Consider the following 57,135-nt stretch of genomic DNA (forward strand, 5'->3'; position numbering starts at 1 on the left):
CGGAATCACCGGTCACGTTCCCGGAATCCTCCCGCTCACCTTCGCCGGGCTATCGGTCACGTTCCCGGAATCACCGGTCACGTTGGGCCGGAATACTCACTCTACAAACAGGCCTGGAATCGGCCCGGGGCAATGGACGCGATGCTCAACTATTACCGCGCATCTCCCTTGGTGCCGCCCACTGCCGGGCAGGCTGGAGCAGCGGGCTTGAAGCTTGACCCTGAGGATTTTCTCGTGCCCATGCCCACGCTCGACATTTGGGGTGAGCAAGATCAGGCGCTGCTGCCCGTGCTACTCGAAGATCTTGGAGCCGTGGTGCCCGACTTGCATATTTACCGTGTGCCGGGTGCTTCGCACTGGGTGGTGCATGAGGAACCCGATGCGGTTGAGGCCGCCATACGCAGTTTTCTGGCGGCAACCTGAGCTGCTACTTGCTCAGGTCGAACTGACTTAGCGGGTCGCCAAACCTTCCAGATGCTGCACTATGGCGAGGAGTTTTGGGCGCACCTCATTGAGCAGAAAATCGGGTGTCAACTGGAACGCCGGGCCACCGCAATTCATTGCCATTAGCGGCATGCCATTGCCGGGGTCAAAACCCACGGCGATGGCGTTCACGTCTGGCTGCCAGTCGCCGAACGAGCAGGCCACACCGAGGTTGCGATAGTCGCTCAGCGCCCTGTCGATACCGCGCTTGAGCGTCGGCCACGCCAACTCATCAAGCGCAGCGAGGTCGTCGAAAATGGCCGCACGCTCACGCTCGCCAGCCACGGCAAGGTAAGCGCGCCCCATGGCCGTGGTGGCAATAGGGATACGCGAGCCCACGTCCAGACTCAGGGTCAGCGCCGAAACGCTGCGGCAGTTTTCCACGTAAATCAGCGAGAGCCGATCGCGGGTTCCCAGCGACACCATACCCTTGGATGCATCGGCCAGTTCCTGCATCAGAGGCCTGGCGATTTGGCGAATGTCCATGCGTGCCAGTACCGTGCTGCCCAGCGATAGCGTCGCGGCCCCGAGTCGGTACTTGCCGCTGTCTGCGTCTTGCGTCAAGTAGCCCAATCGCGTGAGCGTGTAGGTCAGGCGCGAAACCGTGGACTTGGGCAGCTTGCAGCGCTGGGCGATATCCAGATTGCCTAGCGCCTTGTCGCGTGAGCGAAAGCTCGACAGCACCTCCAGGCCGCGCGCTAAGGCAGTGACGAACTGCCGCTCGTCCTTGGGTACGGTGTCGCCAGGGGCTGCTGCCTGGATTGACTCGGTGTTGATGCGGCGCGCGTTCATGAGCTGTGTCGGTGTTGTGCTGTTTTGATAGTCGTTGCCACGCCGAGCGGTGTCTGGTGATCAGAGTCATCGCGCACGAAGCATCGTCGAGTGCATCGTGATGAACTGACCCCAGCCTTGACACGCCGGAAGGCAAGTCGAACAATCGACATCATATTTCACGGAACATTATTCCGCACAGCAGTTTTTACATTGATTCGACTTTCATCAAATTTTCATACTTTTTTATGGTCAGCCCGCCATTTTCATGGGGACGATTCCTTGCAGCTGGAGTTGCAAATCTCGGTCGACAAGCGTGCTGTGCATGGTGCCGCGCCCGAGTTTTGTGCACGAGAACTTGCCCCAAGATGTTGCAGGCCGTCCGCCATGAAACCAACGACCCTGGGCTGTTCCACGCCTTTGGCGACATGGGATTGCCGGATTCCCCGCTACCGCCAATTTACGGCAAGGCAAAAATCGGCTCTTTCGGCCTGTCGGAGATTGAATACGGCTCCGATCCTGACGGCCTGCAAACTCGCACACAAGAAGAGATGCACGCACTAATCCAATGGTGCGCGCAGACCGGCATTCAGGCATTTACGACCTAGACAGGTACGCCAGATGAACATGGATTTCGAACCCGATTTCACTCCGGAATACGCACCGTTTCGCGCTGAAGTTCGTGCATTCCTGCATGACAAACTGCCCGCATCGCTACGCCACAAGGTTCTGCATGGCTTACGTTTGAACAAAGACGATTTTGTTCTCTGGCAACGCATCCTCCACGCCCATGGATGGGGCGCGCCCAACTGGCCGTTGCAGTATGGCGGCACCTCGTGGAACGCCGTGCAGCAAGCCATTTTCGATGAGGAATGTGCCCGGGCCGGAGCGCCGCGACAACTGCCATTCGGCCTCAAGATGCTGGCCCCTGTACTGATGCGTTTTGGTACGGAGACGCAGCGCAAGACGCTGCTACCTGGCATTGTCAGTGGAGATGTGTGGTGGTGTCAGGGCTATTCCGAACCAGGCGCTGGCTCGGATCTGGCATCGCTCAAAACCCGCGCAGTGCGTGATGGTGACGACTATATCGTTACCGGCCAGAAGACCTGGACCACGCTCGGGCAATACGCAGACTGGATGTTCTGTCTGGTACGCACCGACACGGAAGCCAAGCCACAGCAGGGTATTTCCTTCCTGCTGATCGACATGCGTTCGCCCGGCGTCAGCGTGCGTCCCATCATCACTCTGGACGGTGAGCACGAGGTGAACGAAGTCTGGCTCGACGCGGTGCGCGTGCCCGTGGCCAACCGTGTCGGCGATGAAAACCAGGGTTGGACCATTGCCAAATATCTGCTTGGGCATGAGCGCAGCAATATTGCCGGAGTCGGCATCGCCAAGCGGGAACTGTCGCGGCTGAAAGATCTGGTAGCGCGTGAATCGAAGCCAGGGAGAACGCTGCTGGATGATCCGCTGTTCGCGTCACGCATTGCCCAACTGGAGATCGACCTGTTGGCGCTGGAAATCACGCAACTGCGCATGCTGCAACGCGAAGGCCCACCCGGACCGGAAAGCTCGATGCTCAAGGTGCTGGGCAGTGAGTTGCAACAGCGTGTGGCTGAGCTGCTGATGCACGCCGCGGGTCATCGCGCCCTGTCCTTCGAATTCCAGACGCCGGATTCCGGGAACAAAGGCGAGGACGAGAGTGGCAGGCTGGCCGCGCAATACGCCAATTGGCGCAAGCTTTCCATCTTTGGTGGCAGCAACGAAATTCAAAACGGCATCCTGGCGCGTGCGCTGGGCCTGTGAGGAGGCGCACCATGCAGTGGCACGCAACGGAACAACAAAGCCAACTGGCTGACGCCCTGGAGCGCTTCATGCAGCGCGACTACAGCTTCGAACAGCGCCGCGCGCTTGCGGCTGGCGCGGGTTTCAGCCCGCAGTCCTGGGCCCTGCTGGCCGAGCTTGGCATAACCGCGCTGCTGGTGCCCGAGACATTTGGCGGCCTGGGCGCAAGTGTGCAGGATGGCTTGCATGCGCTGCAGACTCTGGCGCCGGCGCTACCCTTGGAGCCCGTGGTCGCAAGCAGCCTTCTAGCAACGCATCTGCTCAGCGGGTGCAGCGAGACGGCAGCAGCGCGTGCCTGGTTGCCGCGTATGGCTGAAGGCCGAGCGATTGCCACGCCTGCGCACTTCGAAGCCGAGCATGGCTTCGCCACCGAGCAACCGCAAACCCAGGCGCGACACGACGGCGATGGCTGGCTGCTGCACGGCGCCAAGAGTTTGGTGCTGCAAGCGCAGTTTGCCGATGTCCTGCTGGTCTCGGCAACAGCTGGTGATGGACAAATGGCTTGGCTCGCAGTGGAGCCAGGCAGCAGCGGCGTGCATCTCCGCGCCTATCCCCTGCTCGACGGCCAGCGTGCCGCCAACGTGACGTTCGACGGCGTGCGCCTGCCTGCTGCAGCCCGCATCGACCGGCCCGGCCAGGGCGCTGCGCTATACGGCGCCATGCGCGATGTCTGGCTCGCCGCACTGTGCGCCGAGGCCGTCGGCATCCTTCAAGCCACGCTGGACGCCACTGTGACTTACCTCAACACACGCCAACAATTCGGCCAGCCCATAGGCCGCTTTCAGGTGCTGCAACACCGCGCCGTGCGCATGTGGATGGAGCTTGAGCAGGCACGATCCATGGCCTTGCTTGCCGCCGATGTCTGCACACAGGGCGACGCCGTGCACCGCACCCGACTTCTGGCGGCCGCTAAAGCCCGTGTCGGCCAGGCTTGCAGCTATGTGTCGCAACAGGCCGTGCAATTGCACGGCGGCATGGGCATGACCGACGAGATGCAGGTAAGCCATTGGTTCAAGCGACTCACCGTCATCGAACTCTGGCTGCACGATAGCGACAGCCATTTGCAGCGCTACGCCAACAGCCTGCGCGCAGCCTGACGCACTCTGGAGTCCAGCCATGCCCGTACGCAATGCCCGCGCCGTTGTCTGCCGTGGACCGGATCGGCCGTTTGAAGTTGAGACCATCCACGTCGAGCCGCCGCGCCGCAACGAAGTCACCATCCGCCTAGCCGCTTGTGGGGTGTGCCACAGCGACCTCTCGGCGACGAATGGCACCATTCCCATGCCGCCGCCTTTGGTGCTGGGGCACGAGGGCGCAGGCGTCGTCGTCGAGATCGGCGAAGGCGTGACCGAGCTTGCCGTTGGCGATTCCGTGGTGACTTCCTTCGTCAGCATGTGTGGCCACTGCCGCTATTGTCAGACCGGTCGGCCGCAATTATGTGATCAGGCTGCCAGAACCTTGACCACGCTGCCCGATGGCAGCGTACGCAGCTTCGACACGGACAACCAGCCGCTTTCGGTGTTCTCAGGTTGCGGCGTGATGGCCGAATTCGCCACACTGCATGTTGACAACGTGGTGAAAATCGACGCTGCCATGCCGCTGGAACCAGCCTGTTTGATTGCATGTGGCGTGATGACTGGCGTGGGCGCGGCCTTCAACACCGCGCGGGTGGAGGCCGGCTCCAGCGTGGTCGTGTTTGGCTGCGGTGGTGTGGGTTTGAACGCCATTCAAGGCAGTTCCATCGCAGGAGCCGCAAGCATCATCGCCGTGGACACCATGGCGCACAAGCTTGAATTCGCCCGCCTGTTCGGCGCCACGCACACCATCGACGCCAGCACCGATTCGAATGTGGTCAAGATCATCAAGAAGCTCACAGGCGGCGGCGTGGACTACGCCTTCGAGTGTGTCGGCTTGGGAGTGCTCGTCGCACAAGCCTACGCCAGCTTACGCAAAGGCGGAACTGCCGTGGTGGTCGGTGTGGCGGCGCAGGCCGACACCACCAGCGTGCGCACCGCCAGCCTGACCTTTGAGGAAAAAACCCTCACCGGCAGCATGTATGGCTCGGCGCGACCGCGCCAGGACTTTCCGCGGCTGATTGCGCTCTACCGCAGCGGACGGCTGAAGCTCGACGAACTCATCACCCAGCGCTACACCATCGAACAAGCCGCGCAAGCCTTCGCCGACTTGCAAGCCGGGCACAACGCCCGTGGCGTCATCGTGTTCGACCCCGACTGAACGTCAGGCTGCTCCTGAAACCCACTCACAAAACCACCATGCAAATCTACCAAGACAACATTGCTGTCATTACCGGGGCCGCCGGTGGTATTGGTCTCGCCCTGGCGCGGCAGGCGGCCAGGCGCAATATGAAGCTGGTGCTGACCGACCTCGACACCGAACGCTTGCACCACGCTGCAGCGAGCCTCGACCTGCCGCCCGAGCGCCTGCTGCTGCAGGCCGCCGATGTCAGCCGCGAGGCCGATGTGGCAGCCCTGGCCGATGCCAGTTTTGCCCGCTTCGGCGCTGTGCACCTGCTGTGCAACAACGCTGGCGTGGGCTACAGCCGCTTGACCACCGAGCACAGCACCGCCGACTGGGAATGGGTGCTGGGCGTCAACCTGATGAGCGTGGTTCACGGCATTCGCCATTTCGTGCCGCGCATGCAACGGCAAAGCGAGCCCAGCCATGTGGTGAACACCGCCTCCGCAGCAGGCTTGGTGTCCAGTCCCGGCATGGCGGCCTACAACGTGAGCAAGCACGGCGTGGTCACCTTGTCGGAAACCTTGTATGCGGAGCTTGCCGAGCAGGCATCGCAAGTCGGTGTCTCGGTGCTTTGTCCGGCCTGGGTACCCACCGGCATCAACCAGAGTGCGCGCCACCGCCAGCCGCGTTTCGGCACCGAACCCGAGTTGACGCCGCAATCGGCCGCCTATGCCCAGCGCATGGCCCAAGCGGTGCAGTCCGGCAAGCTCACGCCTGACGACATTGCGGGCATCACCTTCGCGGCCATAGAGCAAGGCCAGTTCTACATCGTGCCGCACCGCAAAATTCTGCAGGCGGTGGAGTTGCGCGCTCAGGATATGGTGCTGGGCCGCAACCCCACGCCACTCACCCCGCCTGCCGCGTCCACGCCAAGCGAGGCAGCGGAGGCGTCACGATGAAAGCCTTGCTCTGCACAGCCTATGGCCCGATTGATACCTTGCGGCTGCAAGATGCCCCCGATCCAGCGCCGGCAGCTGGCGAGGTGGTGGTTGCAGTGCGTGCCTGCGCACTGAACTTCCCTGATGCGCTCATCGTCCAGGGCCTTTACCAAGCCAAGCCTGCCCTACCTTTTTCACCCGGCGCCGAGTTCTCCGGAATCATCCTCCAGGTGGGCGCAGACGTGACGGCCTACAAACCTGGCGATGCCGTCATCGCCTTCGCCGGTCACGGCGGCCTGGCCGAGCGCTGCGCAGTGGATGCGCAGCGCATCATGCCTTTGCCGTCCGGCATGTCGTTCGAGCAGGGCGCGGCGTTCATGCTGACTTACGGCACCTGCATCCATGCGCTTAAAGACGTCGCACAGTTGCAACCCGGCGAGACCTTGGCCGTGCTGGGTGCGGGTGGCGGCGTGGGGTTGGCCGCAGTTGACATTGCCAAGGCCATGGGCGCGCGGGTGATCGCCGCAGCTTCGAGCAAGGCCAAGCTGGAATTGGCGCAGCAGCATGGCGCTGACACGCTGCTGGACTATGCCAGCGAGGACCTGCGCCAACGCCTGATGGAACTGACAGACGGCAAAGGCGCCGACGTGGTGCTGGATCCTGTGGGAGGCGTTTACGCCGAAGCCGCGCTGCGCGCCACGGCTTGGCGTGGCCGCTATCTTGTGGTGGGTTTCGCTGCGGGCGACATTCCCCGCATCCCACTGAATCTGGCGCTACTGAAGGAGCGCCAGATTCTCGGCGTGTACTGGGGCGAGGCCTTGCAGCGCAACCCCAGGCAGCATGCCGCCAACGTGCGGCAATTGCTGCAGTGGTTTGTGGCTGGGAGTGTGCGCCCGGAAATCACGGAACAGCTGGGTTTGGAGCACGCCACACAAGCCCTTCTGCGGCTCAGCCAGCGCGAGGCAAAGGGCAAGATCGTGGTGCGCATCGTGGCCGAATCCAGGGTCTGAATCAACAGCCGTTCGGCATTTGAGGTTAGGTTTCATTCGCCCCTCAGAGCCGCACCCCTTTTTGAGAATAATGCAGCCATAGGGGCGCAGCTCTCCAGTCGCAACGATCGCAAAGGCTACACGCGATCGCACTTAGAAAGCATGACGATCAATCGGAGCCAAGATGATGCAACTTAATTCAAATGGTTTGACCATCGGCGCCGTCGCCAAGGCGGTCGGCGTCAACGTCGAAACCATCCGGTTCTACCAGCGCAAGGGCTTGCTGGGTGAACCCGAGCGAACCCAGGGAAGCTTCCGTCATTACGGGCCCGGTGACGTTGCCCGCCTGCGTTTCATCAAATCGGCCCAAGGTCTGGGCTTCAGCCTCGACGAGATTGCCGGTTTGCTGCAGCTCGATGACGGCATGCACTGCGACCAGGCGCGTGAGCTATGGCTCCATGTCCTGCCCCCTGATCGACGCGCTCCACGGCGAGGTTCACGATCCCTGAGCAGCCAGGTTCCAGCGGCCGTGCGTCGGGCTGAACGGCAAAGGCCATGCCGCCTTGTCAACCAAAGCGCGATGCTGCTTGACTCCGTACTTTGGTACGGCTCTACAGTGCCGACATCGTCCACTCCATGGAGTTTCGGCATGTCGCAATCCAGACCACCACACGCGCCCACCGGGCGCGGCGCGCTGTTTGCCGGCGGGCTCGCGGCCATCCTGGCCTCGACCTGCTGCCTGGGCCCGCTGATCCTGCTGTCGCTGGGCATCAGCGGCGCGTGGATCGGCAACCTCACCCTGCTCGAACCGTATCGGCCGATTTTCATCGGCGCGGCTCTCATCGCCCTGTTCTTCGCCTGGCGCCGCCTGTTCAGAGCGCCTGCAGCCTGCAAACCGGGCGAGGTCTGCGCCATTCCCCAGGTCAACGCCACCTACCGGCTGCTGTTCTGGATCGTCGCCGCGCTGATCGTCGTGGCGCTGTCGTTTCCCTATGTCGCTCCCCTGTTTTATTGAATCGAAAGGAATCCACATGAACAAGCTCCTGACTGCTATTGCCGCCGCCTGCGTTTTCAGTGCCCCTGCCTGGGCTGCAGAGCAGACCGTGACCCTCGCCGTGCCGGGCATGACCTGCGGGGTCTGCCCGATCACCGTGCACAAGGCGCTGACCGCCGTTCCCGGCGTGGAAAAAGTCAGCGTGGATGAGATGAAAAAAGACGCCGTGATCACCTTCGACAATGCCAAGACCAACGTCAAGACCCTGATCAAAGCCACCACCGATGCGGGCTATCCCTCGACGGTCGTGCAATAAGCCGTCTGTGATGAGCCGATCGCGCTTTGCTGCGGCCACAGCGCACGCGACCGGCCGATCTGAACCGGCCCCCTCCAACCCGAAGAGAAGCCCATGGAAATCCTGAGCATCAGCGGCATGACCTGCAACGCCTGCGCCGCCCACGTCAAACACGCCCTGGAAACGCTGCCGGGCGTGAAATCCGCGCAGGTGTCGTACCCGCAGGGGATGGCCGAAGTCGTGGCCGATGACTGCATTTCGTTCGACGCGATGGCTGCGGCCGTGGCCAAGGCCGGCTACGCGGCGAAGCAGGCGGATCGCGCGCCGTTGCCGTCGCACGGTTCAACCGACTCGGCCCGTTCTACCCCTCCTGCCCGCGCTGACGCCAGCGGTCTGCGCATCGCCGTCATCGGCAGCGGCGGCGCGGCGATGGCTGCGGCGATCAAGGCGGCCGACAGCGGCGCGCACGTCACGCTGATCGAACGCGGGGTGATCGGCGGCACCTGCGTCAACGTCGGCTGTGTGCCGTCCAAGATCATGATCCGCGCAGCGCACATCGCCCATCTGCGCCGCCACAGCCCATTCGACGCCGGCATCCAACCTTGTACGCCCACCATCCTGCGCGACAGACTGCTCGCGCAGCAGCAGGCGCGGGTGGATGAGCTGCGCCACGCCAAGTATGAAAGCATTTTGGACGGGCAGCCCGCCATCGCGACCCTGCGCGGCGCCGCCCGGTTCCAGGACGACCGAACGCTGGCCGTGACCCTGCACGACGGCAGCACACGCCAGGTGAGCTTCGACCGCTGCCTCATCGCCACCGGCGCCAGCCCGTCCATTCCTCCGATTGCGGGACTGAAGGCCACGCCGTACTGGACGTCGACCGAGGCGCTGGAGGCCGATACGATTCCGCCGCGCCTGGCGGTCATCGGCTCATCGGTCGTCGCGCTGGAGCTGGCCCAGGCCTACTCCCGCCTGGGCAGCCAGGTCACCCTGCTTGCGCGCAACACCCTGCTGTCGCGCGACGACCCGGCCATCGGCGAGGCGTTGACCGCCGTACTGCGCGAAGAGGGCCTCACCGTGCTGACTCACGCCCAAGTCAGCGCGGCAGCCTACGCCGACGGCTGCTTCGCGCTGAGCACGAACCAAGGCGAGATCCGCGCCGAGCGCCTGCTGGTGGCCACGGGCCGCGCGCCCAACACCGCGGCGCTCGATCTGCACGCTGCAGGCGTGCAATGCGATGCGCACGGCGCCATCGTGGTCGATGACCACTTGCGCACCAATGTGCCGCACATCTACGCCGCAGGCGACTGCACCGATCAGCCGCAATTCGTCTATGTGGCCGCAGCCGGGGGCACGCGTGCGGCCGTCAACATGACCGGCGGCGAGGCGACGCTCGACCTCTCGGCCATGCCGGCCGTGGTGTTCACCGACCCGCAAGTGGCCACGGTGGGACTGAGCGAGGCGCAGGCGCAGCGACAAGGCATCCAGACCGACAGCCGCACGCTGAGCCTGGACAACGTCCCCCGCGCCCTGGCCAACTTCGATACGCGCGGCTTCATCAAGCTTGTCGCCGAGGCGCAAAGCGGACGCCTGCTCGGCGTCCAGGCGGTGGCCGCCGAGGCAGGCGAACTCATCCAGACGGCTGCGCTCGCCATTCGCAACCGCATGACGGTGCAGCAACTGGCCGATCAGTTGTTCCCCTACCTGACCATGGTCGAAGGCCTGAAGTTGGCCGCCCAGACCTTCACCAAGGATGTGACACAACTGTCATGCTGCGCGGGGTGAGCCGATCGAAGCAGAGACCTTGCCCCTGTTCGACATAGTCCAAAGCCACCTGGTTACGCGGCTTGTTTTGACTGGCCCGCGTGCCAGTTTGCTTCGAACTTCATCGGGCTGACCCACAGGCTCTCGGTCGGCAGATGATCCCAGCCGTTGCCCTTGCGACTCATCGACCAGCTTCGCGCGCTCTTTGGACTTGAGTTTGCCGCGGAGCGCCGAACGCCACCCATTTGGCGTGGTCTGCGGAAGATCGCCGGAATCCGGGCGGTGTTCCAGGCCGCCCTCAATTCCTTGCAGGATCGCCGCCTGCACTGGGATGTGGTCGAATCGCTGAGATGAACTGATGCGACCTTGCGGGTGACTGTGGCGGCATCGAGGTCGGCAATGCCTGCAAGCATCAAATCGAACGTCCGACGAATCTCCACCCTCCCCTTTTCGGCTCGATTCTTGATGTGCTCTCTCAGATAGATATCGCAAACATCGCGTACCGTTGGGCTCTGGCATTTGCCCGGTGTTGGCGCCATGAGCTTTCCCGGAAAGAGCATGAGAGCAGCGCGCGCCAAACTCCATAATCGGCACAGAAGTCAGCGTAAGTTTTTCTGGGAGGAGAAATTTTTGGCGTAACTTTTTTATCAACGCCCAAAAAGCTACGCCTGAATCATTAGTGCAGAGATGTTTCGCAGGTCGATGTTCCGATTTCTCAGGCTCTCGCCACGCGCTCGATATGCTGAAAACACCACTTATTAACAATAACTTAGAAAATTTTATCAAGGAAATCAATTGAGTAGCATTTCCGCGCACACACCGCTGATGCAGCAATACCTGCGCATGAAGGCGGAGCATCCCGGCACGCTGCTGTTGTGTCGCATGGGCGATTTCTACGAACTGTTTTACGACGACGCTGAGAAGGCCGCGCGGCTGCTCGACATCACGCTGACCCGGCGCGGTCAGTCGGCGGGCGAGCCGGTCATCATGGCTGGGGTGCCGGCGCAGGCGCTCGATGGCTATCTGGCCAAACTCGTCAAGCTCGGTGAGTCAGCGGCGATCTGTGAGCAGATCGGCGATCCGGCGCAGGCCAAGGGGCTGGTCGAACGCCGTGTGGTGCGGGTGGTCACACCGGGCACGCTCACCGAACAGACGCTGCTCGACGACAAGCGCGACGCCATTCTGCTGGCCATTGCGCCGCCGAAAACGGCGCGTGGCGAATGGGGGCTGGCGTGGATGGCGCTGACCGGCGGCGGCCTCACCCTGGCGCAGTGCGAAGCGGCCGCCCTGCCCGACTGGCTGGCCCGCATCGCGCCTGCCGAGGTGTTGTGGCCGCAACACCAAAGCCTGCCGAACGAACCTCGTTGGCCCCATACGACCGAGCGACCGGAATGGCATTTCGACGCCGCGCTCGGTCTGCGCAAGCTCTGCGCGCAGCTGCAGGTGGCGCATCTCGACGGGTTCGGCGCGCAAGCCCTGGGCGCGGCACACGCCGCCGCTGCCGCCTTGTTGACCTACGCCGAGCAGACCCAGGGTGGCACGCTGCCCCTGCTGGCCGATCTGCGCGTTGAGCGAGCCGAACACAGTCTGCGGCTGGACGCCGTGGCCCGCCGGAATCTGGAGATTCTGCAACCCTTGCGCGGCGAAGACAGCCCCACGCTGCTTTCCCATCTCGACAGTTGTCAGACTGCGGCGGGCAGCCGCCTGCTGCGCGACTGGCTGCAGGCGCCACCGCGTGACGCCAACGTCGCCCGCGCGCGCCACGCCGCTTTGCAGGCACTGATCGACGGCGACTTGGCGGCATTGCGTGGCAGCCTGCGCGGCATGGCCGATCTGGAGCGCATTGCCGCGCGCATCGCGCTGAAGCAGGCCAAGCCGCGCGAACTGTCGGCGTTGCGCGACGGCCTGCAGCGCCTGCCTGCACTGCGTCGCCAGGCGGCCGCGTTCGAGCGCTGCGCCTTGCTGCAAACCATTGATGCGCAGCTTGATTTGCCGCCCGAACCCGCCGCCTTGCTGCAACGCGCCATCGCGGCCGAACCCGCGCTGAATCTGCGCGATGGCGGTGTGATCGCGGCCGATTTCGATGCCGAACTCGACGAACTCCGCGCCATCGACACCGACTGCGGCAGCTTTCTCATGGAGTTGGAACAGCGCGAGCGCGCGCGCACCGGCATCGCCAATCTGCGGGTGCAATACAACAAGGTTCATGGGTTTTTCATCGAAGTCACCCACGGCCAAACCGACAAAGTGCCCGACGACTACCGTCGCCGCCAGACGCTCAAAGGCGCAGAGCGCTACATCACCCCGGAACTCAAGGCTTTCGAGGACAAGGCGCTTTCCGCGCAGGATCGCGCACTGGCACGTGAGAAAGTCTTGTTCGAGGGCGTCATCGAAGCGCTGCAACCCGCGCTGGCCGATATCCGCCGCGCCGCACAGGCCGTCGCCCTGCTCGACACTCTCGCCGCCCTGGCCGAGCGCGCGAGCACCTTCGGCTGGGTCTGCCCCGAGTTCGTCGAGGCGCCGGGCATCGACATCGTGGGTGGCCGCCATCCGGTCATCGAGAGCAGGGTTGACCGCTTCATTCCCAACGATTGCCAGCTCGACGAACAGCGCCGCCTGCTCATTCTCACCGGGCCGAACATGGGCGGCAAATCCACTTATATGCGGCAGACCGCGCTGATTGCCCTGCTCGCCTATCTCGGCAGCTATGTCCCGGCCCGCAGCGCTCGCATCGGCCCGCTGGACGCGATTTTCACCCGCATCGGCGCTTCCGACGATCTGGCCGGCGGGCAATCGACCTTCATGGTCGAAATGGCCGAAACCGCGGCGATTCTGCGGCAGGCCAGGCCCCACAGCCTGGTGTTGATGGACGAGGTCGGGCGCGGCACCTCCACTTTCGACGGCCTCGCGCTGGCCGCGGCCATTGCGGCGCAGTTGCACGACCGCAACCGCAGCCTCACCCTGTACGCCACACATTACTTCGAGTTGACGGACTTGGTGCTGCGCCACCCGCAGGCCGCCAATGTGCATGTGGGCGCAGCGGAAACGCCGCAGGGCATTGTGTTTCTGCACGAGGTGCGCGAAGGGCCGGCCAGCCGCAGCTATGGCGTGCAGGTCGCCCAGTTGGCGGGGGTGCCGCCTGCCGTCATCCGCGACGCCCGCAAGCGGCTCGACGCGCTAGAGCGCCAGCATCAGCAACAGGAAGCGCAGCTCGATTTGTTTGCCGCGTCTGCAGAAATCGATGAAGCAGAGCCAGCGCCAGCCCCCACTCACGAAGCGCTAATCGAGGCGCTCGATGACACCGATCCCGACACCCTCACGCCGCGTCAGGCGCTTGAGACCCTCTACCGTCTCAAGGCCTTGCGCGAGCTCGAATGACGCCGCTCAAACCCGCTCGATCAGCGCGTAGGCCGAGTGATTGTGGATGGACTCAAAGTTCTCCGCCTCGGCCACGTAGTGCCCGATGCGCGGATCGGCATTGAGCCGGGCGGCAACATCACGCACCAGATCCTCGACGAATTTGGGATTTTCGTAGGCGTGCTCGGTGACATATTTTTCGTCCGGGCGCTTGAGCAGGCCCCAGATCTCGCACGACGCCTCTTCCTCGGCAATGCGGATGAGTTCTTCCAGCGCCACCGGCTGAAGCAGTTCGGCCGTGATGGTGATGTGCGAGCGCTGGTTGTGCGCGCCGTAATCCGAGATTTCCTTCGAACACGGGCACAGCGATTTCACCGGCACCATCACCTTGGCGGTCAGCTTGAGTTGATCGCCGCGCGCTTGGGCGATCCACCCCGCTTCGTAGTCGAGCAGGCTTTGCACGCCCGAGACCGGTGCGGTTTTGCGCAGAAACAGGGTGAAGGCGAATTCCAGACGCCCCGCCGTGGCATTGAGCTTGGGCAGCATCTGCCGGGTGAGCGCGGCAAACGCCTGCGCGTCCATCGCCTCGGGCATGGCTTCGAGCAGTTCGACGAAGCGCGACATATGCGTGCCCTTTTTCTCGGCGGGCAGCGCGACGTCGGCCGTTACCTGGGCGATGCTCGGGTGAATGCTGCCGTCGCGCAGACGCACATTGAGCGGATAGCGCAAGCCCTTGACCCCGACCCGCTGGATCGCGATATGGCGCTCGTCCACAGTGCTCTGGATATCCGGAATGGCTTCAAAGGGTTTGTTCATGGGATGACGGGTGGGGCTGCGCCGATGGGGTTCGGTATCGCCCGGCCGGAGCATAGTTGAGAAAAGTTCTCGGATTATCCCGGACAGCGCACATCCTTGTCCGGTCTGCGGAAATGGCGGCGCCAGAGGGTGTGAATGAATCCGGCGTGGCCGAGCAGCGCGCCCAAAGGGTTCCAATCAAGGCGCAAAGCACAGCCGTGCCCGTCGGCACGGCGCGCATTTGCAACGCCGAGTGGGACGATTTGGGTCAGCCGCGCTGCGGGAGCACCCGCAGCAGCAGAAACAGCAGCGCCGCCGCGACCACCATGGCGGGGCCCGAGGGCAGGTCGGAATGCAGTGAGGCCAGCAGCCCCAGCAGGACGGCGACAGCACCGATTGCGGCCGCCCCCAGCGCCATCTGCACCGGCGTGCGCGCCAGTCGCCGCGCCGCCGCCGCCGGAATGATGAGCATGGCGACGGTGAGCAAAATACCCACGAGTTTCATCGCCAGCGCGACGAAAACCGCCAGCACCAGCATGAACGCCAGTTGCAGCCATTTCACCCGCCGCCCCTCGACGGCGGCGAGTTCTTCATGCACGGTGAGCGCCAGCAAGCCCTGCCACAGCCAGGCCAGCAAAGACAGGCCCACAACGTCGATCAGAAGAATCCAACCCAAATCCGCCGCCCTGAGCGCCAGGATGTCGCCGAACAGGTAAGAGAACAAATCGACGCGTACGTCCTCCATGAAGGCCAGCACCACCAAGCCCAGCGCCAGACTGGTGTGCGCCAGCAGACCGAGCAGCGTATCTTCGGCAATGCCTTCAGCCGGTTGTCGCCGCGCCAGAACGAGGGCGATGACCACGCTTACCGCGAGCACGCCGATGACCGGATCGAGGTGCAGCAGCAGCCCCAGCGCCACGCCCAGAAAGGCCGAGTGCGCCAGCGTTTCGCCGAAGTAGGCCATGCGGCGCCACACCACAAAGCAACCCAGCGGCCCTGCCAACAGCGCCACGCCCACGCCGCCGATCAAGGCGCGCCAGACGAAATCAGGCAGCAGGAATTCAGTCATGGGGCGTCCGTCCTTCGGCTGCATCGGGCACGATATTGCCGTGCAGATCGTGATGATGATCGTGGTGATGACGATAGACCGCCAGCCCGGCCAGATCGCGCCCGAAAAGTCGCAGGTACTCCGGATGCACGCTGATGTCTTCGGGCCGCCCCACGCAGCACACATGGCGCTCCAGGCAAACCACCTCGTCGGTGGCGGCCATGACCAGATGCAGATCGTGCGAAACCAGCAGCACGCCACAACCGGATGAGTCACGCAGGCGGGCGATCAAGGCATAGAACTCCTGCTGGCCCTGCACATCGAGCCCTTGCGCCGGTTCGTCGAGCACCAACAAATCGGGCTCGCGCAGCATCGCCCGGGCGAGCAGTACCCGCTGCATTTCTCCGCCGGAAAGCGCCCGCAGCGGCCGCCGCAGCAGATCGCCGGCGCCGTTCTCTGCCAGCCGCTGCTCGCGCTGCGGCTCGGTACTCGGGCCCGCCAGACGCAGAAAACCGTCCACATCCATCGGCAGGCTGGGCGGCGGGGTAAAACGCTGCGGCACATAGCCCACGCGCAGCCCGCTACGCCGCCGCACGACGCCGCGATCCGCGGTCATCAAGCCGAGCAGCACGCGCACCAAGGTGGTCTTGCCCGCACCATTTGGGCCGACCAGCGTCACGATCTGACGCGGCAGCACGCGCAGGCTGACGTCGGTGAGCAGGGCGTGACCGTGACGTTGCACATGGATGCCCTCGAGGGCGATAAGGGGTTCTGTGAGAGACAAGGGCGTTATTTTCTGTTGCAAGTGTTATATTGTAACTAATTACTTTCTCCACGTCATCGTTCAAAATGATCTTCCTACGACGCCTCTTATCCCTTTCGGCTTTGATCGCTGCAACCCTGACCCCGCTGGGGGCGCAGGCTGAAACGCCGCGGGTCGCGGTGAGTATCAAACCCGTGGCCGATCTGGTGGCGGCCGTCATGGCCGGGGTGGGCAAACCCACGGTGCTGATTCCGCCGGGAAATTCGCCCCACACCTATGCGTTCAAGCCCTCGGAGCGGGCCAGCGCCGAACAGGCGCAGCTTCTGTTCTGGATCGGGCCGGACGTCGAGCCTGCGCTGATCAAGATCACCAAGGCGCTGCCCAAATCGACCCAGGTGGCCACGCTTTCCACCCAGCCCGGCATGGACTTGTTGCCCGCGCGCACGGGCGGCGACTGGGAACGCAAGCGCCCTGCCCCGAAGCTGGCGGTGTCGCACGACCACGGCGACGAGCATGAACACAGCGACGAACATGACCCGATGCACACCGGCAGCTTCGATGGCCATCTCTGGCTGTCGCCCACCAATGCCAAGGTCATCGTGCGCACCGCGGCCCGCGCGCTGGCAGCGAAAGACCCGCAACATGCGCCGCAATACCAGGCCAATGCAGAGCAGGCGGTGCAGCGCATCGATGCCATGACGGCGGAACTCACCGCGCAACTCGCCCCGGTCAAAAGCAAGCCCTTCATCGTGTTTCACGACGCTTATCAATACTTCGAACATGCCTTCGGGCTGCGTGCGGTCGGCTCGATTCTGGTCAGCCCCGACGCCATGGCCAATGCGCGACGCGTGAGTCAGATGCGCGACAAGATCAAGTCGCTGGGCGTGGTCTGCGTGTTTGCCGAGCCTCAGTTCGAACCGCGTCTGGTGCAGACCTTGATCGAGGGAACCCAGGCGCGAATCGGCACACTCGACCCGCTTGGCGCCAAGGGCCCGCTGGGCCTGGAAGGCTATACCCAGCTGATGCGCAATCTGGCGAATAACCTCGGCCAGTGCCTCGGCACACCGTGAGGTTTTATTCGTTGGCCGCGCGCTGACGTCCAGCCGGGCTGAGCAAGGCGCCAAAGCGTTTGCGCACGCTCGCGGCAATGCCCGCGGCGTCCAGCCCGATGTCAGTGGTGATTTGCGCGGGGTCGCCATGTTCCAGCCAGGCGTCGGGCAGACCGAGGTTGAGCACCGGAATCTCAACGCCCGCAGCCTGCAGTGCCTCCAGACAGGCCGAGCCCGCCCCGCCACTGACCACCCCTTCTTCCAGGGTGACCAGGGCATCGTGGCTGCTTGCAGCGGCCAGCAGCGCCGCCGTATCGAGCGGTTTCACAAAGCGCATATTGATCACGCTGGCGTCGAACTCTTCAGCCGCCTGTAGCGCGGCGTAGAGCACCGGGCCGAAAGCGAGTATGGCGATGCGCTGTCCCGGCTTGGCGGCACTGGCGCGCCGCGGCTGCGATTTCCCCCAGGGCAATTCGGTGAGCGAGGTCTGCACGGCCACGCCAGCACCGCTGCCGCGCGGGTAGCGCACGGCCGCAGGACCATCGTGGCGGTAGGCCGTGGTGAGCAGTTGCCGGCATTCGTTTTCGTCGGCCGGGGCGAGCACGCTGAGATTGGGCACGCAGCGCAGGAAGGGGATGTCGAAGGCGCCGGTATGCGTCGCCCCGTCCGCCCCCACCACACCGGCCCGGTCCACCGCGAACATCACCGGCAGATTCTGAATGGCCACATCGTGAATCACCTGGTCGTAGCCGCGCTGCAGGAAGGTGGAGTAGATCGCCACCACCGGCTTCATGCCTTCGCAAGCCAGACCGGCAGCAAAGGTGACTGCGTGCTGCTCGGCAATGCCGACATCGAAATAACGCTGCGGAAAGCGCTCGGCGAACTCAACCAGGCCGGAGCCCTCGCGCATGGCCGGCGTGATGCCCACCAGACGCGCGTCGGCCTGCGCCATGTCGCACAGCCACTGGCCGAACACCTGAGTGAAGGTGGGCGCCTTGCCCGGTTTGCCGGGCGCCAGCCCCACAGCCGGATCGAACCGTCCAGGCCCGTGATAGGCCACCGGATCGGCCTCGGCCAGCTTGTAGCCCTGCCCCTTCTTGGTCACCACATGCAGCAGGATGGGGCCGTGCATGTCGCGCAGATTGTGCAGGGTGGGAATGAGCGCGTCGAGGTCGTGCCCGTCGATCGGGCCGAAATACTTCACCCCGAGCTCTTCGAACAAAGGCGAAGGCGCCACCAGCCCCTTGGCATATTCCTCCAGGCGGCGCGCCAGGCCCAGCAAAGGCGGCGCGGCGCTGAGCACCTGTTTGGCGGTGCTGCGCGCGGCGGTGAACAGTCCGCCCGACAGCAGGCCGGTGAGGTGGCGATTGAGCGCGCCCACCGGCGGAGAAATCGACATGTCGTTGTCGTTGAGCACGATGAGCAGATCGGCCTCGGGGTGCACGCCGGCGTTGTTGAGCGCCTCGAAAGCCATGCCCCCCGTGAGCGCTCCATCGCCGATCACGGCGACCACGCGCCGCGATTCGCCTTTGCGCTGCGCGGCCAGCGCCATGCCCAGCGCGGCCGAAATCGAGGTGGACGAATGCGCGGTGCCGAAGGCATCGAACGGCGATTCGTCACGGCGCGGAAAGCCGGATATGCCGCCCTTCTGCCGCAAGCCGCGCATGCCTTCGCGGCGTCCGGTGAGAATTTTGTGGGCGTAGGTCTGATGCCCGACATCCCACACCAGTCGGTCATGCGGGGTGTTGAACACCGCGTGCAGCGCAATGGTCAATTCCACGGTGCCGAGGTTCGACGACAGATGCCCGCCAGTGCGCGACACCGATTGCAGAATGAATTCACGCAACTCAACCGCCAGTTGCCGCAGGTGCGCGCGGTCGAGCGCACGCAGATCTTCAGGCGAGGCGATGCGGTTCAGCAGAGAAAACGTAGCAGTCATGATGGCGAAGCGTGGGACCACGCATGGAGCGGCGCCTGAGTCAGCGTGTTGGGGGAGAAGCGCGACGCCACATCGCGGCGAGCAGCAGGGCAGACGCCAGAACGAATCCGGCCGCGGACCAGAACGGCAGCGCCAAACCGAACACCGAAGGGGTATCGGCGCAAAGCCCATCTGCGCGAAACATCCACGGCGCCCACTGCGTAACCGGCCAGTGGTTGATCACCGCAGCCAGCGGATCGAGGCCACAGAGCTGCCCCGGGTGCAAAACCAGCCAGATATGCCGGGCGGCAAAACCCAGCCCGACAAGGCCGCTGAGCACTCCGAAGCCCAACACGACACGCGCGGCAAGCCGAGCATTCGAGCGCATCAGGCTGATGGCGGAAAGCGAAAAAATCAACACGCCCAGATAAGCCATGCGCTGCAGAATGCACAACGGACAGGGGGCAAACCCCTTGCGCTGCAGCCAGAGCGCCCCGCCCAGCGAGCCCAGCGCAGTGGCTGCAGCGAGAGCCGGGAGCGCGCTAGCGTGGCGTTGATTCATAGCGACTGTCTCTTGAGTAGATGGGGAAATCGAGGTGTGGCCAGGTCAATGCTCGCGCAACACGATCAGATCGGCCAGTTCGCGCAAGCGCTGGCTGGCCGCGCGTTGCGGCGTCGGCAGGGTGTCGAGTGCGGCCTGCGCCTTGTCGCGCAGACCATGCGCCAGCTTGCGCGCGGCATCGAGACCCAGCGCCGAGACGTAGGTGGACTTGTTTTGCTGCGCGTCTTTGCCCGCGGTTTTTCCGAGGGTATGTGAATCGCCGGTGACATCCAGAATGTCATCTACTACCTGAAAGGCCAGGCCCACGGCGTCGCCATAGGTTTCCAGAGCCGTATACGTTTGCGCCGGATGCGCCGTATCGAATCCGCCGCAGGCTGCGCCCATCAGCACGCTGGCCTTGAGCAAGGCGCCGGTCTTGCGGCTGTGCATATGCATCAGATCGTCACCGCTGACCGCGCCTCCGGTCGCAAGAATGTCGAGCGTTTGGCCACCGGCCATGCCGTCAGCGCCGGAAGCCCGCGCCAGCAACGCACACAGCCGCGCCTGCAGCGCCGGGGCGATGTCTGCCTCGGGCGTCAGCACTTCGTAGGCCAGGGCTTGCAAGGCATCTCCGGCCAGCAGCGCCAAGGCTTCACCGAATCGCACATGGGTTGTCGGTTGGCCGCGCCGCAGCACGTCGTCGTCCATGCAGGGCAGATCGTCGTGCACCAACGAATAGGCATGCACCAATTCCACCGCGCAGGCGGCACGGTCGAGCGCCTGATCGTCGGCCTGCACACACTCGCCAGCCGCCCACACCAGCAGGGGGCGAACGCGCTTGCCTCCCATGGCCGCGGCATAGTGCATGGCCTCGTGCAACTGCGGCACCAGCGGATGCTCCGGCGGCACAAAGCGCTCGATCAACTGCTGGGCCCGAGCCTGGTGCTGGTGCAGCCAGTGATCGAAGGAGTGGTTGAGCGGCAGCAAGCCCGGTTCGGTGGAACCCGGTGGCACGCTCTCCAACTGCAGCACCTCAGACACGGTCATCCTCCTCATCGGGTTCCGTGCGCAAGGGTTTGAGCTGCTCGCCATCGAGCACCTGAACCTGCTGCTCCACCGCCTGCAGTTTGCCGCGGCAGAACTGCAGCAGCAGATTGCCACGCTTGTAGGAAGACAGCGTGTCGTCGAGGCTGAGCTGCCCTCCTTCCATGGCCTGCACGATCTGCTCCAACTCGGCCAGCGCCTGTTCGTAGCTGGCTGGGGCCTGATCGGCATGGCGGGCAGTTTTGGCGGCGGGCATCTTGTGGCGAAGGGATGAAAGGCACCCATTTTAGGCGCGGCATCGCGGCTCGGCGTGAAGCATGGACTCTACAATCGGCCGCTGCATTAGGTAGGGGTTCTTTTCAACGAATTGTGGAGGTGCATCGCCATCATGTCCGATCTGAGCATTCGTCTGTCGCAAGATCATTTGCAATTGCCGGTTTCAACCTATTTCGATGACGACTTGTTCAAGCTGGAGCAGGAACAGATATTCCGCTCCGGCCCGCGCTATCTCGGACATGAACTCACGGTACCCAAGATCGGCGACTACGCCGCGCTCGCCCAGGAAGGTGAAGGCCGCGCGCTGATTCACGGGCCTGAAGGCATTGAACTGCTCTCCAACATCTGCCGCCACCGACAGGCCGTGATGCTGCGCGGCATGGGCAGCACGGGCAAGAACATCGTCTGCCCGCTGCACCGCTGGACCTACGGTCTCGACGGTCAACTCGTCGGCGCCCCGCACTTCGAGCAAGACCCCTGCCTGCATCTGCAAACCTACCCGCTGCAGCGCTGGAACGGCATGCTGTTCGAGGACAACGGCTATCCCGTGGCCCAGACCATGGCGCAACTGGCCGTGCTCAAGGAGTTCGACTTCACCGGCTTTGTGCACGACCACACCGAAATGCACGTGTGCAACTACAACTGGAAGACCTTCATCGAGGTCTATCTGGAGGACTACCACGTCGTGCCCTTCCATCCCGGGCTGGGCAAATTCGTCGATTGCAACGTGCTGCAATGGCAGTTCGCGCCGCAGTGGAGCGTGCAGACCGTGGGCGTTCATGAAGGTCTGCAGCACCCGGGCAGCGCGGTGTACAGCAAATGGCATCAGGCGGTACTCAACTTCCGCTCCGACAAAAAGCTGCCCGAACACGGCGCCATCTGGCTCACCCTCTACCCCAACATCATGCTGGAGTGGTATCCGCATGTACTCGTGGTGTCCACGCTCTACCCGCTGGACCCACAGAAGACCCTGAACATGGTGGAGTTTTTCTACCCGGAAGAAATCGCAGCGTTCGAGCGCGAGTTCATCATGGCCGAGCGCGCGGCCTATATGGAAACCTGCGCAGAAGACGACGAGATCGCCGAGCGCATGGACGCTGGCCGCAGGGCGCTGTTCGAGCGCGGTGACGATCAGCACGGCCCCTACCAGTCGCCGATGGAAGACGGCATGCGCCACTTCCACGCCTGGTACCGCGACAAACTGCAGGTTCCAGCCTGAGCGGGCTGCAGACCCTTTCAACCAGCATCGGAAGCCACCGTGCGGGTTTTTGCTTTATGGTTCCGCATTCCCTGCTTCGGAACAGACGCTACGCACCATGTCCTCACACTACACCACCCTGATTACCGCCTCCGAACTGGCCTCACTGCGTGACGCTTTCATCGTCGACTGCAGTCATGACCTCGCCCAGCCCGAAGCGGGCCAGCAGGCCTATGACCAGGCTCATATTCCTGGCGCGATCTTTCTTCACCTCGACCGCGATCTGTCCTCCCCAAAAAGCGGGCACAACGGTCGGCACCCTCTGCCTGATGCCGACGCCTTCGCAGCCCGGCTCGCCCAACTCGGCCTGCGCCAAAACCAGCAGGTCGTCGTTTACGACCGCTCGGGGGGCAGCTTTGCCGTGCGCCTGTGGTGGATGCTGCGCTGGCTCGGCCACGATGCGGTGGCCGTGCTCGACGGCGGCTGGCAGGCCTGGACGGCCGCTGGCGGCGCGAGCGAGGGCACGGCGCCAGCGGCTAGAGCCCCGGGTGACTTCAGCCGCCGCCCCGCGCTGGTAGGCGCCGTGCCTGCGCGCGGTGTGCTCGACAACCTGCACAGTGGCAAGCACCTCGTTCTGGACGCGCGCGCGCCGGAGCGATATGCGGGCGAAGTCGAGCCGATCGATCCGGTCGGCGGGCATATTCCCGGGGCGAAAAACCGCTTCTTCCAGACCAATCTGCAGCCCGACGGCACCTTCAAATCGCGCGAGCAATTGCGCGAAGAATTCACCGCGCTGCTCGAAGACTGGGACCCGCGCGATGTGATCCATCATTGCGGCTCCGGCGTCACGGGCTGCCACAATCTGCTGGCGATGACCTACGCCGGCATGGACGGCAGCCTGCTCTACCCCGGCTCCTGGAGCGAGTGGTGCGCCGATCCCGCACGCCCCGTGGCAACCGGGCGCACACCCGGCAAGGTTTGATCTGCAACAAGCCCGCCAATACATTCGAGGAGCAGCATATGGATAGTGATTGAGGCTTCTGTCCACCGCAATCTCGATCAGTTCACCTACAGCTCACCTACTCTAAACGGAGATCGATATGTATAAAAAAATACTCGTCCCCACCGACGGTTCCGACACCGGGGCCAAAGTGATTCCCCATGCGGTAGCTTTGGCCAAAAGCTGTGGCGCTGCGGTGGTGGGCCTCAACGTCACCGACCCGTATCCCTACTCCGGCCTTGCCGAAACCGTGCCCATCACGGCGGACCAATACCGCGTGCACGTCACGCAAGAGGCGGAAGACGCCCTCAAGCCCCTGCAGGACGCCTGCAAGGCCGCTGATCTGGCCTTCGAGCCCATCATTGCCGAAGACATCCACCCCTGGAAAGCCATGCTCGACGTGGCCAAGGAGCGCGGTTGCGATCTGGTGGTGATCGCCTCCCACGGACGCCGCGGCATGCAAGCCCTGCTATTGGGCAGCGAAACCCAGAAGCTGCTGACCCATTCCACCATTCCGGTACTGGTCCTGCGCTGACCAGCCATTCAAAAGGAGCACTCCCATGTTCAACCATCTACTCTTGTCCACCGACGGCTCAGAGCTCGCGGACAAGGCGCTGCCCTACACCATCGAGCTAGCGAAAAAATTCGGCTCCAAAATCACCGTCTGCTCGGTCATCGATCTGTATCCCTACATCGGAGCGATCGAAGTCATGCCCGTCGGCATGGACCAGTGGCAGGACGAAGTTCGCAAGCAGGCCAATCTGGCGCTGCAGCACATGAGCGAGCGCATCAATGCGGCCGGGCTGAGTTGCGACACCGTGGTGGAAGAAGACGCCCAAGCCTGGCGCGGCCTGCTTTCCGCCGCCGAAAAACAGGGCTGCGACGCCATCGTCATTGCCTCGCACGGCCGCAGCGGCATGACCTCGGCCATGCTGGGCAGCCAGACTTCACGGGTGCTGTCGCATTCCAAACTGCCGGTGCTGGTCGTTCGCTGAAGGCGTAGGCACCCCAAAAACCACCTCAGCCGCTGAGCAGTTTGTCCACCGGAAAAGTCTGCGGAAACCCTCGTTCCGTCTGACACATGCCGTCCTGCGGCGGCTCGTCGGCGGCGGCTACCACCTGGTGCTGACGCAGCCAGGCCAGCGCCCGGTTCCAGCCGTCCTGGGCGTCCTTGGCGTTGTAGCTGGGCCGGTAGTCCGCGTGAAAACCGTGACCGGCGTCGGGATACACCACGATTTCGGACGCCTTGGCCGCAGCGCTGCCGTCGGCAAGCGCCTTGCGCATCTGCTCGACTGATTCCTGCGTAATGCCCTGGTCTTTGCCGCCGTAAAGACCGAGCACGGGCGCCTTGAGTTCCTTGGCGATATCCACCGGGTTCTTGGGCGCCAAGTCAGAAGGCGTGCCGACCAGGCGGCCATACCAGGCCACTCCCGCCTGTACCGGCACATGCGCGCAGTAAAGCCACACCATGCGCCCGCCCCAGCAGAACCCGGTGATGCCGACATGGTCCGCCTTGCCGCCATTGGCCAGCGCCCAGTTTCGGCAGGCATCCAGATCCTGCATCACCTGGGCATCGGGGACTTTGGAGATGACCTTGCTCATCACCTCGGCGATGCTGCCATAGGCCATCGGGTCGCCCTGCCGCACGAACAGATCGGGCGCCAGCGCCAGATAACCCTGATGCGCGAAGCGCCTGGCGACATCGGCGATGTACTCGTGCACCCCGAAAATCTCCGACACCACCAGCACCACGGGCAGATCGGTCTTGCCCTTGGACTGCGCCCGGTAGACCGGAATCTTCTGGCCGCCGGATTCGATCCGCACCTCTCCAGCGAGCAGGCCGTCCGCCGAGGTTTGCACCACGGTCTGCGCGATCACCGGTCCTGCCGCCGCGGCGAAACCCACCCCCAGCGCGGTACGCACGAAATCACGCCGGGACAACTCGCCGTCGGGACGGCCCGGTGCGAGACTTTGGAATTGCGCCTTCAGATCTTCGTTCCACATCGCTGTCTCCTCACGTCGAAATGTGAGCAAATGCTACAGCGCGCCAATCCAGTGATGCAGATGGGGATAAATTGACCTACTCCGCCCCACGCTGACACTGCGCCAGCAAGGCCGCGATGCCTTGCTTGCCGAGACGGCGCATCGTCGCCCGGTTGGCCTGGTAGATGGCGGCCGCTTCGGGAAAAGCGGCCACCGCTCGGTCGATGCTGGATTCTCGGATGAGATGCAGCATGGGAAACGGCGAGCGATTGGTCGCGTTGGTCACGTCGTTCGGGCGAGCGCCGGCAAACCGATACTGCGGGTGAAAGCTGGCGATCTGCAGGATGCCGCGCAGGCCGAGTTGTTCCACCCGCGCATCGGCCTCGTCGAGAAAGGCGTTGTACTGCGCGAAATGTGCGAGCGTGTGCGGGTGGATGAGCAAGGTGGTCTCCACCTCGTCGGGCGCGGTACGCATCAGCCGTTGCAGCTCATCGCCGAGGCGGCTCAGCAAGTCCTCGGGCGTCGTGGCCTCGCAATGGACATAGCGGATACGGCCTTTCACCTGCGGCGCCTTGGCAAAGGGGCACAGATTCAGCCCGATCACCATGCGGTCAACCCAGGCGCGGGTCTGCGCCACGACGGGATCGTTGAGCGATTGCGGGCGGTTCATGCCGTGCGTCAGGCGGCTTGTCGCCACTGCGCATCGAGCTGCGCGATCCACAGCGCCTTGTCGCCATTGGCGGCGAAGCTCGCTTCGAGGCTGTTGCGCAGCAGCGCGTAGGCCTGCGGCGCACCCAAGGCGGGTTGCGCGGCGAACAACTCGGTCAGGTTGTCGTTGATATACCCGCCGAAATACGCCGGATCGTCGGAATTGACCGTGACTTTCAGCCCAGCGGCCAGCAGCTGCGGCAGGTTGTGCTGTGCCAAGTCGGGCACCACGCACAGCCGCACATTCGACAGCGGGCAGACGGTGAGCGGCATCTGCTCATGGGCCAGACGCTGCATCAAGGCCGGGTCTTCGCTGGCGCGCACACCGTGGTCGATGCGCTCGACTTTCAGCACGTCGAGCGCGCCCAGCACATAGGCCGGCGGGCCTTCTTCACCGGCATGCGCCACGGCGTGCAGCCCCATTTCGCGGGCGCGGGCGAACACGCGGGCGAACTTCTCGGGCGGATTGCCGCGCTCGGACGAATCGAGCCCGATGCCGATGAGATGGTCGAGCCAGGGCTGCGCGGCGTCGAGCGTCTGCAAGGCGTCTTCTTCGGGCAGATGGCGCAGCACGCTCACAATCCAGCCGACACTCAGACCGAGTTCGTCCTGTGCCCGCTGCGCTGCCTGGATGAAGGCCGGCATGAACACCTCAAATCCGACGCCGCGCACGGTATGGCTCTGCGGATCGAAAAACGGCTCCACGCGCACCACATGATCGCGCGCAGCACGCTGGAAATAAGCCCAGGCCAGATCGAAAAAATCCTGCTCGGTGCGCAGCACATCGCACCCGGCGTAATACAGATCGAGGAAGGACTGGAGGTCGCTGAAGGCATAGGCCTTGCGCAGCGCCTGGACATCGGCATACGGCAGCGACACGCCGTTGCGCTGCGCCAGCGCAAAAGTCAACTCCGGCTCCAGCGTGCCCTCGATATGCACATGCAATTCAGCCTTCGGGCTGACGCGCAGTAGATGGGCAACGCGCTCGGCAGGCAAGGCGGCGATGTCTGGACGGGACGGGGTGAGGTTGTCTGAAATCATTCGCACAGTTTAGGAGCAAGGCCTTGGAAATGCAGTTGCCTTCTCCCGAATTGCTGCCCTGCAAACCCCCTGCCCTTGCACTATGTTGTGCCTTACAAATCCAACTTCCAACAGGAGCACGGCATGATCGAACGCAGACCGTTTGAACAACTCGGCGGCGACCGCCTCGACTGGCTGGACACGCGGCACCACTTTTCATTTGCCGGGTATCACGACCCTCAGCGCATGAACTGGGGGGCGCTGCGCGTCTGGAACGACGACACCATCGCGCCATCGACCGGGTTCGCACCACATCCCCACGCCGACATGGAAATCATCACTTATGTCCGCGAGGGCGCCATCACGCATGAAGACAGCCTTGGCAATCGCGGGCGCACCGAAGCGGGTGATGTGCAGGTGATGAGTGCCGGTACAGGAATCCGGCATTCCGAATTCAACCGGGAAGCCGTCCCGACAACCCTCTTTCAGATCTGGATTCTGCCCAACCGTCGCGGCGTACCGCCAGCCTGGGGCGCCAAGCCCTTCCCGAAAACCGACCGATCCGGCCGGTTCATCGCCCTGGCCAGTGGCATGAAAGACGACGCCGAAGCGCTGCCGATCCGTGCCAATGCCCGTGTGCTGGGCGCAACGCTCAAGGCAGGCGACTCGGTCGAGTACGCGCTGGGCACTGGCCGCAGGGCCTATCTCGTTCCTGCACGGGGAAAGGTGGAGGTCAATGGCGTGAGTCTGCAAGCCCGCGACGGTGCAGCCATCCGCGACGAAACCCTGCTGCGTCTGACTGCTCTCGAAGAGGCGGAAGTCGTGCTGGTCGACGCCGCGGCCTGAATGAACACGGGCCGGCTCTTGCAGTCTCCGGCCCGTTTTCAGCCTGCAAAACTCGGGGGACTCACCGCCCGGGAACCTGGCCTTCCACACCCTTCACATAGAACGTGATGCCGTGGAGGAATTTGTCGTCGGCCACCTGACCCGCCGCCACCATCGTCTTGCCAGACTGATCGACGATGGGGCCCTTCCAGATACTGAAGCTGCCGTTCTTCAGACCGGCCTCGCGCTCGAGCACGGTCTTTTTCAGCGCCTCCGGCACGGCCGGACTAATGTCCTGCAGCTGAATGGTGTCGTGCTTCATGCCCCACCAGTATTGCGCGGGTTTCCAGTCGCCCTTGAGCACTTCGGCGGTGAGCATTTCATACAGCGGCGCCCAGTTGATCGTGGCCGAGGCCAGATGCGATTTACCGCCAAACTTGCTCATATTGCTGTCCCAGCCAAAACCGTACTTGCCCATTTTGGCTGCGGTTTGCAGCACGGCGGGCGAGTCGGTGTTCTGAAACAGCACGTCGGCGCCCTGGTTGATGAGCGAGGTGGCGGCCTCGGTTTCCTTCGGCGGATCGAACCATTTGTTCACCCACACCACCTTGGTCGTGATCTTGGGGTTGACCGACTGCGCGCCCAGGGTGAAGGAGTCGATGTTGCGAATCACTTCGGGAATGGGCACCGAACCCACCACGCCCAGGACATTGGTCTTGGTCATGCCGCCAGCGAGCACCCCGGCCAGGTAAGCGCCCTCATAGGTGCGGGCGTCGTAGGTGCCGACATTCTTGGCGGTCTTGTAGCCGGTGGCGTGTTCGAACTTGATGTTCGGAAAGTCTTTGGCCACGCGCAGCACCGATTCCATATAGCCAAAGCTGGTGGCGAAAATCAGGCCGTCGCCCTGCTGCGCCAGATCGCGGAAGACGCGCGCCGAATCCGGGCCTTCCGGGACGCTCTCCACGAACTGCGTCTTTATTTTGTCGCCGAATTTGGCCTGCAGCGCCAGGCGAGCCTGGTTGTGCGCAAAGCTCCAACCGGCATCGCCCACCGGGCCGACGTAGACGAAGCCGACCTTCAGCGGATCGGTGGCATGCGCAGGCGCTGTGCTCATCGCCAGCACACTGGCCACGGCCGCAAGCGCGACCAGCGGTTTTTTCAACAGGGTTTTCAACATGGAGTCCTCCATAAAAGTGATATCAAACTGTATACAAAAATTGCGCCCGCGTGCGTGAAAAGCTCACCCCCCGAGGGTGAACGGCTTGCCGATGGACGAAGGCATGTTGATGCGGATCCACAGCGGGTTGCGCGACATCAGCGCCAGCACCACGATGGTGGCAATGTAGGGCAACATCGACAGGAATTGCGACGGAATCTGCACCCCGCTGCCCTGAAAAAAGAACTGCAGCATGGTCACCCCCCCGAACAGATACGCGCCGAGCAGCACCCGCGCCGGGCGCCAGGTGGCGAAGGTGGTCAGCGCCAGCGCGATCCAGCCGCGCCCCGCCGTCATGCCCTGCACCCACAAGGGCGTGTAGATCACGGAAAGATAAGCCCCCGCCACGCCCACCAGCGCGCCGCCGCACATCAGCGCCAGCAAACGGATGCGCCGCACCGGGTAGCCCAGGGCATGCGCCGATTCGGGGGACTCGCCCACCGCGCGCAGCACCAGGCCGGCGCGGGTGCGGTCGAAAAACCAGATCAGACCAAGCGCCAGCAGCACGGTGAGATACACCATGAGGTGATGACGAAACAGCGCCGGGCCGATGAAGGGCAGATCGCTCAGCCCCGGAATGTCCCACGGCTGAAAGTTGGGCAGGGTCTTGCCCACATAGTCAATGCCGATAAAGGCCGACAGCCCGGCGCCGAACAGCGTGAGCGCCAGCCCGGTGGCGTATTGATTGGTGTTGAGCCAGATCACCAGCAGCCCCAAGGCGCCGGCCATCAACGCGCCGACCGCGGCCCCCGCGCCGAAGGCGGCCCACTGATTGCCGGTGTGCAGCGCCACGGCAAAGCCGATGACCGCGGCGATCAGCATCATGCCCTCGGCACCGAGGTTGACCACGCCCGACTTTTCGTTGATCAGCAGGCCAAGCGAAGCCAGCGCCAGCGGCGTGCCCGCGCTCAGGGTGGTGGCGATGAGGGAAGCGGCCATATCCATGCGTGATGTCCTTCAGCGCTTGAAACGGATGCGGTTGTAGATCAAGGTATCGCAGGCGAGCAGTGAAAACAGCAGCAGGCCCTGGAACACGCCCGTCATCGCATTGGGCAGACCCAGGCGCGACTGCGCCAGTTCGCCGCCAATGTAGAACATCGCCATCAGCGCGCCCGACAGCATGATACCCACCGGATTGAGCCGGCCGACGAACGCCACGATGATGGCCGCGAAACCGTAGCCCTGCGAGACCTGTGGCGTAAGTTGCTGCAGCGGGCCGATGGCGTCAAGCGCCCCGGCCAGACCGGCGAACCCGCCCGACATCAGCAGCACCGTCCACAGCGCCTTACGCGAGGAATACCCGGCGTAGCGCGCCGCGCCCGGCGCCAGCCCGCCCACCTGCAGGCGAAACCCGGCCACGCTACGAAACAAAAACAGCCACACCAGCGCCACCGCGACCAGCGCGATGGGGAAACCCCAGTTCAGCCGCGTGCCTTCAATCAAGTGGCCCAGCAGCGTGGGATCGGCAAACATTTTGGTCTGCGGAAAGTTGTAGCCCTCCGGGTCTTTCCACGGGCCGTACACCAGATAGTCGAGCAGGTATTGCGCGACATACACCAGCATCAGGCTGACCAGGATTTCGTTGGCGTTGAACCAATCGCGCAGCGCCGCCACCAGCGCCGCCCACACCATGCCGCCCAGAATGCCGGCGAGCAGAATGGGCAGCACGATGGCATGCGAGGTGTGGTCGCCTGCCAGCAGTGCCACGCCGCCGCCGAAAATCGCACCGAGGATGTACTGTCCTTCGGCGCCGATATTCCACACATTGCTGCGATAACAGGCCGCCAGCCCCAGGCCGATGAGAATGAGCGGCGTGGCCTTGAGCGCCAGTTCCGACAGGTTGTAGGCGCTCTTGACCGGCTCCCAGAAAAACATGCTCAGGCCGTGGACCGGGTTCTTGCCCATGGCCAGAAAAATGCCCACGCCGAAAGCCACGGTAATGCCCAGCGCCAACAGCGGCGACAGCCACACCATCCACCTTGAGGGCACGCCCCGGGGCTCAAGCCGCAACATGGGCCACCTCCGTTGCGGTTTGCGCGCTAGTGGCCGGGCCTTGCGGCCACAGCCCGCTCATCCACATACCGATCTGCTCCACCGTGGCGTCGGCACGGGCGATGGAGGGCGACAGCTTGCCGCGCGCCATCACCTGCAGCCGATCGGCAATTTCGAACAGTTCGTCGAGTTCTTCCGAGATGACCAGCACCGCGCAGCCCGCGTCGCGCAACGCCAGCAGCTCGGCGCGGATCTGCGCCGCCGCACCCACGTCCACGCCCCAGGTCGGCTGCGCAACGATCAGCACGCGGGGCCGACCGAGTATTTCGCGGCCCACGATGTATTTCTGCAGATTGCCGCCCGACAGGCTGCGCGCCGCGGCCTGCGGCCCGCTGGCTTTGACGCCAAAGCGCTGAATGACCGCCTGCGCCTGCTCGCGCAGGGTCTGGCGGCGGATCAGGCCCCGCGTCGTCGCCTCGGCGGGGCGCGCGGTCAGCAGCATGTTCTGCTCCAGCGACAGCACCGGCACCGTGGCTCTTCCCAAGCGTTCCTCCGGGATGAAGTGCAGCCCGCGGTTGCGGCGCTGCCCCGGCCCTAGCGTGCCCACCGGCTCGCCCGCCAGCAGCACGGTCGTGGGGCGGGCGCGCCGATCCTCACCCGACAGCGCGGCGAGCAATTCCTGCTGGCCGTTGCCCGACACCCCGGCGATGCCCATAATCTCTCCGGCCCGCACCTGCAGCGAGAGGTGGTCGATGGCCACGCTGAACTCGCCATCGCCCGGCAGGGCCAGATCGTCCACCTTCAGCAGCACCTCGCCCGCCTGCGACGGGCGGTGCTGCAGCTCGGGCGGATCGGCGCCGATCATCAGCCGCGACAGGCTGGCTTCGGTTTCCTGGGCTGGATCGACGCGGCCGCTCACCCTGCCCCCGCGCAGCACGGTGCAGTTGTGGCACAGGCTGCGGATTTCATCGAGCTTATGGCTGATGTAGAGAATGCTGCAGCCGTCTGCGGCGAGCTGGCGCAGCACCACGAACAGTTTTTCGACCGCCTGCGGCGTGAGCACCGAAGTCGGCTCGTCGAGGATGAGCAGCTTGGGATCGGCCAGCAGGCAGCGAATGATCTCCACCCGCTGGCGCTCACCGACCGACAGGGTGTGCACGGGGCGGCGCGGCGCGCAGTCCAGCCCATAGCGCGCCGAGATGTCCGCAATGCGGGTTTCGATGTCCGCCAGACTGACACCGCGCCCCAGTCCCAGCCAGATGTTCTCGGCGGCGGTGAGGGTGTCGAACAGCGAAAAGTGCTGATACACCATGGCGATGCCCAGCTCGCGGGCCATGCCGGGGTTTTTCATGCGAACGGACGCGCCGTTCCACACGATACTCCCGGCATCGGGCTGCACCGCGCCGTAGATGATTTTCATCAGCGTGGACTTGCCCGCACCGTTCTCGCCCAGCACCGCATGGATTTCCCCGGGCTGCACCGCCAGGCTGATGTCGTCGTTGGCCTTGACGCCTGGATAGGACTTGCTGATGTGTTCGAGCGCGAGCCGCATGGGGAAATCGAATGAAGCGGAAAGACGGAATGTCGGATTGTCCTATACCTGACCTTGCGCAGATGCGGCCCGCAGCCCCAAACGATGCTGGCCTGATGCTGGCCTGATGCTGGCCTGATGCTGGCTCTATCCCGGCCGGTATCGCAACTGCCCCAGCACATAGGTGGCCGCGACATTGCGTTCGTCGGCCAGTAGCATCCACGCGAACAAACGCTCATGCAAGCTGCGTGCCATGTCTTGCCGCCGCTGCTGCACGGCACCCTCGGCCCAGCGCCACACCACCACGTCCGCCGCGGTGCCGGGGGCGAAGTGGCCGATTTCGTGCTCGAGATCGAGGGCGCGCGCCGCGCCCCGGGTGGCGGCGTAAAGCCCCTGCCAGGCCGTCATACGCTGGCCCTGCAGCGCCAGCACCTTGTAGCCATCGGCCAGGGTGCGCAACTGGCACAGACTGGTGCCGCCGCCCACATCGCTCGCCGGGGCCACGCCCACCCCCGCAGCCTCGGCTTTGGCCCAGTCGAACAGGCCGCTGCCCAGAAACAGGTTGGACGAAGGTGAAAAGGCGATACTGCTGCCGGTCTGCGCCATGCGCTCGCGGTCGGTATCGTCGAGCCAGATGCCATGCGCCAGAATGCTGCGGCGGGTGAGCAGGCCGCAGCGGTCGTACACGTCGAGGTAGCTGCGGCTGTCGGGAAACAACTCGGCGATCCAGCGCACCTCGTCGCGGTTCTCAGCCACATGCGTCTGCATATACAGCCCCCCGGCGCGCTGGGCGTAGCGTTGCAGCAATCCACCGGCCATGGTCAGTTGGGCAGCGCTGCTGGTGGCGGCGAAGCGCGGGGTCACGGCGTAGGCCAGGCGGTCGACACCATGCCAGCGCTCGATCAGGTCGATGCAGTCCTGCTCGGCCTGCACCACATCGTCGCGCAGGTCGGCCGGGCAGTTGCTGTCCATCAGCACCTTGCCGGTGATGAGCCGCATGCCCAGCCGCTGACCGACTGCGAACAGCGCCTCGCTGCTGGCCTTGTGCACCGTGGCGAACACCAGCGCCGACGTGGTGCCGTGCGCCAGCAGCGCGTGCAAAAAGCGCTCCGCCCCGAGGCGGCTCTGTTCGGGGTCGGCGTAGCGCGCTTCGGCCGGGAAGGTGTAGCGCTCCAGCCAGTCGAGCAGCGCCGCGCCGAAGGAGGTGATGACATCGAGCTGCGGCGCGTGCACATGCGGGTCGATGAAGCCCGGCAACACCAGATGGCCGCGCCAGTCCTGCCGCGCCCAGCTCGCGTCGGGCGGCTCGTCGGCGGGCCGCACCGCATGCACGCGGCCTTGCTCGATCAGCAGCCAGCCGTCGGGCTCGAAGCGCACGGCGCCGGTGGCGTCTTCGCTCCAGCCGGGGTCGCGCAGGAAGTAGAGAATGTCGCCGCGCAAGGCCACGCGAGCTGGGCCGGGGGCGACGGTAGAGGCCAAAGTGTCCACAGCAGTCATCAATCGTCAGTCAGAGGGAAACAGCGCGTAGCGCAGCAGAAACAACCCCGCCACCACCCACAGGGCCGGATGCACCTCGCGTGCCCGCCCGGTCAGCAGCTTGAGCGCGGCGTACATGATGAAGCCGAACGCCAGGCCGTTGGCGATGGAATAGGTGAAGGGCATGATCAGCGCCGCCAGCGCCGAGGGTACCGATTCGGTAATGTCGCTCCAGTCGATCTCCAGCAGCTCGCGCATCATCAGCCCGGCAACGTAGAGCAAAGCCGGGGCCGTGGCGTAAGCGGGCACGACGGCGGCCAGCGGCGCGATGAACAGCGCAGCGAGAAACAGCACGCCCACGGTGAGTGCCGTGAGCCCGGTTCGGCCACCCGCCTGCACGCCGGAAGCGCTTTCGATATAAGCCGTGGTGCTGCTGGTACCGAGCAGCGAGCCGGAGAAAATGGCCAGGCTGTCGGCGAACAGCGCGCGGCCCAGACCGCTCTGGCCGTCCTTGGCACCGTCTTTCAGCAGCCCGGCCTTGCGGGCGATGCCGGTGAGCGTGCCGGTGGCGTCAAAAATTTCCACCAGCACGAACACCAGAATGATGTGAAAAAACCCGGCATGCAGCGCGCCCAGAATGTCGAGCTTGAACAAGGTCGGTGCAATGCTCGGCGGCATCGACACGATGCCGTGATATTGGGTCAGCCCCAGCGCCATGCTCGCCAGCGTCACCGCCACAATGCCGATGAGAATGGCGCCGCGCACCCGCCAGTAGTCGAGCAGCGCAATCAGCAGAAAGCCGCCGGCTGCCAGCACCACCGGCAGCGAGGCCAGATTGCCCAGCCCCACCTTGGTGGCCGGATTCGCCACCACGACCCCCGCGTTCGACAGCGCGATGATCGCCAGGAACATGCCGATCCCTGCCGCAATGGCGCTACGCAGCGACTTCGGAATACCCGCCACCAGCCAGGATCGCACGCCGGTGATGGTCAGCAGAATGAAGATGCAGCCGGAGATGAAAACCGCCCCGAGCGCCTGCTCCCAGGTGAAGCCCATCCCCTTGACCACGGTGAAGGCGAAGAAGGCGTTCAGCCCCATGCCCGGCGCCAGCCCGATGGGCCAGTTGGCGACGAAGGCCATGATGAAAGTGCCCAGGGCGGCCGCCAGACAGGTGGCGACGAACACGGCGCTGGCGTCCATGCCCGTGGTCGACAGAATCGACGGGTTGACGAAGATGATGTACGACATGGTGAGAAAGGTCGTCACCCCCGCCAGAATCTCGGTGCGCACATCGGTGCCGTGCGCATCGAGCTTGAACAAGGTTTGCAGATTCATGAACAGTCTCCTGGGTTTTAACGCCTCGCTCAGGGTGGCGAGGTCGATAGGCCCGTGCCGCATCGGCGCGGGGTTGAGAAGGAGTTGAGAAGGAGGTCAGCCCGGCCGGGGGGCGGCGGCCTCACGAATATGCGCACGCAGCCAGCGGTGCGCGGCGTCCAGATGCACGCGGGCGTGCCACAGCAAGTAATAGGTCAGCGGCGGAAACGGCACCGGGCAGCGCAGGATGTGTACCGGCAAACCGGCATCCACATAGCGTTGGCAGAAGCGGCGCCCGGTGGTGAGCACCAGCAGGCTGCGCGCCACCAGCCCCGGAATCAGGTTGAAAAAGGCGCAATGCACCGTGACGTTGCGTTGCAGCCCCAGATGGTGCAAATGCTGGTCGATCACGCCTTCGCCCACGGCACGCAGCGGCGACGGCGCCACATGTTCGGCCTGCAGGTACTGCTCCAGATCCAGACCGCGCCGCAGCGCGGGGTGATCGGCGGCAACCAGACAGACGATTTCATCTTCGATCAGCGGCGCAAGGTGCAGATCCTGCGGCGGCTCCAGCCAGTTGCCCAGCACGGCATCGACATCGCCAGCGGCCAGCGCATGACGGTAATCCAGCGTGGCCGACAACGGCAGCACGTCCACCCCGCACAGCGGCGCTTCGCGTTTGAGCGTGGCGATGAGCTGCGGCAGAAAGGCCGGGTCCATATAGTCGGCAGCCACGAGGCGAAACTGCCGCGTGCTGTGCATCGCATCGAACGGACTGGCGCCGCCGAGCAAGCGCTGCGCTTCCCGCAGGATGCAGGCGCTCGGCTCGATCAGGCTGGCGCCGAAGGCCGTGGGCACCATCGCATTGCCGCTGCGCACCAGCAGTTCATCGCCGGTGATACCGCGCAAGCGGCGCAGCGCGGCGCTCACGGCGGGCTGGGTCGAGCCCAGCCGCATGGCGGCGCGGGAAACGTTGGATTCGGTCAGCACGGTATGCAGTACCCGGATGAGATGCAGGTCAATGGAGTCCAGCGCATTGTTCATGGTGCAGCCCCTTGCGGCATCAGCCGCTTCGCATGTTTTGTATACAGTTCAGCATATGTCAATCGCGCCGGATCGTGGCCCAATACTTGCAGCATCGTGCTTCACTCTGTTTTCACATTTCCACCGCCTGATGGCCCGCAACCTGCCATGAACACCCAACCTATCCGCTTCGTCCATCGCGGCCAGATCGCTGAAGTCGGCGATCTGGCCATCACGACCACCGTGCTGCAGTGGCTGCGCGAGCAGGCGCACCATTGCGGCACCAAGGAAGGCTGCGCCGAAGGCGACTGCGGCGCCTGCACCGTGGTCGTGGCGGAGCTGGCCGATGGCATCAATCAAGATTGCGCCGCGGTGACCGTGGGATCGTTGCAGCTGCGTCCGATCAACGCCTGCATCCGCTACTTGCCCACGCTGCATGGCAAGGCGCTGTTGACCGTCGAAGACCTTCAGCAACTCGCCCCGGGCCGTGCGCTGCACCCGGTGCAGCAGGCCCTGGTCGATTGTCACGGCTCGCAGTGCGGCTTCTGCACCCCCGGCTTCGCCATGTCGCTTTACGCAAGCTACGAGCGCCACCAGGGCTCGGGCACGCGGCCCACGCGGCAGCAACTCGCCGACGACCTGTCGGGCAATCTGTGCCGCTGTACCGGCTACCGCCCCATTCTCGATGCGGGTCAGGCGATGTTCGAGGCGCCAGCGGCGCGGCTCGACCCCGAGCCCCTTGCCGCGCTGCTGCGCCAGATTGCTGAGCGCACGACCGAGCCTTTTGTGCACGCCGCGCCCAACCCCGCCTATCCCGATGCGCGCGGTCAACCCCGCATCGACCATTTCATTGCCCCACGCACCCTTGAAGCTTTTGCCGCCGTCCGGGCCGAACGGCCAGAGGCCAGACTGCTGGCTGGCGCCACCGACATCGGCCTGTGGACCAACAAGCAGTTCCGCGATGTGGGCGATCTGCTCTATCTGGGCGATGTGCGCGAGTTGCATGAGGTGGAACACGACGGCCCCCTGCTTCGCATCGGCGCGGCCGTGCCGCTGGAAGATGCCTGGGCCGCGCTGGTGCAGCACTGGCCCGAGCTGCGCGAGATGGCGCTGCGCTTCGCCGGGCCGCCCGTTCGTCACGCCGGCACTCTCGGCGGAAATGTGGCCAACGGCTCGCCCATCGGCGACAGCGAGCCCGTGCTGCTCGCGCTCGACGCCGTACTGCTGCTGCAGCGCGGGCCGACCCTGCGACGGCTGCCGCTTGCAGATTTCTATCTCGACTATATGAAAAACGCCCTGCAGCCCGGTGAGTTCCTGCGGGCCATCGAGTTGCCTCTGCCCACCCCGAGCGAAACCCCGCGGCAGGCGCTGCGGCTGCGCGCCTACAAACTCTCCAAACGCTACGACTGTGACATCTCGGCGGTGAGCTGCGGCCTGGCCCTGCGGCTGGATGCGCAAGGCCGCGTCAGCCATGCGCGTCTGGCCTTCGGCGGCATGGCCGCGGTGGTCAAGCGCGCGGCGCAGGCCGAAGCCGCGCTGCTGGGCGAACCGTGGAGTGAAGCCAGCGTGCGCGCGGCCATGCAGGCGCTCGACGCCGACTTCCAACCTCTCACCGATCTGCGCGCCAGCAGCGTCCATCGGCAGCGCGTGGCGCGCAATCTGCTCTGGCGATTCTGGCTGGAAACCCGGCTCGAAGCGCCCCTGCCTGCCAGCCAGACCAGCGTCTGGTCTGGCCTGATGCCCGCGCTGCACACGGTTTGAGGAGCGCACCATGAACAAACCCCACGACCTCTTAGCCCGATCTCCCGCCATTCCGAACTTTTCCCGCCAGGACAACCCGCCGTGGCCCGAGGCCGAATGGCCCGCCCTGCACGAGGGCGCCCGCGTCGGCGCCACCCCGCCGCCGGGCCGCCCCAAGGCGGGGTGCGCCCCCTTGGGGGGCAGCGACCGCGAAGCGGGAGCGTGGGGGCCATCCACTCCGCCGCACGAATCAGCGCACCTGCACGTCAGCGGTCAGGCCACCTACACCGACGACATGCCAGAACTGCAGGGAACGCTGCATGCGGCACTCGGCTTGTCGCCGTTCGCCCACGGCAAGCTGCTCGGCATCGACCTCGCCCGCCTGCGCGCCCAGCCCGGCGTGGTGGCCGTGTTCACCGCAGCCGACATTCCGGCGACGAATGACTGCGGCCCCGTGGTGCACGACGATCCCATTCTGGCCGACGGCACGCTGCGCTTCGTCGGTCAGCCGGTCTTCTTGGTTGTGGCCACCACGCAAACCCTGGCACGCCGCGCGGCGGCCCTGGCACGCGAGGTGATCCAGGCCGAGGCCCTGCCGGCGGTGCTCACCGCCCGCGAAGCCCATGCCCAGGGCCAGTATGTGCTGCCCCCCATGCACCTGACGCGCGAGACGGCGCCCGGCGAACTCGAACGTGCGATGGCCTGCGCCCCGCATCGCCTGCAAGGCAGCTTGAGCGTGGGCGGGCAGGAGCAGTTCTACCTCGAAGGCCAGGTGGCCTATGCCATGCCTACCGAAAACTCGGGGCTGCGCGTGCTGTGCTCCACCCAGCACCCCAGCGAGATGCAGCATGTCGTCGCCCACATGCTGGGGTGGATGCAGCATCAGGTGCAGGTGGAATGCCGACGCATGGGCGGCGGCTTCGGCGGCAAGGAATCGCAGTCGGCGCAATTCGCCTGCTGCGCGGCGCTGGCTGCCCACTTGCTGCAAAAGCCGGTGAAGCTGCGGCTCGACCGCGACGACGACTTCCTCATCACCGGCCGGCGCCACGGTTTCGAGTACGACTACGCCGTGGGCTTCGATGACGACGGTCGCATCCTCGCCTACGAGGTGACCTTGATCGCCAATGCCGGGCATTCCGCCGATCTCTCCGGCGCGGTGCTCACCCGGGCCATCTGTCATGTGGACAACGCCTACTGGCTGCCCAATGTCGCCATCCACGGTTTCGTCGCCAAGACCAACACCCAGAGCAACACGGCCTTCCGCGGCTTCGGCGGGCCGCAAGGCGCCCTCGTCACCGAATTCGTGCTCGACTCCATCGCGCGCAAATTGGGGCATGACGCGCTGCAGGTCCGCCGCGCCAACTTCTACGGCATCGGCCGGAACAACCACACGCCTTACGGCCAGGGCGTGATTGACAACGTCATCTCCCCGCTGGTGGACCAGCTTGTGCAGAGCGCCGACTACGCTGCGCGCCGCACCGCCATTACTCGCTTCAACGCCCACAGCCCGGTGCTCAAGAAGGGGCTGGCGCTCACCCCGGTCAAGTTCGGCATCTCGTTCAATGTCGTGCACCTGAACCAGGCGGGCGCACTCGTCCACATCTACACCGATGGCCAAGGTGGCCAACACCTCGGCCACCGCCGCCTCTACCGGGGCCGACCTCAATGGCATGGCCGCACTCGACGCCGCCCGCACCCTGCGCCAGCGCCTGGCGGCGTTCGCCGCCGAACGGCACGGCGGCCGCACCGACTCGGTGCGCTTCAGCGGCGGCATGGTGCACGCGGGCAACACCACCCTGCCCTTTGCCGCCCTGGTGCAGCAGGCCTATCTCGCCCGGGTGCAGTTGTGGAGCGACGGCTTCTACACCACGCCCGACCTGCATTGGGATGCCAAGACGCTTACCGGCCACCCGTTCTACTACTTCGCCTACGGCGCCGCGGTCAGCGAAGTGCTGGTCGATACCCTCACCGGCGAATGGCGCTTGTTGCGCGCCGACCTGCTGCACGACGCCGGCAAGTCGCTCAACCCGGCCATCGATATCGGGCAGGTCGAAGGCGCGTTCATTCAGGGCATGGGCTGGCTCACGATGGAAGAACTGGTGTGGCATCCGAAAACCGGGCGGCTGCTCACCCACGCCCCCAGCACCTACAAAATTCCCACCGCCAACGACTGCCCGCCCTCGTTTCGCACCGCGCTGTTCGACAACCCCAACGCCCAGCCGACTATCCATCGCTCCAAGGCCGTGGGCGAGCCGCCTTTGCTCTTGCCCTTCTCGGTGTTGCTGGCGATACGCGATGCCATTTCTGCCGTCGGCGACCATCGCATCGACCCGCCGCTGCGCGCGCCAGCCACGCCTGAAGCCATCCTCGACGCCATCGAAGCGGTGCGCATCCAGCGAGGTTCGACAGCGCCATGAAAGGCGAACCCGCACCGCTCAACCTGCTTGACGGCGAACCCGCGCAGACGCCCTGGGTCCGCGTCACCCTCAGCCGGGTGCGCGGCTCCGCGCCGCGCGAACAAGGCGCCTGCATGCTGGTGGGCGCCACACAAACCCGCGGCAGCATCGGCGGCGGACATCTGGAATACAAGGCCATCGCCACCGCGCGGCAACTGCGGGCGCGCTGGGCCGCCGGGAAGATGGCCGAACCGCACCTCGAAAGCCACGCCCTCGGCCCCGCACTCGGGCAGTGCTGCGGCGGCCATGTGGGGCTTCGCTACGAGCTCGCGACCAGCGGCGCGCTTCCCGTTCCCGACCCGCTGTTCCATCTGCAGCTTTTCGGCGCGGGCCATGTCGGCCAGGCGCTGGTGCGCGCCTTGCGGCCGCTGCCTTGTCACATCGACTGGATCGACGAGCGGGAGCAGGAGTTTCCGCTAGACGCCTTCGCGCCCGAAGTCGGCGGCGAGTGGCCCTCCACGCTACACGCCCTGGTGGTGGACGCCCCGGAAGCCGAAATCGCCACCGCGCCGCCCGGCGCGTTCTATCTGGTGATGACCCACAGCCACGACCTGGACTTTCACCTGGGCGAAACCATTTTGCGACGCGCCGATATCGGCTGGTTCGGCCTTATCGGTTCCGCCACCAAACGCGCCCGCTTTCTGCGGCGCTGGCGCGAACGCGGTGTTTCCGAGTCGGCGCTGGAGCGGCTGGTCTGCCCAGTGGGCATCCCCGGCATTCCGGGCAAGGCGCCAGAGGTGATCGCCGCCTCGGTGGCGGCGCAGTTGCTTCAGGTTGCCGGACAGGTCGGCAAACAAGCAGGCTGACGGACAAGCTGAGCAGGCGCCAGCCCGCCCCGCGTCAATCGTCCAGCAAGTTAGCGTCGCGCACCGCGCCCTTGTCGGCGCTGGTCACCAGCTTGGCGTAGGCCTTGAGCGCCTGGCTCACCTTGCGGGCGCGCGGCGCCGCGGGCTTCCAGCCCCTGGCATCCTGCTCGGCGCGGCGGTGGGCCAGTTCGTCGTCGCTCACATCCACCCGCACCAGGCGGTTCGGAATGTCGATGACGATGCGGTCGCCCGTGCGCACCAGGCCGATGGCGCCGCCCTCGGCCGCTTCGGGCGATACATGGCCGATGGACAGCCCCGCCGTTCCGCCCGAGAAGCGGCCGTCGGTGATGAGGGCGCAGACCTTGCCCAGGCCCTTCGATTTGAGATAACTGGTCGGGTAGAGCATTTCCTGCATGCCGGGGCCGCCGCGCGGGCCTTCATAGCGGATAACGACCACATCGCCCGGCTTCACCTGCCCGCCCAGAATCGCCTCGACCGCCGCGTCCTGGCTTTCCAGCACCACGGCGGGGCCGGAGAAGGTGAGGATGCTCTTGTCCACCCCGGCGGTCTTGACGATGCAGCCGCGTTCGGCCAGATTGCCGAACAGCACGGCCAGCCCGCCGTCGGTGCTGTAGGCGTGCGCGACATCGCGGATGCAGCCATTGGTGCGGTCGGTGTCCAGCGTGTCGTAACGGCAGCTCTGCGAAAACTCTTTCGTGCTGCGCACCCCGGCCGGGCCTGCGCGGTAGAAGGTCTGCACGTCGTCGCTGGGCTGGCGCGCCACGTCCCAGGTGTCGAGCGCAGCGGCCAGCGAGGGCGCGTGCACCGTCGGCACGCGGGTGTCGAGCAGCTTGGCCCGGTCGAGCTCACCCAGAATGGCCATCACGCCCCCGGCGCGGTGCACATCTTCGAGGTGGTAGTGGCTCGAAGGCGCCACCTTGCACAGCGTGGGCACCTTGCGCGACAAACGGTCGATGTCGCCCATACCGAAATCGACGCCACCTTCCTGCGCGGCCGCCAGCAGGTGCAGCACCGTGTTGGTCGAACCGCCCATGGCAATGTCCAGCGACATCGCGTTCTCGAACGCCGCTTTGCAGGCGATGCGGCGCGGCAGCACGCTGTCGTCGTTGCCCTCGTAGTAACGGCGGGCCAGATCGACGATGGTGCGCCCGGCGCGGCGGAACAGTTGCTCTCGGTCGGTATGCGTGGCCACCAGCGAGCCGTTGCCCGGCAGCGAAAGACCCAGCGCCTCGGTCAGACAGTTCATCGAGTTGGCGGTGAACATGCCCGAGCACGAGCCGCAGGTCGGGCAGGCCGAGCGTTCGATGGCCTGCACGTCGTCGTCAGACACCTTGTCGTCCGCCGCGGCCACCATGGCGTCGATCAGGTCGAGCGAAATCACCTTGCCGGCCAGCCGCGTCTTGCCGGCCTCCATCGGCCCGCCCGACACGAAAACCACCGGAATGTTCAGCCGCAGCGCGGCCATCAGCATGCCCGGGGTGATCTTGTCGCAGTTGGAAATGCACACCAGCGCATCGGCCGTGTGCGCGTTGCACATGTATTCCACGCTGTCGGCAATGATGTCGCGCGACGGCAGGCTGTAGAGCATGCCGTCGTGCCCCATGGCGATGCCGTCATCCACCGCGATGGTGTTGAACTCCTTGCCCACGCCGCCGGCGCGCTCGATTTCCTCGATCACCAACTGGCCGAGATCTTTCAGATGCACATGGCCGGGCACGAACTGGGTGAACGAATTGGCCACCGCGATGATGGGTTTGCCGAAATCGCCGTCCTGCATGCCGGTGGCGCGCCACAGTGCGCGGGCGCCCGCCATATTGCGGCCGGAAGTGCTGGTACGGGAACGGTAGGCGGGCATGGGACGATTCTCCTGCGGGGAAATGATGGACAAAGAGGAAGATTGTCCCGCCCCTCGGCTATATTGAACAATACATTTTTTATGGCAGCGCTATATGCCGAACGAATTATGGAACTGCGGCAGCTCCGGTACTTTGTCACCATTGCAGAACAAGGCAGCTTCTCGCGCGCGGCCGAGCGGCTGCACATCTCGCAGCCGCCGCTGTCCACCCAGATCAAGGCGCTTGAAGACGAAATCGGCGCCCGATTGCTTGAGCGCAGCAACCGCGGTGTGACGCTCACCGCTGCGGGTGCCGCCTTCTTTGAAGACATCCGCTCCGTCCTCGCCCAACTTGAACACGCGGTCGAGCGGTTGCGCCAGGCCGAGCGCGGCGACGCGGGTACGCTCTCGATCGGCTTCGTCTCCATCGCCGACTTCGGCATCCTGCCTCCCACCCTCAAGAGCTTTCGTGCGCGGTATCCGCAGGTGGACGTGCAGCTGCACGAACTCACCACCGACGCCCAGATCCGCGAGCTTCGCGCCGCCGAACTCGATCTGAGCATCGGCCTCGCCCCCGTGAACGAGCCCGGACTGACCTTCACCCCCTTGCTGCAAGAGCCGCTGATGCTAGCCGCTCCGACCGCCCACCCCGTGCTGCAAGAAGGCAGCGGCGCCGTCGATCTCCGCGCGCTAGCCAAAGAGCCCTTCATCGTGCCGCCTCGCAATATCGGCCCCGGCCTGTACGACCTCACCCTCAGCCTGTGTCAGGCCGCGGGGTTCGCCCCCCGCATCACCCAACACGCGCGGCAGATGCAAACCGTCATCGGCCTGGTCTCCTGCGGCATGGGCGTGGCTCTCGTGCCGGCTTCGCTACGCCAGCTAAAACGCCCCGGCGTGCAATATCGCCCCCTGCTCGGCCAACCCGCCACCATCGAACTCGGCATTCTTCAACCCGCCCAGACTCCCAACCCTCTGCGGGAAAATTTCATCAGGGCGCTACAAGGGGCCGCGCAAGGTCTGGCGCAGACGTAGGCCACTGCGGTCATTGACTGAGACTGAATTCAGACCTAAATTCAGACTGAATTCACCCCGGAGGCCCCATGCAATCCGTCAGCAACATCAAATCCATCTCCTACCTCAAAAGCCACGCCGCCCAGATATCCGAAGATCTGGAACTGAATGGCACCCCATATGTCATCACCCAAAATGGCGAGGCCAGCATGGTGATTGAACATGTCAAACAGTTTCAGGAAAAAGAGGCGCTAATTTCCGCCCTCAAAATCATCGCACTCGGCGAAAAAGACCGACAACAAGGCAAAGGATTTTCAATCGAGGAATCACGCGCCCAATTAAAGGCCGCCCGCCAGAGCCGAAAATAATGGCCATCATCATCCTTCCAGACGCGCAGGAAGATCTGCTTTCGCTGCAAGACTACATGCTCGACAAATGGGGCGAATCGGCCTGGATAATTGCAGAAGATGAAATTTTTGAAAAATTACGCCTGATAGAAACAGGCTTTGTAGACGGCTCACCGATTCCAGAACTGGCTGCTGTAGGTATCACCATTTATAAAAACGCCTATACATCCCACCACCAACTGGTCTATCAACGACTTGACGGAAAAACCTATCTCTACCTCGCAGCAGGCCACCGTCAGGATTATACAAACATACTTCTCAAACGACTTCTTCGCAGGTGATGGTCCAGGCAAAGAAACCTTGCAAGGGCAAATCTAGGATAGATTCGTTTTATGCTATGAAGCCAGACCTGACCCCGTCACTTTCCTGCACTTTCCTTGAACCCGATCTTTCCTGAAGTCACGGATTCAGGTCTTCAGGCACATATATGCCGTTGCAAAATCGCATATCCTTTGCGTTGTCAGGCACCCCGCCATAGATGTTTTCGGCGTTATGCTTCATGTCGCTTGCAATTCTTTCGCCTAGATTTATTTTTTGGACATTTTCGTCGGTTCGAAAATGTTTAACGATAAATTTTTTTGTTTTCTCGCTGTAAATGGCCGTCACCCAATGCCCATCCTCAATCTTATACTGCCACTCATGGCCAAGCAATTGCTTTTCATTGTATACATTAGTCAATGAGTAATTGAACCTGCAATCAATTACTTCCTCAATTTTTTGATCGAGTTGCTTCATAGTTGATTCAATTGAATCAACTTTCCAGGCAACCGCATCGACCCTCTCCCGAAGAGATCGAATAATTTCTACCCCTGCTTTAATGAAAAATACCAGTAAAAAAATCCCAAAGACAACCTCGGCTGTGTGGATCATGATGTTGGACCCTTTACTTCATTTTTTAGTCGGAAGCACGATCTTTAGATACCACCTCTGCCCCTCATGGCCGACGTCCGTTCGCCTGGGTGTCATTAAACCACTTGTACAAAAACGAAAAAACGGGGGTCAGGTCTAGCTTGTCGCAAATATATCAAAACTAGACCTGACCTCCGTCATTCCTGGGCAACTTACTCACCCTTGTCCTTGAATTCTACGTCCCAGTCGCGCTCGCTTGTAGGCAAAAGGATTGGAACCGCGAATTGGATGCGACTAACTGTTGTGTCTTTGGATGCCAGCTCGCCCTGAACATTTGCGCCAATACCAAAAACCTTAAGCCCTCCGCCGCCAGAGCCTTTGCTTGAGTCTTCGACCGTGAGTGACCTTGCCCGCGAAAAACGTATCCCTTGCTGAGTGATTTAATCCAAGCAAGGAGAATAGAAATGACGACGACGATAAGGCGGGCGCGGTACACGCTGGAGTTCAAGCAAGAGGCGGTGCGCCTGGTCGAGGGCGGCCAGAGCATCGCGGCGGCGGCACGCACGCTGGGCGTGGTGGATCAGACGCTGTTCAACTGGGTCAAGGCGGCTCGACTGGGCAAGCTGACCGGTGCCGACAGCAAGGTTGTGAGCGCCGAGCAGATGGAGATCAGCCGGCTGCGCGCCGAACTGGCGCGCGTGAAGATGGAGCGCGACATCCTGGGAAAAGCGACGGCGTACTTCGCCAAGGCAGCCAAGTGAAGTACGCCTTCATCCAACGCCACCGCCGTGTGTGGCCGATCTCGGTGCAGTGCCGGGTGCTCGAAGTCAGCGTGGCCGGCTACTACGCGCACTTCGTTCGCCGCGCCAGTGGCGCCCAGCGCCGCCACCTGAGCAACGATGCGCTGCTGGTGCACATCAAGGCCATCCACGCCGAGACGCGCGGCGGCTACGGCTGGCCACGCACCTGGAAGGAACTGCTGGCCAGGGGCATCCGGGTGGGCAAGGAGCGGGTGCAAAAGCTCATGCAACGGCACGGCATCCGGGCCCGTGGCAAGAGGCGCTTCAAGGTCACGACAGACAGCAACCATGACCTGCCGATCGCGCCGAACCTGCTCAACCGTGAGTTCAACGTGGATCAGCCTGACAAGGTCTGGGCGGGCGACATCACGTACATCGCTACCGACGAAGGGTGGCTGTTCCTGGCCGTGGTCATCGACCTGTTCAGTCGCCAAGTCATTGGCTGGAGCCTGCGCCAGGACATGACGCGCGACATCGTCATCGACGCCTTGCGCATGGCGTGGTTCAAACGCCATCCGAGCAAGCAGGCCGGGCTGATCTTCCACAGCGACCGCGGCAGCCAGTACGCTGCCAAGGACTTCCGCGACGTCCTGACCGAGTACGGCATCACCGCGTCGATGAGCCGTCGCGGCAACTGTTGGGACAACGCCTGCAGCGAAACGCTGTTCGGCTCGTTGAAGGTGGAGCGGCTACACGGGCAACGCTTCAAGACCCGGCGCCAGGCCATGGACGAAACCGTCGCCTGGATCCTCTGGTACAACCGCACCCGACTGCACTCGACGCTGGCCTATGTCAGCCCGATGCGGGGCAAGGTCAGAGAGCAATGTCGAAATCGACGATGGTGGATTTGATTCGGGCACTCGATGACACCCTTGGGTGTTTTGCGTAGTCGTGACCTCCATCGCCTGCTGGAACGACAAAGGCTCCGCCTTTGGCCTTCTGGGCACTACGGATACCAGAGATAATTTGGGACAGGACTTCCTTGACGAATTCATCCAAGTTCATTGCTGCCTCCGATCAAGTTGCCAAACGTAATATATCCCGCAATCCTTGCCAAATAAGCTGACCGTTGCGGGATATTCTGGGCAGCGCCTGCGCTGCTAAGCCGCTTGTGGCTTGGGTTCTGCGCGATTGGCCTGTGCAAACAAACAGGTATAAACGTACCACGAAACCCGGCAACCACCGTCTTGCAGTCGGTGCGCCTGCTCGATCAACTGCGCGAGGGAGGAGAATTGGGATCAGGTCTATGTTCGCAGCACTCCCGAACCATTCCTTGGGCTGAGGCTATCCCCTGCCCAACCCACAGCTCGCGCCGCATTTGAAACACCCGCATCAAAAAGTAATACGCCCCGAATAACGGGGCGTATTACTGAACCGATGCTTGAGAACGTCAGGCTGCGGCGTCCTCGGCTTCTTTTTTCTTCGGGCGCGGTTCGGGCGGGGTGATGTCGAGTTTGATTTTGTCTTTCTCGGCTGCCGCTTCATCAATATCCACCGATACCCGCCCGCCATCGACCAGGCGGCCAAATAGCAGTTCGTCGGCCAGCGCGCGGCGCAGGGTGTCTTGGATGAGACGCTGCATCGGGCGGGCGCCCATGAGGGGGTCGAAACCGGCCTTGGCCAGATGCTTGCGCAGGGCGTCGGAGAAGGTGATGTCCACCTTCTTTTCGGCCAGCTGGGCTTCGAGTTGGAGCAGGAATTTGTCGACCACGCGCAGGATGATGGTTTCGTCCAGCGGCTTGAAGCTGATGGTCGCGTCGAGCCGGTTGCGGAACTCGGGGGTGAACAGGCGCTTGATGTCGGCCATCTCGTCGCCCTGCTCGCGCTTATTGGTGAAACCGATGACGGATTTCTGCATGGCTTCCGCGCCCGCATTCGTGGTCATGATGAGAATGATGTTGCGGAAGTCAGCCTTGCGCCCGTTGTTGTCGGTGAGGGTACCGTTGTCCATGACCTGCAGCAGCACGTTGAACACATCCGGGTGGGCTTTCTCGATTTCGTCGAGCAGCAGCACGGCGTGCGGCTTCTTGGTCACCGCCTCGGTGAGCAGGCCGCCCTGGTCGAAGCCCACATAGCCGGGCGGCGCGCCGATGAGGCGAGAGACCGTGTGGCGCTCCATGTATTCCGACATGTCGAAGCGAATGAGATCGACGCCCAAGGTGAACGCCAGTTGCTTGGCCACCTCGGTTTTACCAACGCCCGTGGGGCCGCTGAACAGGAAGGCGCCAATGGGTTTGTCGGGCTTGCCCAGGCCGGAGCGCGCCATTTTGATGGCGGCGGCCAGCGCGTCGATGGCGGCCTCTTGCCCGAACACGACGTTTTTCAGGTCGCGGTCTAGGCTCTTGAGCTTGGAGCGATCGTCGGTGGTGACGCTGTGCACCGGCACGCGGGCGATCTTGGAGATGATCTCCTCGATCTCGATCTTGCCGATGGTCTTTTTCTGCTTGCTCTTGGGCAGAATGCGCTGCGCCGCACCGGCTTCGTCGATGACGTCGATGGCTTTGTCGGGCAGGTGGCGGTCGTTGATGTACTTGGCCGAAAGCTCGGCCGCGGCCGACAGAGCGCCGGGCGAATACTTCACGCCGTGATGCTCTTCAAATCGCGACTTGAGGCCGCGCAGAATTTCGACGGTCTGCTGCACGCTGGGCTCGACCACGTCGATCTTCTGGAAACGGCGCGACAGAGCGGCGTCTTTCTCGAAAATGCCCCGATACTCTGTGAAGGTGGTGGCGCCGATGCAGCGCAACTGCCCCGACGACAACGCGGGCTTGAGCAGATTGCTGGCGTCTAGCGTGCCGCCCGAAGCCGAACCAGCGCCGATGAGGGTATGAATTTCGTCGATGAACAGCACGGCGTGCGGCTTGTCTTTGAGCTGCTTGAGCACGGCCTTGAGGCGCTGCTCAAAGTCGCCGCGATATTTGGTACCCGCCAGCAGCGCGCCCATGTCGAGCGAATAGACCACGGCGTCTTGGAGAATGGCCGGCACCTGCCCTTCGGTGATGCGCCAGGCCAGGCCCTCGGCAATGGCGGTTTTGCCCACACCGGCTTCGCCCACCAGCAGCGGGTTGTTCTTGCGACGGCGGCAAAGAATCTGAATGACGCGCTCGACTTCATGCTCGCGGCCGATGAGCGGATCGATCTTGCCCTGCTGCGCCAGCGCGTTGAGGTTGAGGGTGAACTGATCGAGCGGCGATTCCTTGCCCTCTTTCTCGTCCCCGCCGTCTTCGCTCGGCGCCGAGGCCGACTTGGCCGGTTCGACCGGCTCGGACTTGCGGATGCCGTGCGAGAGGAAATTCACCACGTCGAGCCGGGTGACACCCTGCTGGTGCAGGTAGTACACCGCGTGCGAATCTTTCTCGCTGAAAATGGCCACCAGCACATTGGCGCCCGTCACCTCTTTTTTGCCGTTGGAGGTGGACTGCACATGCATGATGGCGCGCTGAATGACGCGTTGGAAGCCCAGCGTAGGCTGGGTGTCCACATCATCGCTGCCCGGAACGATGGGCGTGTTTTCCTTGATGAACGCGGTCAGGCTTTTGCGCAGATCGTCCAGATTGGCCGAGCACGCGCGCAGCACCTCGGCGGCCGAGGGGTTGTCGAGCAGGGCCAGCAGCAGATGCTCGACGGTAATGAATTCGTGGCGCTGTTGGCGCGCCTCGACAAAAGCCATATGCAGGCTGACTTCCAGTTCTTGCGCAATCATCACGAGCCTCCTAAATGGCTTCCATCACACACTGCAAAGGGTGACCGGCCTGACGGGCCGCGCCGATCACCTGCTCCACCTTGGTGGCCGCGATGTCGCGGGTGTAAACCCCGCAAACGCCACGGCCGTCACGGTGCACTTTTAACATGATTTGCGTCGCCGTTTCGCGGTCTTTGTTGAAATAGTGCTGAATCACGACAACCACGAATTCCATCGGCGTGAAGTTGTCGTTGAGCAGGATGACCTGATACATCGCCGGCGGCTTGAGCCGCAGCGTCTGACGCTCGACAACGACGGCGCCGCCGTCTGCTGGAGGGGGGGAATGGGAAGCTGACATGCTCAAAATTGTAGGGAGGTCTGCCGTGGTTTGTTGTCGCCAAGGGTAATTCCGCAAGGTCGGCCGAATAACAAAAAACCGCATCCGAGCCATCCATCTGCGGCGGGGCCGACAGAAAACAAGAGCGGATGATCCCTCACTCGCAACCCGCATAAAAAAAGACCGCCGGAGCGGTCTTATGAGAAAACGCAGGGCCGCCCCAAGTTTTCTTGTCCACCTCGCAGCTTGCAAGCTGCTCGGATTCGGCTCCGTCCAAGCTGCCGCAGACAGCTTGGAGCCGCGGGCCTCATCTCCTTCGGGGGCCTGACGCGAACGCGGCAGGTCTGGGGGCGCTTTCAGGCGTCAGCAACGAGGGTCACATATGGTCGATCATCACCTGACCGAAGCCGGAGCAGCTCACCTGGGTGGCGTCTGGCAGCAGACGGGCGAAGTCGTAGGTCACCTGTTTGGACAGGATGGATTTTTCCATGCTGGCGATGATGCGGTCAGCGGCTTCGACCCAGCCCATGTGGCGCAGCATCATCTCGGCGGACAGAATTTCTGAGCCGGGGTTCACATAGTCTTTACCTGCGTATTTCGGCGCGGTACCGTGAGTGGCCTCGAACATGGCCACGCTGTCGGAGAGATTGGCACCCGGCGCAATGCCGATGCCGCCCACTTGGGCCGCGAGCGCGTCGGAAACGTAGTCGCCGTTGAGGTTGAGCGTGGCGATCACGTCGTACTCGTCCGGCCGCAGCAGGATTTGCTGCAGGAAGGCGTCGGCGATCATGTCTTTCACCACGATGTCGCGGCCGGTCTTGGGATTTTTGAAGCGCATCCACGGCCCGCCGTCGAGCAACTGGGCGCCGAATTCCTTGCCGGCCAGGCCGTAGCCCCAGTCGCGGAAGGCGCCTTCGGTGAACTTCATGATGTTGCCCTTGTGCACCAGGGTGACCGACTTGCGGTCATTGTCGATGGCGTACTGCAGTGCCTTGCGCACCAAGCGCTCGGTGCCCTCGCGCGACACCGGCTTGATGCCGATGCCCGAGGTTTCGGGGAAGCGGATTTTTTTCACCCCCATCTCGTTGATGAGGAAATTGACGAGTTTCTTCGCCCCCTCCGACTCGGCGGCCCACTCGATGCCGGCGTAGATGTCTTCGGAGTTCTCGCGGAAGATGACCATATCGGTCTTCTCCGGGTGCTTGACCGGCGATGGCACGCCCTGGAAATAGCGCACCGGACGCAGGCAGACGTACAGGTCAAGCTCCTGTCGCAGCGCGACGTTGAGCGAGCGGATACCGCCGCCGACCGGGGTGGTCAGCGGGCCCTTGATCGACACCACGTAATCGCGCAGGATCTGAAGGGTGATCTCGGGCAGCCACACGTCGGGGCCGTACACCCGCGTGGCCTTTTCGCCGGCGAAAATTTCCATCCAGGCGATCTTGCGCTTGCCGCCGTAGGCCTTCTCAACCGCAGCGTCCACCACCTTGATCATCACTGGGGTGATGTCGAAGCCCGTCCCGTCGCCCTCGATGTAAGGAATGATGGGATGGTCGGGAACGTTGAGCGAAAAGTCCGGGTTGACCGTGATTTTTTCGCCTGCGGGCACGCGGATGTGTTGATCCATGAGGGGTCTCCTTCGGTAGTAACCCGAGCATTCTATGCCTCTGCAAGGGTGGAATGAAACAGTCTTGTATATGACATAAGAGTGGGTTTTGCGTGGCTCAATCCAAATCGGCGTGCGCCACTCGATATTGCGCCTGATGCTGCGTCCAGGCGTCTCGCAGCGCCTTTGCGGTATGCCCCGGCGCATCGGCTTCGAGGAAGTCGGCCGTCGGCCCCTGCATCACCAGCCGCCCGCCGCCCTTGCCGCCTTCCGGGCCGAGATCGATCAGCCAGTCGGCATTGGCCATCATGTCGAGGTCATGCTCGATGACCACCACGGTATGACCGCTGTCGGTCAGGCGGTGCAGCACGCGAATGAGTTTTTCGGTATCGGTCTTGTGCAGACCGACGGTCGGCTCGTCGAGCACGTACACCGTCGGCCGGGTTCCGGCGGTGGCCAGCTCGGTAACCAGCTTGATGCGCTGCGCCTCGCCGCCCGACAGGAAGGGACTGGGCTGGCCGAGTTGCAGATAACCCAGCCCCACGTCCTGCAGCAATTGCAGCGCGTGATGGATTTTGCGGTGCGCCGCGAAAAACTCGACGGCTTCGTCCACCTCCATCTGCAGCACCTCGCCGGCGTTGCGGCCGCGCAGGCGCACCGCGAGCGTTTCAGGGTTGAAGCGCAGGCCGTTGCAATCGGTGCAGGGCACGGTGACGTCGGGCAAGAAGTTCATCGCCACCTTCACCGCGCCCTGCCCCTCGCAGGTCGGGCAGCGGCCAGGGCCAGCGTTGAAGGAGAAGCGGCTGGCGGTGTAGCCGCGGATGCGCGCTTCCTCGGTGTCGGCAAACAACTGGCGAATGCCGTCCCACAGGCCCAGATAGGTGGCGGCGCAAGAGCGCGGCGTCTTGCCGATGGGGGACTGATCGACTTCGAGCACGCGCTCCAGACCCTCCCAGCCCGTCAGATCGCCCGCGCCGTCGATCTCGCCCGCATGCCCGGCGAGCCGCTGGCGCAGCGCAGGCACCAGCACCTCGCGGGCCAGCGTGGACTTGCCCGAACCCGACACCCCAGTGACCACGGTGAGCCGCCCTCGCGGAAACTGCGCGCTCAAGCCCTGCAGATTGTGCAGATGCGCACTGTGCAGATGCAACGCGGGTTGTTCGGCCCGGGTGAGCGGGCGCGGCTGCAGCGGCCAGGGCATGGGATCGCGCAGGCTACGCGCGGTGGCCGTTTCGGCATGGGCCATGACTTCCGCCAGCGCGCCGCTAGCCACGACCTGCCCACCGCGCCGCCCCGCCCCTGGGCCGATGTCGATGAGATGGTCGGCGCGGCGCATGGTGTCTTCATCGTGTTCCACGACCACCAGGGTGTTGCCCTTGGCCTTGAGCCGGTCCAGCGCGTCGAGCAGGATGCGGTTGTCCCGCGGATGCAGGCCGATGGTCGGCTCGTCGAGCACGTAGCACACGCCGCGCAGATTGCTGCCGAGTTGCGCCGCCAGCCGGATGCGCTGCGCCTCGCCGCCGGAGAGCGTGGGCGCGCCGCGGTCCAGCCCCAGATAGCCTAGGCCCACCTGCTGCATGAAGGCCAGGCGCGAACGGATTTCGCTCAGGGCGTCGCGCACGATCTCGGCTTCCCGCGGTGTAAGGGCCAGTGCGCCGAACCAGGCTGCGGCGGCATCGATGTCGCGTGCGGCCAGCTGGGCGATGGACTGATCGCGCAGCCGAACGGCCAGACTGTCGCGGTTCAGCCGCGCGCCGTGGCAGCTCGGGCAGCTGGACGGAGCGCCTGGTGCGGCCACCGGCGCGGCCTTGCGGCCCCGGCCCGGTTTGCCTCGCGACGCAGCCTTCTCGCCGTCCGCCTCGACCCAGGCGGCCTCCTCGCCGGTCTGCTCGGCATCGAAACCAGCAATCAATTCCCCTGTGCCGAAGCAAGTGGGGCACCAGCCGGTGGGCGAGTTGTAGGAAAACTGACGCGGATCGAGTTCGCGGAAGCTGCGCCCGCAGCCCGGACAGGCGCGCTTGGTGGACAGCAGCAGGCTGCGCATCGGTGGCTCGGGCTGCCCGGCTTCCATCGCCTCCTTCAAACCATCGAGCGGCGCCAGGACCAGCACCACGCCTTTGCCCAGTGCCAAGGCACGCCGCAGCAGATCGCGCAATGCCTCCTCGTTCTCCGCCCGCACCACCACATCGCCCACGGGGAGTTCGATGCTGTGCTCCTTGAAGCGATCGAGCCGCGGCCAGGGATCGGTCGGCACGAATGCGCCGTCCACCCGCAGATGGGTGTAGCCCATGCTGCGCGCCCATACCGCCAGATCGGTGTAGTAACCCTTGCGCTGCACCACCAGCGGCGCCAGCAGCCCGATGTGCTGACCGCGCCAGTCGCGCAGCAATTGCGCGGCAATGGCCTCGGGGCTTTGCGGCTCGATGGGGATGTTGCAGTCCGGACAATATTGCGTGCCGCACTTGGCGTAGATCAACCGCAGAAAGTGGTACGCCTCGGTGAGCGTGCCCACGGTGCTCTTGCGCCCGCCGCGGCTGGTGCGTTGCTCGATGGCCACCGTGGGCGGAATGCCGACGATGGCCTCCACATCGGGCCGCGCCGCGGGCTGCACGAACTGCCGGGCGTAGGCATTGATCGACTCCAGATAGCGCCGCTGGCCTTCGGTGAACAGTACGTCGAAGGCCAGGGTCGATTTGCCGGAACCGGAAACGCCGGTGATCACCGTCATCTCGCCACGCGCTGGCGAGGTGCGGCCCGATAGGTTCGTCGGCGGGTTCGGGTGTCGCGGTGCGATACGTCGCGGCCGGTTCGGCGGCTTGCAACAGAGACGAGGCGTTCGCTGCCCCCTCCCGGCCTCCCCCACAAGTGGAGGAGGTGAGAACGGCGCTTCGCGCGTCCTTCGGATGCCCCTCCCGACCTCCCCCACGAGTGGAGGAGGAGAACACCCCCTCCCCACTGAGTGGGGAGGGTTGGGGTGGGGAGGGGTTTTGCCCGGCTCGTCGCTGAGCCGCGTCCCGTGCCAGCGCCTGGCCGGTGAACGATGTCGCGCAGGCGGCCAACTCGTCGGGCGGTCCGGCGAACACCAGCCGCCCCCCGGCGTCACCGCCTTCGGGACCGAGGTCGATGACCCAGTCCGACGAGGCGATGACATCGAGGTTGTGCTCGATCACCAGCACGGTGTGCCCGGCGTCGAGCAGTTTGCGCAGGGCCCGCAGCAGTTTGGCCACGTCGTCGAAGTGCAGGCCGGTGGTCGGCTCGTCGAACAGGAACAGCGTGCCCTTGCGCGCCAGCCCGGCCCGGCTCTTGGCGGCCTCGGCCAGAAAGCCCGCGAGCTTGAGCCGCTGGGCCTCGCCTCCTGATAGCGTTGGCGTGGGCTGACCCAGGCGCAAATAGTCCAGCCCCACATCCACCAGGGCCTGCAGCGTCCGGGTGATGTCGGACTGGCCGCGAAAGCGCTGCAGCGCCTCGGCCACGGTAAGGTCGAGCACCTCGGCCATGTTCAGCGGGGCGAACCCGGCCTGCGCCGGCAGTTGCACTTCGAGCACTTCGGCGCGGTAGCGCTTGCCGTCGCAGTCGGGGCAACGCAGGTAGACGTCCGACAGGAACTGCATTTCCACATGCTCGAAGCCCGAACCGCCGCAGGTGGGGCAACGGCCGTCGCCGCTGTTGAAGCTGAAAGTGCCCGCGGTGTAGCTGCGCTCGCGTGCGGCGGGCAAAGCGGCGAACAGGGCGCGAATGCCGTCGAAAGCGCCGACGAAACTCACCGGATTGGAGCGGGCCGTCTTGCCGATGGGCGACTGATCGACCAGCACCACGTCGCCCACCTGATCGGCGCCGAGCAGGCGGTCGAAGGCACCGGGCACGGGCGCGGTCTTGCCCAGCGCGCGGGCCAGCGCCGGATACAGCACGTCGCCGATGAGGGTGGATTTGCCGCAGCCCGACACGCCAGTGAGCGCCGTCATGAAGCCGAGCGGAATCTCGACCGTGAGCGACTTGAGGTTGTGCTCGCGCGCGCCTTCCAGAATGAGGCGCGGCGCCAGCAGACCGCCCTGCGCATCGCGGCGCGGGGTGCGTCGGCGCGGCAAAGCGTCGCTCACCTTCAGTTCACCGCTGAGGTAACGGCCGGTCAGCGTGTCTGCGCGCTGCGCCTGATCGAGTGGGCCCTGGAATACCAGATGCCCGCCGCGCTCGCCCGGGCCGGGGCCGATTTCCAGCATCCAGTCAGCGGTACGCATGAGCTGGGGGTCATGCTCGACGAGAAGCAGCGAATTGCCCGCCTCCTTGAGCCGATGCAGCACACCGCCCAGCCGGTCGAGATCGCGCGGATGCAGACCGATGGACGGCTCGTCGAGCACGAACAGGGTTTGCGTCAGCGCCGTACCCAGCGCGGTGGTGAGGTTGATGCGCTGCACCTCTCCGCCCGACAAGGTGCGCGACTGGCGGTCGAGGGTGAGATAGCCCAGGCCGACATCCCGCAGGTAGCGCAGACGCGAGCGGATGTTGTCGAGCAGCATGCTGCTGGCGGCTTGCGCCATGTCCGGCAGCGCCAGGTCGGCGAACAGACGCTGCAGGCGCTCGATCGGCAGCGAGTTGACGTCGTGCAGATTCAAGCCTGGCAGACCACCGAGCACGGCGTCGCTCCACAGCGCCCCGACCGGGCGGAAGCGCCGGTAGCCGCCTTGCAGCGCGGTGTCGGCCTGGAGCTTCGAGCCGATGCGCCACAGCAGCGCTTCGGTCTTGAGCCGCGCGCCCTGGCAGGTGGGGCAGGCGGTGTAGCTGCGGTACTTGGACAACAGCACGCGCACATGCATCTTGTAAGCGCGGCTCTCCAGCCAGTCGAAATAGCGCCGTACCCCGTAGAACTGCTTCTGCCAGTTGCCGCGCCAATCGGGGTCGCCCTCGATGACCCAGATGCGCTCGCGTTCGCTGAGCTCGGCCCAAGGCACATCGAGCCTGATCTCGGCCTGCGCGGCGTAGCGCTCCAGATCGGTCTGGCATTCGGCAAAGCTCTGCGTCTGCCAGGGTTTCACCGCCCCGGCCCGCAGGGTTTTACGCACATCGGGAATCACCAGATCGAGATCGACGCCGATCACCCGGCCGAAGCCGCGACAGGTTTCGCAGGCGCCGACGGGCGAATTGAAGCTGAACAGGCCGGGGCTGGGGTCGCGGTAATGGATGTCGCAATCCGGGCAGTGCAGATCCGACGAATAACGCCACACCATCCCATTGCT

The 57,135-nt window shown here is 64.2% G+C and carries 47 protein-coding genes and 4 pseudogenes (1 of these 51 only partly in view); 25 read left to right on the forward strand and 26 right to left on the reverse strand.

Annotation, left to right across the window (positions count from 1 at the left end):
* Positions 1-207 precede the first annotated feature (207 nt).
* Positions 208-423, forward strand: a complete 216-nt coding sequence (locus B7X30_RS07030) for an alpha/beta fold hydrolase (protein ID WP_286730026.1) — start codon at positions 208-210, stop codon at positions 421-423.
* 27 nt (positions 424-450) lie between these two features.
* Here B7X30_RS07030 and B7X30_RS07035 read toward each other — a convergent pair whose 3' ends face one another.
* Positions 451-1,275: an IclR family transcriptional regulator gene (locus B7X30_RS07035; protein ID WP_286730027.1), complete on the reverse strand. Its 825-nt coding sequence runs from the start codon at positions 1,273-1,275 to the stop codon at positions 451-453.
* Between the two features lie 347 nt (positions 1,276-1,622).
* Between B7X30_RS07035 and B7X30_RS07040 the strand changes: the two genes are divergently transcribed.
* From B7X30_RS07040 to B7X30_RS07065, 6 genes are read left to right on the forward strand one after another with little or no spacing between them, the layout of a single operon-like run.
* Positions 1,623-1,862 carry a hypothetical protein gene (locus tag B7X30_RS07040; protein WP_041608407.1) on the forward strand — a complete coding sequence of 80 codons (240 nt, stop codon included), beginning with the start codon at positions 1,623-1,625 and terminating at the stop codon, positions 1,860-1,862.
* A gap of 13 nt (positions 1,863-1,875) precedes the next feature.
* Positions 1,876-3,060 carry an acyl-CoA dehydrogenase family protein gene (locus tag B7X30_RS07045; protein ID WP_286730028.1) on the forward strand — a complete coding sequence of 395 codons (1,185 nt, stop codon included), beginning with the start codon at positions 1,876-1,878 and terminating at the stop codon, positions 3,058-3,060.
* Between the two features lie 11 nt (positions 3,061-3,071).
* Positions 3,072-4,196 (forward strand): acyl-CoA dehydrogenase family protein, encoded by a 1,125-nt coding sequence (locus B7X30_RS07050; RefSeq protein ID WP_286730029.1) that lies wholly within the window; start codon positions 3,072-3,074, stop codon positions 4,194-4,196.
* A 19-nt stretch (positions 4,197-4,215) separates the two neighbouring features.
* On the forward strand, positions 4,216-5,334 hold the full coding sequence (locus B7X30_RS07055; RefSeq protein ID WP_286730030.1) for a zinc-binding dehydrogenase: 1,119 nt from the start codon (positions 4,216-4,218) through the stop codon (positions 5,332-5,334).
* A 38-nt stretch (positions 5,335-5,372) separates the two neighbouring features.
* Positions 5,373-6,257 (forward strand): SDR family NAD(P)-dependent oxidoreductase, encoded by an 885-nt coding sequence (locus tag B7X30_RS07060; RefSeq protein ID WP_286730031.1) that lies wholly within the window; start codon positions 5,373-5,375, stop codon positions 6,255-6,257.
* Positions 6,254-7,246: an NADPH:quinone oxidoreductase family protein gene (locus B7X30_RS07065; protein WP_286730032.1), complete on the forward strand. Its 993-nt coding sequence runs from the start codon at positions 6,254-6,256 to the stop codon at positions 7,244-7,246. Before B7X30_RS07060 ends, B7X30_RS07065 begins: the two co-directional genes overlap by 4 nt.
* 60 nt (positions 7,247-7,306) lie before the next feature.
* Here B7X30_RS07065 and B7X30_RS15715 read toward each other — a convergent pair.
* Positions 7,307-7,378: pseudogene (locus B7X30_RS15715) on the reverse strand (RbsD/FucU domain-containing protein); the annotation flags it as partial.
* Between the two features lie 34 nt (positions 7,379-7,412).
* Here B7X30_RS15715 and B7X30_RS07070 point away from each other — a divergent pair.
* The 4 genes and pseudogenes from B7X30_RS07070 to merA form a co-directional block, all read left to right on the forward strand.
* Positions 7,413-7,691 (forward strand): annotated as a pseudogene (locus B7X30_RS07070) (MerR family transcriptional regulator); the annotation flags it as partial.
* 183 nt (positions 7,692-7,874) lie between these two features.
* On the forward strand, positions 7,875-8,240 hold the full coding sequence (merT, locus tag B7X30_RS07075; protein ID WP_013123235.1) for a mercuric ion transporter MerT: 366 nt from the start codon (positions 7,875-7,877) through the stop codon (positions 8,238-8,240).
* 16 nt (positions 8,241-8,256) lie between these two features.
* Positions 8,257-8,535, forward strand: coding sequence for a mercury resistance system periplasmic binding protein MerP (merP, locus tag B7X30_RS07080; protein WP_156052629.1), 279 nt, complete (start codon positions 8,257-8,259; stop codon positions 8,533-8,535).
* Between the two features lie 93 nt (positions 8,536-8,628).
* A complete protein-coding gene (merA, locus tag B7X30_RS07085; RefSeq protein ID WP_286730033.1) occupies positions 8,629-10,299 on the forward strand; it encodes a mercury(II) reductase in 1,671 nt (556 codons plus the stop codon).
* Positions 10,300-10,352: 53 nt separating this feature from the next.
* Here merA and B7X30_RS07090 read toward each other — a convergent pair whose 3' ends face one another.
* Positions 10,353-10,817, reverse strand: coding sequence for a hypothetical protein (locus B7X30_RS07090; protein ID WP_286730061.1), 465 nt, complete (start codon positions 10,815-10,817; stop codon positions 10,353-10,355).
* A gap of 286 nt (positions 10,818-11,103) precedes the next feature.
* Between B7X30_RS07090 and mutS the strand changes: the two genes are divergently transcribed.
* Entirely contained in the window at positions 11,104-13,656 is a 2,553-nt protein-coding gene (gene mutS, locus B7X30_RS07095) for a DNA mismatch repair protein MutS (protein ID WP_286730060.1), read from the forward strand.
* A 6-nt stretch (positions 13,657-13,662) separates the two neighbouring features.
* On the opposite strand, the gene folE2 is transcribed toward mutS, so the two are convergent.
* The 3 genes from folE2 to B7X30_RS07110 form a co-directional block, all read right to left on the reverse strand.
* Positions 13,663-14,451 (reverse strand): GTP cyclohydrolase FolE2, encoded by a 789-nt coding sequence (gene folE2 / locus B7X30_RS07100; protein ID WP_286730034.1) that lies wholly within the window; start codon positions 14,449-14,451, stop codon positions 13,663-13,665.
* Between the two features lie 247 nt (positions 14,452-14,698).
* Positions 14,699-15,499 (reverse strand): metal ABC transporter permease, encoded by an 801-nt coding sequence (locus tag B7X30_RS07105; RefSeq protein ID WP_286730035.1) that lies wholly within the window; start codon positions 15,497-15,499, stop codon positions 14,699-14,701.
* The gene (locus B7X30_RS07110; protein ID WP_286730036.1) at positions 15,492-16,262 is read right to left on the reverse strand and encodes an ATP-binding cassette domain-containing protein; all 771 of its coding nucleotides are present in this window, start codon (positions 16,260-16,262) and stop codon (positions 15,492-15,494) included. The genes B7X30_RS07105 and B7X30_RS07110 overlap by 8 nt, the downstream gene beginning before the upstream one ends.
* 101 nt (positions 16,263-16,363) lie before the next feature.
* Between B7X30_RS07110 and B7X30_RS07115 the strand changes: the two genes are divergently transcribed.
* Complete coding sequence (locus tag B7X30_RS07115) at positions 16,364-17,311, forward strand: zinc ABC transporter substrate-binding protein (RefSeq protein WP_286730037.1); 948 nt, start codon at positions 16,364-16,366, stop codon at positions 17,309-17,311.
* A 4-nt stretch (positions 17,312-17,315) separates the two neighbouring features.
* On the opposite strand, the gene dxs is transcribed toward B7X30_RS07115, so the two are convergent.
* The 4 genes from dxs to B7X30_RS07135 are packed head-to-tail and all read right to left on the reverse strand — an operon-like array spanning position 17,316 to position 21,049.
* Positions 17,316-19,229 carry a 1-deoxy-D-xylulose-5-phosphate synthase gene (gene dxs, locus B7X30_RS07120; RefSeq protein ID WP_286730038.1) on the reverse strand — a complete coding sequence of 638 codons (1,914 nt, stop codon included), beginning with the start codon at positions 19,227-19,229 and terminating at the stop codon, positions 17,316-17,318.
* A 40-nt stretch (positions 19,230-19,269) separates the two neighbouring features.
* Positions 19,270-19,770, reverse strand: coding sequence for a disulfide bond formation protein B (locus B7X30_RS07125; RefSeq protein WP_286730039.1), 501 nt, complete (start codon positions 19,768-19,770; stop codon positions 19,270-19,272).
* 45 nt (positions 19,771-19,815) lie between these two features.
* The gene (locus B7X30_RS07130; RefSeq protein WP_286730040.1) at positions 19,816-20,796 is read right to left on the reverse strand and encodes a polyprenyl synthetase family protein; all 981 of its coding nucleotides are present in this window, start codon (positions 20,794-20,796) and stop codon (positions 19,816-19,818) included.
* Complete coding sequence (locus B7X30_RS07135; protein WP_013105782.1) at positions 20,783-21,049, reverse strand: exodeoxyribonuclease VII small subunit; 267 nt, start codon at positions 21,047-21,049, stop codon at positions 20,783-20,785. The genes B7X30_RS07130 and B7X30_RS07135 overlap by 14 nt, the downstream gene beginning before the upstream one ends.
* A 132-nt stretch (positions 21,050-21,181) precedes the next feature.
* Here B7X30_RS07135 and B7X30_RS07140 point away from each other — a divergent pair, with 132 nt between their 5' ends.
* The 4 genes from B7X30_RS07140 to B7X30_RS07155 all read left to right on the forward strand — a co-directional run bounded on the left by B7X30_RS07140 (position 21,182) and on the right by B7X30_RS07155 (position 24,262).
* Positions 21,182-22,288: an aromatic ring-hydroxylating oxygenase subunit alpha gene (locus B7X30_RS07140; protein WP_286730041.1), complete on the forward strand. Its 1,107-nt coding sequence runs from the start codon at positions 21,182-21,184 to the stop codon at positions 22,286-22,288.
* Positions 22,289-22,385: 97 nt separating this feature from the next.
* Positions 22,386-23,249, forward strand: a complete 864-nt coding sequence (locus B7X30_RS07145) for a sulfurtransferase (RefSeq protein ID WP_286730042.1) — start codon at positions 22,386-22,388, stop codon at positions 23,247-23,249.
* Positions 23,250-23,367: 118 nt separating this feature from the next.
* A complete protein-coding gene (locus B7X30_RS07150) occupies positions 23,368-23,802 on the forward strand; it encodes a universal stress protein (protein WP_013105778.1) in 435 nt (144 codons plus the stop codon).
* Between the two features lie 25 nt (positions 23,803-23,827).
* Positions 23,828-24,262, forward strand: coding sequence for a universal stress protein (locus B7X30_RS07155; protein ID WP_276709924.1), 435 nt, complete (start codon positions 23,828-23,830; stop codon positions 24,260-24,262).
* A gap of 25 nt (positions 24,263-24,287) precedes the next feature.
* On the opposite strand, the gene B7X30_RS07160 is transcribed toward B7X30_RS07155, so the two are convergent.
* The 3 genes from B7X30_RS07160 to B7X30_RS07170 form a co-directional block, all read right to left on the reverse strand.
* Positions 24,288-25,271, reverse strand: a complete 984-nt coding sequence (locus B7X30_RS07160) for a dienelactone hydrolase family protein (protein ID WP_286730043.1) — start codon at positions 25,269-25,271, stop codon at positions 24,288-24,290.
* Positions 25,272-25,347: 76 nt separating this feature from the next.
* Positions 25,348-25,920: a DUF1415 domain-containing protein gene (locus tag B7X30_RS07165; protein WP_286730044.1), complete on the reverse strand. Its 573-nt coding sequence runs from the start codon at positions 25,918-25,920 to the stop codon at positions 25,348-25,350.
* 8 nt (positions 25,921-25,928) lie between these two features.
* Positions 25,929-26,999 (reverse strand): adenosine deaminase, encoded by a 1,071-nt coding sequence (locus tag B7X30_RS07170; protein ID WP_286730045.1) that lies wholly within the window; start codon positions 26,997-26,999, stop codon positions 25,929-25,931.
* A 123-nt stretch (positions 27,000-27,122) separates the two neighbouring features.
* Between B7X30_RS07170 and B7X30_RS07175 the strand changes: the two genes are divergently transcribed.
* On the forward strand, positions 27,123-27,824 hold the full coding sequence (locus B7X30_RS07175; protein ID WP_286730046.1) for a pirin family protein: 702 nt from the start codon (positions 27,123-27,125) through the stop codon (positions 27,822-27,824).
* Between the two features lie 61 nt (positions 27,825-27,885).
* On the opposite strand, the gene B7X30_RS07180 is transcribed toward B7X30_RS07175, so the two are convergent.
* From B7X30_RS07180 to B7X30_RS07210, 7 genes are all read right to left on the reverse strand, one after another.
* Complete coding sequence (locus B7X30_RS07180; RefSeq protein WP_465020251.1) at positions 27,886-28,980, reverse strand: BMP family ABC transporter substrate-binding protein; 1,095 nt, start codon at positions 28,978-28,980, stop codon at positions 27,886-27,888.
* Positions 28,981-29,043: 63 nt separating this feature from the next.
* Positions 29,044-29,964, reverse strand: a complete 921-nt coding sequence (locus B7X30_RS07185) for an ABC transporter permease (protein WP_286730048.1) — start codon at positions 29,962-29,964, stop codon at positions 29,044-29,046.
* 12 nt (positions 29,965-29,976) lie between these two features.
* On the reverse strand, positions 29,977-31,032 hold the full coding sequence (locus B7X30_RS07190) for an ABC transporter permease (RefSeq protein WP_286730049.1): 1,056 nt from the start codon (positions 31,030-31,032) through the stop codon (positions 29,977-29,979).
* A complete protein-coding gene (locus B7X30_RS07195) occupies positions 31,019-32,563 on the reverse strand; it encodes an ABC transporter ATP-binding protein (RefSeq protein WP_286730050.1) in 1,545 nt (514 codons plus the stop codon). Before B7X30_RS07195 ends, B7X30_RS07190 begins: the two co-directional genes overlap by 14 nt.
* A gap of 126 nt (positions 32,564-32,689) precedes the next feature.
* The gene (gene guaD, locus B7X30_RS07200) at positions 32,690-34,039 is read right to left on the reverse strand and encodes a guanine deaminase (protein WP_276728510.1); all 1,350 of its coding nucleotides are present in this window, start codon (positions 34,037-34,039) and stop codon (positions 32,690-32,692) included.
* A 6-nt stretch (positions 34,040-34,045) separates the two neighbouring features.
* Entirely contained in the window at positions 34,046-35,353 is a 1,308-nt protein-coding gene (locus B7X30_RS07205) for an NCS2 family permease (protein ID WP_276728513.1), read from the reverse strand.
* Between the two features lie 96 nt (positions 35,354-35,449).
* Complete coding sequence (locus B7X30_RS07210; RefSeq protein WP_276728516.1) at positions 35,450-36,376, reverse strand: LysR family transcriptional regulator; 927 nt, start codon at positions 36,374-36,376, stop codon at positions 35,450-35,452.
* A 147-nt stretch (positions 36,377-36,523) separates the two neighbouring features.
* Between B7X30_RS07210 and xdhA the strand changes: the two genes are divergently transcribed.
* From xdhA to xdhC, 3 genes and pseudogenes are all read left to right on the forward strand, one after another.
* Positions 36,524-38,116, forward strand: coding sequence for a xanthine dehydrogenase small subunit (gene xdhA / locus B7X30_RS07215; RefSeq protein WP_286730051.1), 1,593 nt, complete (start codon positions 36,524-36,526; stop codon positions 38,114-38,116).
* A 10-nt stretch (positions 38,117-38,126) separates the two neighbouring features.
* A pseudogene (locus B7X30_RS07220) lies at positions 38,127-40,512 on the forward strand (xanthine dehydrogenase molybdopterin binding subunit).
* A complete protein-coding gene (gene xdhC, locus B7X30_RS07225) occupies positions 40,509-41,357 on the forward strand; it encodes a xanthine dehydrogenase accessory protein XdhC (protein ID WP_286730052.1) in 849 nt (282 codons plus the stop codon). Before B7X30_RS07220 ends, xdhC begins: the two are co-directional and overlap by 4 nt.
* A gap of 34 nt (positions 41,358-41,391) precedes the next feature.
* Here xdhC and ilvD read toward each other — a convergent pair whose 3' ends face one another.
* Positions 41,392-43,233 carry a dihydroxy-acid dehydratase gene (ilvD, locus tag B7X30_RS07230; protein ID WP_276728529.1) on the reverse strand — a complete coding sequence of 614 codons (1,842 nt, stop codon included), beginning with the start codon at positions 43,231-43,233 and terminating at the stop codon, positions 41,392-41,394.
* Positions 43,234-43,314: 81 nt separating this feature from the next.
* Here ilvD and B7X30_RS07235 point away from each other — a divergent pair, with 81 nt between their 5' ends.
* From B7X30_RS07235 to B7X30_RS07245, 3 genes are all read left to right on the forward strand, one after another.
* Entirely contained in the window at positions 43,315-44,244 is a 930-nt protein-coding gene (locus tag B7X30_RS07235) for a LysR family transcriptional regulator (RefSeq protein WP_276728532.1), read from the forward strand.
* A gap of 68 nt (positions 44,245-44,312) precedes the next feature.
* A complete protein-coding gene (locus B7X30_RS07240; RefSeq protein WP_276728535.1) occupies positions 44,313-44,591 on the forward strand; it encodes a type II toxin-antitoxin system Phd/YefM family antitoxin in 279 nt (92 codons plus the stop codon).
* A complete protein-coding gene (locus B7X30_RS07245) occupies positions 44,591-44,911 on the forward strand; it encodes a type II toxin-antitoxin system RelE/ParE family toxin (protein ID WP_276728538.1) in 321 nt (106 codons plus the stop codon). The genes B7X30_RS07240 and B7X30_RS07245 overlap by 1 nt, the downstream gene beginning before the upstream one ends.
* A 118-nt stretch (positions 44,912-45,029) precedes the next feature.
* Here the strand turns inward: B7X30_RS07245 and B7X30_RS07250 are convergent, their stop codons facing one another.
* A complete protein-coding gene (locus B7X30_RS07250) occupies positions 45,030-45,500 on the reverse strand; it encodes a hypothetical protein (protein ID WP_013105758.1) in 471 nt (156 codons plus the stop codon).
* A 443-nt stretch (positions 45,501-45,943) separates the two neighbouring features.
* Here B7X30_RS07250 and B7X30_RS07255 point away from each other — a divergent pair.
* A protein-coding gene (locus B7X30_RS07255) for an IS3 family transposase (RefSeq protein ID WP_286730053.1) occupies positions 45,944-47,130 on the forward strand; the annotation gives its coding sequence in 2 pieces (ribosomal slippage) (positions 45,944-46,202 and positions 46,202-47,130; 1,188 coding nt in all).
* 539 nt (positions 47,131-47,669) lie between these two features.
* On the opposite strand, the gene clpA is transcribed toward B7X30_RS07255, so the two are convergent.
* The 4 genes and pseudogenes from clpA to uvrA all read right to left on the reverse strand — a co-directional run.
* Positions 47,670-49,982 (reverse strand): ATP-dependent Clp protease ATP-binding subunit ClpA, encoded by a 2,313-nt coding sequence (gene clpA / locus B7X30_RS07260; protein ID WP_013105756.1) that lies wholly within the window; start codon positions 49,980-49,982, stop codon positions 47,670-47,672.
* Between the two features lie 10 nt (positions 49,983-49,992).
* Positions 49,993-50,319: an ATP-dependent Clp protease adapter ClpS gene (gene clpS, locus B7X30_RS07265; RefSeq protein ID WP_013105755.1), complete on the reverse strand. Its 327-nt coding sequence runs from the start codon at positions 50,317-50,319 to the stop codon at positions 49,993-49,995.
* A gap of 355 nt (positions 50,320-50,674) precedes the next feature.
* The gene (gene icd, locus B7X30_RS07270; protein ID WP_276728548.1) at positions 50,675-51,925 is read right to left on the reverse strand and encodes an NADP-dependent isocitrate dehydrogenase; all 1,251 of its coding nucleotides are present in this window, start codon (positions 51,923-51,925) and stop codon (positions 50,675-50,677) included.
* 97 nt (positions 51,926-52,022) lie between these two features.
* A pseudogene (uvrA, locus tag B7X30_RS07275) lies at positions 52,023-57,135 on the reverse strand (excinuclease ABC subunit UvrA); it runs 759 nt beyond the window's last position.

The organism is Thiomonas sp. 13-64-67, from assembly GCF_002282795.1.
Lineage (GTDB): Bacteria > Pseudomonadota > Gammaproteobacteria > Burkholderiales > Burkholderiaceae_C > Thiomonas > Thiomonas arsenitoxydans.

Excerpts from the sequence above, each read along its gene's own strand:
- B7X30_RS07035 (WP_286730027.1), bottom strand. The coding sequence starts at position 1,275 with ATGAACGCGCGCCGCATCAACACCGAGTCAATCCAGGCAGCAGCCCCT.
- B7X30_RS07040 (WP_041608407.1), top strand. The coding sequence starts at position 1,623 with ATGTTGCAGGCCGTCCGCCATGAAACCAACGACCCTGGGCTGTTCCAC.
- B7X30_RS07045 (WP_286730028.1), top strand. The coding sequence starts at position 1,876 with ATGAACATGGATTTCGAACCCGATTTCACTCCGGAATACGCACCGTTT.
- B7X30_RS07050 (WP_286730029.1), top strand. The coding sequence starts at position 3,072 with ATGCAGTGGCACGCAACGGAACAACAAAGCCAACTGGCTGACGCCCTG.
- B7X30_RS07055 (WP_286730030.1), top strand. The coding sequence starts at position 4,216 with ATGCCCGTACGCAATGCCCGCGCCGTTGTCTGCCGTGGACCGGATCGG.
- B7X30_RS07060 (WP_286730031.1), top strand. The coding sequence starts at position 5,373 with ATGCAAATCTACCAAGACAACATTGCTGTCATTACCGGGGCCGCCGGT.
- B7X30_RS07065 (WP_286730032.1), top strand. The coding sequence starts at position 6,254 with ATGAAAGCCTTGCTCTGCACAGCCTATGGCCCGATTGATACCTTGCGG.
- merT (WP_013123235.1), top strand. The coding sequence starts at position 7,875 with ATGTCGCAATCCAGACCACCACACGCGCCCACCGGGCGCGGCGCGCTG.
- merP (WP_156052629.1), top strand. The coding sequence starts at position 8,257 with ATGAACAAGCTCCTGACTGCTATTGCCGCCGCCTGCGTTTTCAGTGCC.
- merA (WP_286730033.1), top strand. The coding sequence starts at position 8,629 with ATGGAAATCCTGAGCATCAGCGGCATGACCTGCAACGCCTGCGCCGCC.
- B7X30_RS07090 (WP_286730061.1), bottom strand. The coding sequence starts at position 10,817 with ATGGCGCCAACACCGGGCAAATGCCAGAGCCCAACGGTACGCGATGTT.
- mutS (WP_286730060.1), top strand. The coding sequence starts at position 11,104 with ATGCAGCAATACCTGCGCATGAAGGCGGAGCATCCCGGCACGCTGCTG.
- folE2 (WP_286730034.1), bottom strand. The coding sequence starts at position 14,451 with ATGAACAAACCCTTTGAAGCCATTCCGGATATCCAGAGCACTGTGGAC.
- B7X30_RS07105 (WP_286730035.1), bottom strand. The coding sequence starts at position 15,499 with ATGACTGAATTCCTGCTGCCTGATTTCGTCTGGCGCGCCTTGATCGGC.
- dxs (WP_286730038.1), bottom strand. The coding sequence starts at position 19,229 with ATGACTGCTACGTTTTCTCTGCTGAACCGCATCGCCTCGCCTGAAGAT.
- B7X30_RS07125 (WP_286730039.1), bottom strand. The coding sequence starts at position 19,770 with ATGAATCAACGCCACGCTAGCGCGCTCCCGGCTCTCGCTGCAGCCACT.
- B7X30_RS07130 (WP_286730040.1), bottom strand. The coding sequence starts at position 20,796 with ATGACCGTGTCTGAGGTGCTGCAGTTGGAGAGCGTGCCACCGGGTTCC.
- B7X30_RS07135 (WP_013105782.1), bottom strand. The coding sequence starts at position 21,049 with ATGCCCGCCGCCAAAACTGCCCGCCATGCCGATCAGGCCCCAGCCAGC.
- B7X30_RS07140 (WP_286730041.1), top strand. The coding sequence starts at position 21,182 with ATGTCCGATCTGAGCATTCGTCTGTCGCAAGATCATTTGCAATTGCCG.
- B7X30_RS07145 (WP_286730042.1), top strand. The coding sequence starts at position 22,386 with ATGTCCTCACACTACACCACCCTGATTACCGCCTCCGAACTGGCCTCA.
- B7X30_RS07150 (WP_013105778.1), top strand. The coding sequence starts at position 23,368 with ATGTATAAAAAAATACTCGTCCCCACCGACGGTTCCGACACCGGGGCC.
- B7X30_RS07155 (WP_276709924.1), top strand. The coding sequence starts at position 23,828 with ATGTTCAACCATCTACTCTTGTCCACCGACGGCTCAGAGCTCGCGGAC.
- B7X30_RS07160 (WP_286730043.1), bottom strand. The coding sequence starts at position 25,271 with ATGTGGAACGAAGATCTGAAGGCGCAATTCCAAAGTCTCGCACCGGGC.
- B7X30_RS07165 (WP_286730044.1), bottom strand. The coding sequence starts at position 25,920 with ATGAACCGCCCGCAATCGCTCAACGATCCCGTCGTGGCGCAGACCCGC.
- B7X30_RS07170 (WP_286730045.1), bottom strand. The coding sequence starts at position 26,999 with ATGATTTCAGACAACCTCACCCCGTCCCGTCCAGACATCGCCGCCTTG.
- B7X30_RS07175 (WP_286730046.1), top strand. The coding sequence starts at position 27,123 with ATGATCGAACGCAGACCGTTTGAACAACTCGGCGGCGACCGCCTCGAC.
- B7X30_RS07180 (WP_465020251.1), bottom strand. The coding sequence starts at position 28,980 with ATGTTGAAAACCCTGTTGAAAAAACCGCTGGTCGCGCTTGCGGCCGTG.
- B7X30_RS07185 (WP_286730048.1), bottom strand. The coding sequence starts at position 29,964 with ATGGATATGGCCGCTTCCCTCATCGCCACCACCCTGAGCGCGGGCACG.
- B7X30_RS07190 (WP_286730049.1), bottom strand. The coding sequence starts at position 31,032 with ATGTTGCGGCTTGAGCCCCGGGGCGTGCCCTCAAGGTGGATGGTGTGG.
- B7X30_RS07195 (WP_286730050.1), bottom strand. The coding sequence starts at position 32,563 with ATGCGGCTCGCGCTCGAACACATCAGCAAGTCCTATCCAGGCGTCAAG.
- guaD (WP_276728510.1), bottom strand. The coding sequence starts at position 34,039 with ATGACTGCTGTGGACACTTTGGCCTCTACCGTCGCCCCCGGCCCAGCT.
- B7X30_RS07205 (WP_276728513.1), bottom strand. The coding sequence starts at position 35,353 with ATGAATCTGCAAACCTTGTTCAAGCTCGATGCGCACGGCACCGATGTG.
- B7X30_RS07210 (WP_276728516.1), bottom strand. The coding sequence starts at position 36,376 with ATGAACAATGCGCTGGACTCCATTGACCTGCATCTCATCCGGGTACTG.
- xdhA (WP_286730051.1), top strand. The coding sequence starts at position 36,524 with ATGAACACCCAACCTATCCGCTTCGTCCATCGCGGCCAGATCGCTGAA.
- xdhC (WP_286730052.1), top strand. The coding sequence starts at position 40,509 with ATGAAAGGCGAACCCGCACCGCTCAACCTGCTTGACGGCGAACCCGCG.
- ilvD (WP_276728529.1), bottom strand. The coding sequence starts at position 43,233 with ATGCCCGCCTACCGTTCCCGTACCAGCACTTCCGGCCGCAATATGGCG.
- B7X30_RS07235 (WP_276728532.1), top strand. The coding sequence starts at position 43,315 with ATGGCAGCGCTATATGCCGAACGAATTATGGAACTGCGGCAGCTCCGG.
- B7X30_RS07240 (WP_276728535.1), top strand. The coding sequence starts at position 44,313 with ATGCAATCCGTCAGCAACATCAAATCCATCTCCTACCTCAAAAGCCAC.
- B7X30_RS07245 (WP_276728538.1), top strand. The coding sequence starts at position 44,591 with ATGGCCATCATCATCCTTCCAGACGCGCAGGAAGATCTGCTTTCGCTG.
- B7X30_RS07250 (WP_013105758.1), bottom strand. The coding sequence starts at position 45,500 with ATGATCCACACAGCCGAGGTTGTCTTTGGGATTTTTTTACTGGTATTT.
- clpA (WP_013105756.1), bottom strand. The coding sequence starts at position 49,982 with ATGATTGCGCAAGAACTGGAAGTCAGCCTGCATATGGCTTTTGTCGAG.
- clpS (WP_013105755.1), bottom strand. The coding sequence starts at position 50,319 with ATGTCAGCTTCCCATTCCCCCCCTCCAGCAGACGGCGGCGCCGTCGTT.
- icd (WP_276728548.1), bottom strand. The coding sequence starts at position 51,925 with ATGGATCAACACATCCGCGTGCCCGCAGGCGAAAAAATCACGGTCAAC.